Source organism: Microcoleus sp. B9-D4 (assembly GCF_036705105.1).
Classification (GTDB): Bacteria; Cyanobacteriota; Cyanobacteriia; order Cyanobacteriales; family Microcoleaceae; genus Microcoleus.
The window spans coordinates 119,978-167,518 of the sequence record NZ_JAUBTS010000009.1 but is presented as its reverse complement, the minus strand read 5'-3'; the positions used below and the strand labels follow the sequence as shown (position 1 = coordinate 167,518).

The window sequence follows — 47,541 nt, the reverse complement described above, 5'->3', positions numbered from 1 at the left end:
AGCTGGGTGCGGGGAAACTCGCACGCCCAGATCTAACTGAGAGGTGCGGGGAGTAGTATCCCCCATCGACTCAACCAAAATCGGGGTATCAAATTTTTCGGCTCAAACTCATGTGCAGCAAGAGTTTGATGCCCCTCCTCTGAAAAAACGATTCACGGAAAGTCTGTAAGCTTTACAGGATAAGCTTTTGGAGGGAGTATGGAAATTTGGGTATTGACAAGCCGCAGGCTGGAATGGTACTTTTGTTTTAGATTCACGGAACTGCACCTTGAAAACCAAATACAGCAAGGCTTCTGGAACGGGCCGCCGCCGAAAACAACCTAAAACCCTACCAGGGATTGCAGAAAGCTTTGTTGTGAATTGCCCAGTGGTGCGCTGGCCGCCGAAAACAACCTAAAACCCTACCAGGGATTGCAGAGCGCGATAAATTGTCCTAAATCTACCCAGTCTAGCCGCCGAAAACAACCTAAAACCCTACCAGGGATTGCGCGAGACCCTCATGCAGGCTTTAACTCATGGCGTGATTGCCGCCGAAAACAACCTAAAACCCTACCAGGGATTGCGCGAAATGCAACACCCTCTACTGCAAAGGAACAATCAGCCGCCGAAAACAACCTAAAACCCTACCAGGGATTGCATTGATCGTCTGGTAATGCGAGTTCGATTTCGATCACCGCCGAAAACAACCTAAAACCCTACCAGGGATTGCATTTGTGGACAGCGGTAAAATTTGCAAGTGCAGCTAGTGGAGCCGCCGAAAACAACCTAAAACCCTACCAGGGATTGCGATCGAAATCGATTCCGGCTCGGTAGAATCGATTTCAGGCCGCCGAAAACAACCTAAAACCCTACCAGGGATTGAAACAAAAAACAATATTGCTTTTTAAAAACATCAACCTGCGGCCGAAAACAACCTAAAACCCTACCAGGGATTGAAACGAAACAATGCAAAATAATCCTTGAAAACATCACTAGCCGAAAACAACCTAAAACCCTACCAGGGATTGAAACGCGGTAACTTCCCCTAGAACAGACTCTGCAATTGGCCGAAAACAACCTAAAACCCTACCAGGGATTGAAACGGGATTTGTAAGGCATCTTAAGGATAAGCAATGGCTTATGCCGAAAACAACCTAAAACCCTACCAGGGATTGAAACTTGGAAATAGTGAACCCAAAAAGCTTAAAACATCAGCCGAAAACAACCTAAAACCCTACCAGGGATTGAAACATCTAGAAAAACCCTGTCATGTTGCTCTTGACGCGGGCCGAAAACAACCTAAAACCCTACCAGGGATTGAAACTTTGCTCAAATAGTGTAAGGATGGCACGATAAATGGGCCGAAAACAACCTAAAACCCTACCAGGGATTGAAACTTTGAGGCGGATTCGAGGGAGATGTGCCCTGAGCTTGGCCGAAAACAACCTAAAACCCTACCAGGGATTGAAACTTTGAGGCGGATTCGAGGGAGATGTGCCCTGAGCTTGCGAAGGGCCGAAAACAACCTAAAACCCTACCAGGGATTGAAACAAAATTTTTCAGTATCAGCGGCACGTCTTCCAAGCCGAAAACAACCTAAAACCCTACCAGGGATTGAAACATGTAGCGCAAAATTATTAGCCAAATCTAAAGTGGCCGAAAACAACCTAAAACCCTACCAGGGATTGAAACGAACTGTTGCCAGCAAAACTTGTATTTGAGTTTGGCCGAAAACAACCTAAAACCCTACCAGGGATTGAAACTTACCCTGTTTCTTGGCTTCGGCTTCTAATTTGGCCGAAAACAACCTAAAACCCTACCAGGGATTGAAACGAGAAAGAAAGTAATTTGCTGGCGCGGGCGTTTGCCGAAAACAACCTAAAACCCTACCAGGGATTGAAACAACCGCGCGTGGTACAGGCCAAATGCGCCAATGGCCGAAAACAACCTAAAACCCTACCAGGGATTGAAACTTTATATCATAAGGTGGAAACTCAAACTCTGGTTCTTTTTGCCGAAAACAACCTAAAACCCTACCAGGGATTGAAACTAAAGGCAACCGCCACTGCCCGCACCCGCCGCGAGCCGAAAACAACCTAAAACCCTACCAGGGATTGAAACTTCCCCTACGAAAATCTTGCGACACAGTATCTCGGCCGAAAACAACCTAAAACCCTACCAGGGATTGAAACGGTGGTGAGTTCGTCACATTCTGACTTCAATATTGCCGAAAACAACCTAAAACCCTACCAGGGATTGAAACAAGACATTGCATAGCCTTAGTTCCGTCCCAGTCAAGCCGAAAACAACCTAAAACCCTACCAGGGATTGAAACTATTGAAAAGTCAGCATTCCTCGTGGATCATCTAGGCCGAAAACAACCTAAAACCCTACCAGGGATTGAAACGGTAGTGGAATATCTGAGACCCAGCGGGGACATGGGCGACCGAAAACAACCTAAAACCCTACCAGGGATTGAAACGTACACTTTATTTTCCGCAAGAATTATTGAAGTATTCGCCGAAAACAACCTAAAACCCTACCAGGGATTGAAACGGTGCTGACATTTTCTACGCTGGACATTTAAGAAATGCCGAAAACAACCTAAAACCCTACCAGGGATTGAAACCTAAATATTGACAATGCAATGCTGGAATTCCTAATGGCCGAAAACAACCTAAAACCCTACCAGGGATTGAAACTGCAGGGATAACCCGTTCATACTGTCGGCACAATCCGAAAACAACCTAAAACCCTACCAGGGATTGAAACCAGGGGCATCAAAAATTTCTTGGATGAATTCAGATGCGAACCGAAAACAACCTAAAACCCTACCAGGGATTGAAACCCTTCTGCTGTGCAGTTGTCTCTTTTCTAGTTGCTACCGAAAACAACCTAAAACCCTACCAGGGATTGAAACGATTTAGATAAATTATGCCAACAGTATGGCCGGACTTGGGCCGAAAACAACCTAAAACCCTACCAGGGATTGAAACAGCACTGATTTTGCCTACAATCTGCCGTGTGCGATCGGGCCCGAAAACAACCTAAAACCCTACCAGGGATTGAAACAAGGATTGAAGTTATTAGAGGAGGCATTAAACTTGATTCTCGCCGAAAACAACCTAAAACCCTACCAGGGATTGAAACAAATCTACACTTTGTAGGTGCTGCCGCCCTCTACCCGAAAACAACCTAAAACCCTACCAGGGATTGAAACAAAGTAGCTGCAAGCACGATCGAAACTCCGCAACCGAAAACAACCTAAAACCCTACCAGGGATTGAAACTGGGTTTGCCCGATCGAGGACTGCTGCGCCTGGACTCCGAAAACAACCTAAAACCCTACCAGGGATTGAAACCGACCATAACGATCGACTGTTAGCGGCTGCAATTTAACCGAAAACAACCTAAAACCCTACCAGGGATTGAAACATTCAGCATCGGTAATAGCTGTTGATTTTAATCTGCCGAAAACAACCTAAAACCCTACCAGGGATTGAAACATCGAGCGCAAAGAGTTTGAGCTTGCGATTGAGACCGAAAACAACCTAAAACCCTACCAGGGATTGAAACACTATTTGAGTAATGTCATGTGTGCTCATTTTGCCGAAAACAACCTAAAACCCTACCAGGGATTGAAACACGATGTACTTAACGTAAGACTGGCATCCACCGACTCGGCCGAAAACAACCTAAAACCCTACCAGGGATTGAAACACGCGGTTGAGATGGCGTAAGACAGCTAGAACACTCCGAAAACAACCTAAAACCCTACCAGGGATTGAAACTTGGTGGAATCAGGCCTGCTATAAGCCCCAAAGCTCTTTCTACCGAAAACAACCTAAAACCCTACCAGGGATTGAAACCTTCTATCCCCGGCGGTACGATCCAGAGAGTAGCGCCATTCCGAAAACAACCTAAAACCCTACCAGGGATTGAAACAAGAATACGAGCGCCTGGCCTAATGCGGGTTTGCGGTAAATCTACCGAAAACAACCTAAAACCCTACCAGGGATTGAAACAGACGAGGTGAAGATTGCCAATGGGGTAACACAGGTCGGGGCCGAAAACAACCTAAAACCCTACCAGGGATTGAAACGACATACTTCCCAGACAGGGCTACCTTAAAAAGAACCGAAAACAACCTAAAACCCTACCAGGGATTGAAACGCGCCATTAAAACGGCTAATTCGCAATACATACGCCCGAAAACAACCTAAAACCCTACCAGGGATTGAAACAGTAATTTTTACAACTACCCCTCCTAGCGAGGGGTTTACCGAAAACAACCTAAAACCCTACCAGGGATTGAAACTTGTGAATTTAGGGATTGGGGTCACGGTACCAAGCCGAAAACAACCTAAAACCCTACCAGGGATTGAAACTAAGCAATTTTAGGTGTCGGCGAAACCGCGCAAGCCGAAAACAACCTAAAACCCTACCAGGGATTGAAACTGATTTATCAAGAGCGTAAACTTTTAGATGCCAACCGAAAACAACCTAAAACCCTACCAGGGATTGAAACAAGGGTAGTATCAATCTCATCAAACCAGGCTAAGTACAGCCGAAAACAACCTAAAACCCTACCAGGGATTGAAACAAAAAATCTAGCTGCATAGAAACACCCCCAAACCACCGAAAACAACCTAAAACCCTACCAGGGATTGAAACCGCTGGTAATATCGCGCGTCAATTAGCTGACAAGGCCGAAAACAACCTAAAACCCTACCAGGGATTGAAACAACCTATCCCAACCTTCAGTCATTTCTGAAAGAGCTTCACGCCGAAAACAACCTAAAACCCTACCAGGGATTGAAACAGTAGAATCGATGGCTGAAATAGCAAATATCTTCCGAAAACAACCTAAAACCCTACCAGGGATTGAAACGCCCTCCTTTTTTGAGAGGGATGATGACTACCCCGACCCGAAAACAACCTAAAACCCTACCAGGGATTGAAACGCGCATCATTAAGAGTTGCGGCATCCCCTTTTGGGGCGCAAAACCGAAAACAACCTAAAACCCTACCAGGGATTGAAACAATTGTGCAACTTCTTGGCTAATCCAGTATCAGCCCGTCCGAAAACAACCTAAAACCCTACCAGGGATTGAAACTTCCCCACTCTTAGGATAGCTCCTAGGAGTACACCGAAAACAACCTAAAACCCTACCAGGGATTGAAACTACAGTATCTTTCTATGCTAAATAGCTCTTCATGAATTAACCGAAAACAACCTAAAACCCTACCAGGGATTGAAACCGAAACAAAATGTTTGAGGTCTATCAGTTAATCTGGCCGAAAACAACCTAAAACCCTACCAGGGATTGAAACTACCAAGAGGTATCTGGCAGCGTTTTAGAAGCGATCGAGGCCGAAAACAACCTAAAACCCTACCAGGGATTGAAACATAAATAAACCTATTGCCAACTACCAATTTTTCATCCGAAAACAACCTAAAACCCTACCAGGGATTGAAACGCAGACTGGATGACCGCGACTACTTCAGGAGCCGGCCGAAAACAACCTAAAACCCTACCAGGGATTGAAACAAAAGCGATCGCCGAAAACTGCAACTTAACCAAAGACCACCGAAAACAACCTAAAACCCTACCAGGGATTGAAACAGAAATAGCGCGCTGAAAGCTAGACTTAGTAAGCCGAAAACAACCTAAAACCCTACCAGGGATTGAAACTTGGATTGGGCTTTGGCTTTTGGGATTGTGGCTTCGCCGAAAACAACCTAAAACCCTACCAGGGATTGAAACATGAAATCTACATAAAAGCCGAGAAATCACTGAGCAAGCCGAAAACAACCTAAAACCCTACCAGGGATTGAAACCTTTCAATGACTGAGGAATGTTTAGACAAGATTAACCGAAAACAACCTAAAACCCTACCAGGGATTGAAACTATCATCAAAATCCCCAGGCTTAACCGTATACTTGCCGAAAACAACCTAAAACCCTACCAGGGATTGAAACTGACGTTCCTCCAGTTCTTAAAAAATCGGGTTTTGTTATTCCAGACCCGAAAACAACCTAAAACCCTACCAGGGATTGAAACACACCACTTAATGGCAGGTGTCGCCAAGCTATTATTTACCGAAAACAACCTAAAACCCTACCAGGGATTGAAACTAGGCGGTTCGCTACCGCCCCACATCATGCAAACCCGAAAACAACCTAAAACCCTACCAGGGATTGAAACAGACTGCCATCACTTCCATGAATTGTGAGGCTACCCGAAAACAACCTAAAACCCTACCAGGGATTGAAACAATTACCTCAATAATATCATGATTCAAGCGCAGGCCGAAAACAACCTAAAACCCTACCAGGGATTGAAACTTAATAATAATTTTATTGCCACGCGGAATAATTTTTCCGAAAACAACCTAAAACCCTACCAGGGATTGAAACGAATTCTGACTAAAGTACGATCGCCCAAGGCCTGACCCGGCCGAAAACAACCTAAAACCCTACCAGGGATTGAAACGATGGTTTTGAGCCTTTAATCCGTTTGACGTGCAGATGCCCGAAAACAACCTAAAACCCTACCAGGGATTGAAACTTTTCAAAGCTTGAGTGTTCGCGGTGTGGTCTGTGCTATCGCCGAAAACAACCTAAAACCCTACCAGGGATTGAAACGAGGCAAGGCAATGGGCTGATTAATGATTTGAACCCGAAAACAACCTAAAACCCTACCAGGGATTGAAACACATCACGTAAACAGTATTTGGAAGTCTTTGGTGACCCGACCGAAAACAACCTAAAACCCTACCAGGGATTGAAACACTTTCGTAACTTTCTTCGGATCTCACAACTGACAACCGAAAACAACCTAAAACCCTACCAGGGATTGAAACCAGATTGCGATTGCCAAACGGTCAGCAGCAATTTTACCGAAAACAACCTAAAACCCTACCAGGGATTGAAACAAATCGGCTAACTGTGAACATTTCAGAACCAAAGCACCGAAAACAACCTAAAACCCTACCAGGGATTGAAACTTTAATGCGTAGCTTGCACCCTGTTTTGTTTCTGTTAGCCGAAAACAACCTAAAACCCTACCAGGGATTGAAACACAAAGTGGAATAGACTTACTACTTCTAGTTTTCCGAAAACAACCTAAAACCCTACCAGGGATTGAAACTTCGGCAACTCCACTGCTGGAGCCTCGTGCATCAAGCCGAAAACAACCTAAAACCCTACCAGGGATTGAAACAAAAAAGCAGTCACGCTTTACAGGCAAGGTTTGGCGGCCGAACCTCAACCGAAAACAACCTAAAACCCTACCAGGGATTGAAACCTAGATCCTCATGCTGGTTACGGCCAGTGGGAAGGCTGCGAAAACAACCTAAAACCCTACCAGGGATTGAAACGCTCACGCAGAAGGCCGCAAAGTTTTGTTATTCCGAAAACAACCTAAAACCCTACCAGGGATTGAAACTTTTGAGTGCTTAAATGGTAGCGTTATTGCTGCGAGGGAGGGGGCCGAAAACAACCTAAAACCCTACCAGGGATTGAAACGATCCTCTTCAAACTCAGCGCTTTAATTCTCTAAGCCCGAAAACAACCTAAAACCCTACCAGGGATTGAAACACTCTCGCGCTGAATTCGTACTTTGAAATAAGCCATGCCGAAAACAACCTAAAACCCTACCAGGGATTGAAACCTTTAAGCAGTGGCCAAGTGCGATTTAAGTTTTTATGCCGAAAACAACCTAAAACCCTACCAGGGATTGAAACCTCGCAGCTATCTATCTCCTTACTCATCTCCTTGGCCTTAAACAAGTTTACTTCCAACACTCACAGCACAGGTGGTGCTCATCGATAATCTCACATTTGATAAAAGTGCTCCGATTCAGGAATTGATTCAAACAGCAGGGTGTAGACTATTATATTTACCGCCATACTCTCCAGAGTTTAACAAAATTGAACAAAGAAGAGTCTTGGCTAAAAAGTCAAATTCGTAAACAGCTTGATGAGTTTGATTGCTTGCATTTTGGCGACCCTTGGATGTCTTGCGCCTGGGAGCATAACACCGGCCGTTGCTAAATGTAATTTCCCAGATTCTTCAGTTGACAAAACCTCAAAATTATGACCACTCAAACAACTTCTCCACTCCTACTCAGTCCCTTCAAAATCGGAGATTTACCCTTAAAAAACCGGGTACTCATGGCACCCATGACCAGAGCCAGAGCCGGTGAAGCGCGGATGCCCAACGCCTTGATGGCAGAGTATTACACTCAGCGAGCCTCCGCTGGTTTAATCATTACAGAAGCCACAGTGGTTTCTACTCAAGCTAATGGTTGGCTCAATACCCCCGGTATTTATTCAGACGAGCAAGGCGAAGCTTGGAAACAAGTTGTGACTGCGGTTCATGCCCACGAAACGCCGATTTTCATGCAGCTTTGGCACTGCGGACGAGCTTCCCACAGCAGTTTTCATCAAAACAACCAATTGCCAGTTGCAGCCTCTGCCATTAAAATAAACGGAGAGGGCATTCATACCCCTCTAGGCAAACAACCCTACGAAACTCCCCGCGCTCTAGAAACCGATGAAATCTCCCTAGTTGTAGAAGATTATCGCAAGGCGGCGGAACGGGCAAAAATGGCAGGTTTTGACGGTGTAGAAATTCACGCGGCAAACGGCTATCTCATTGACACATTCCTGCAAACCAAAACCAACCACCGCACTGATTCCTATGGCGGATCAGTTGAAAATCGCTACCGTTTTCTTAAGGAAATTGTCGAGGCGATTCTCACAGTATTTCCCGCCAACAGAGTGGGAGTTAGGCTTTCTCCCAACGGTGTTTACAATGACATGGGTTCTCCAGAATATCGAGAAGATTTTCTGTATTTCGCGAAGCAGTTAAATGCCTATGATTTAGCTTACCTTCACTTGGTAGACGGTCTGGCATTTGGCTTTCACGAATTGGGAAGGCCGATGATGATAGGAGAGTTTCGCGATGTGTTTACAGGGCCCCTCGTCGGCAACTGCGGATATACTCAAGAACAGGCTGAAACGGCCCTGAGCAGCAAAGTTGCGGATTTAATAGCTTTTGGTCGGGATTTTATCAGCAATCCTGACTTGGTAGAGCGTTTTACTAATGGTTGGCCACTCAATCCGCCTGCTGAAGTCGGCGTCTGGTATTCTTTTGGGCCTGAAGGTTATATCGATTTCCCTACCTATCAGGAACCTGCAGCTATTTCTTAGTTGAGTTGGTTGGGGCGGGTTTATCAATAAATACCGAGTATGTGCATCATAGAGAATGGTCAACCCGCCCCTAAAAGATGTATGGTTAATTTCTCAAAATAGGAGTCAGAGTTGGACTCATATTTAATTTTAATCGCCCGTTGAAAACGAGTATTTATTATTTGTAAAAACACTTCTTATGGCTCCTGCCTCCCGTCCCCTGCCTCCTGCCCCCTGCCTCCCCTCTCCTGCCTCCAATTTCTAGCTTGTCGGCAAAAGTGAGAGGCTCCCAGTTGAGATCCAGAACGTTTCCTCCTATCCTAATAACCATAGGGTACTTGAAAACATCCAAGCTGCTAGCTCAGCGTTTGAGTGCCTGAAAAAAATCAATAGCGGAAGCGCTTTTAACAAGATGGCACAAAATCACAAATCCACGGTTATCATTACCGGCGCTTCCTCCGGCGTCGGTTTGTACGGCGCGAAAGCTCTCGCAGACAAGGGATGGCACGTAGTCATGGCCTGTCGGGACGTGCGGAAAGCCGGAGACGCTGCGCGAGAGTTGGGTATACCTGAAGGCAGTTTCTCCATCATGGAGATTGACTTGGGCGATTTGGAGAGTGTGCGTAGGTTTGCTCGGGCATTTAAGGCCAGCGGTAGGCCTCTGGACGCTTTGGTGTGCAACGCGGCGATTTATATGCCTTTGATTAAGGAACCGCTGCGGAGCCCGGAGGGTTACGAGTTGACGATGACTACCAATCACCTGGGTCATTTCCTGCTGTGCAACCTGATGATGGAAAATATGAAGCCTTCCTATTATTCCGATGCGAGAATCGTGATTTTGGGAACTGTGACTCACAATCCAGACGAGTTGGGCGGGAAGATTCCGCCGCGCCCGGATTTGGGCAAGTTTGAGGGTTTTGAAGCGGGTTTCAAAGACCCGATTTCGATGGTTGATGGCAAGAAGTTTGAACCAGTCAAGGCTTACAAAGATAGCAAAGTTTGTAATGTGCTGACGATGCGAGAATTGCACCGCCGTTTTCATGAATCCACGGGGATTACTTTCACTTCGCTTTATCCGGGATGCGTTGCGGATACGCCGCTTTTCCGCAATCACTATCCCCTATTTCAGAAGCTGTTCCCGCTGTTTCAGAAGAATATCACCGGGGGTTATGTATCGCAGGAGTTGGCGGGAGAAAGGCTGGCGATGGTGGTTGCTGATCCAGAGTACAAGCAATCTGGGGCTTATTGGAGTTGGGGAAATCGCCAGAAAAAAGATGGTAAGTCTTTTGTGCAGAAGGTTTCTCCGCAGGCCCGCGATGATGAAAAAGGCGAGCGGATGTGGGAGTTGAGTGCTAAGTTGGTGGGATTGACTGACGGGGCTCAAATGGGTGCTGCGGCTGGTGCGGGCCGGTCTGCATAATTCAGAGTTACAAATCCCCTTGATCAGGCTTGGCTGTTGAAACGGCGTCTACGCACAGGATGTGGGTAGACGCTGACTCAAGAATAAAGGGGTATTAAAGTCGGATTTGGGATGATGCACCAAAATCAAAGAAACCGGGTTTTTTAGTGGCTTTGCGGGTTGTAACTCACATCTTCCACCATTCTTCAGAACAGGCTTTTCGGCCTGTTCCACAAGAAAATTTATCTCTTGTGGAACAGGCGTAACTCACATCTTCCACCATTCTTCAGAACAGGCTTTTCGGCCTGTTCCACAAGAAAATTTATCTCTTGTGGAACGGGCCGAAAAGCCTGTTTATAAAAAAATTATTGAGAATGAATGGTGCCAGATATCAGTTGTAGCGCGTATTTTCGGACACAACCCGGTTTCTGGTTTACCCTGGCGTCCAGGACTATTCTGCTCGCTGCATTACCATGAAAGGGTAGGTTTTGCAACCAAAAAATTTTGGTTTTTTTTACTGTTTACGATCGACTTACACGATATTTTTTCGGATAATCACCCGATTGAAGCGTAAGTCTTGGGAAATGAACAGCCGTCGATCGACCTTTTGGTTTGTAGCCGTCGCCGAAACTGTTGGCTGCGACGGCTGTTTCCTTTTTGGCTGTTAAGATTGATTTTTACTTGAGGGTGCTGACTTCCTGAAAATATTTTCCCCCACTTAAGCGAGATAATAATTATATCCTATGGCTTGTCGATCGCAAAAACTATTTTTACTCGCTGGAATCTTTGGGTTAGTTGGGCTGGGAACACCTGCGAAAACCTCCGCTAGCACAGTTGAAATTTTGACCTCAAATGTTGAGGATTTGGCCGCAGTTAGCAGCAGAGACGATCGAGCTTTCCTTCCCGATACTAATCTTGACAAACGCGAAGACTTGCCCGTAAAAGACGAGGAAACGCAGTTACCCACAGAGTCAGAACACTCGGTGGCGGCGGAAACTTCCGACTTACCGCCGTCTGCAGGAAATTCAGTCGATGTGACATCTTACACCATTGTCAAGAACAGACAAGATGCCTGTTCCACAACGAGTGAGTTTGATTGTGGGGTGGGCATCCTGCCCGCCCGTAAAAGGCTGATTGACAATGGTGCAACATCTCAGCCCGATCGCACATTTAGCACAAAAACTCCAGAAACCGAGCTTTTTAACTCAGATCAAAAACTAGAAGACAATATTGACCGACAAAAAATTGATTTGGGTATCGATCGAGCCTCCCAACTTGCCCAACTGCCCAACCCAATTCGGCCACGAGAACCCGAATTACCAGCTCCTGAGCCGCCGCAACCCCCAGCGCCGTCTCCCCTCCAACCCACGCAGCCAACACCCGTTGAAAGCGAAATTAGACCAGGCATTCTGGGTACAATTAAGGTCGCTGGCTTTGAATTTGAGGGCAACACAGCTTTTAGCGATCGCGAACTCGCAGAAGTTACGCAACAGTTTGCCGGCCGCGAAATCACCTTTGCTGAACTGATCGCAGCCGAAGCAGCCGTCACTCAAAAATATGTAGCCGCCGGATACATCAATTCCGGCGCTGTAATTCCCGCCAACCAAACCTTTCCTAGAGAAGGAGGTGTGGTGAAAATTCGGATTGTAGAAGGCGGATTAGATGAAATTGTGATTAGTGGAAACAGGCGCTTAAATTCAAATTACGTGCGATCGCGCCTTGAACGCGCCACCAGACGGCCCCTCAATCGCGATCGGTTGCTGGAAGCCTTGCAACTGCTGCAACTCGACCCCTTAATTGGCACTATTTCCGCCGAACTCCAAGCCGGAAGCCGCCCGGAAAACAGCCGCTTAGAAGTGCGGGTAAAAGAAGCAGACAGCTTTAGCGCTGAAGTGTTCGCAGACAACAATCGATCGCCCAGCGTCGGCAGTTTTCGGCGCGGTGTTCGCATCAATCAAGCAAATTTGCTCGGTTTGGGCGACGGATTAGAGGTATCTTATGCTAACACCGACGGCAGCAACGAATTTAACGGCAGCTACACAGTCCCCGTCAACGCGCGCAACGGCACGATTGGGTTCGCTGCGAGTGCTGCTAGCACCAATATCATCGAGGAACCGTTTGATGCTGCTGAAATTGAGGGGAAATCGCGGACTTACGAGTTAACTTACCGCCAGCCGATTGTCGAAAAGCCCGATCGCACTTTGGCTTTGGGACTAAGTTTTTCGCGGCAAGAAAGCGATACATTCCTTTCTGGAAAAGAGTTTGGGCTTTCAGCGGGAGCAAACGAGCGCGGTGAAACGCGGGTTTCGGCTGTGCGCTTTTTTCAAGAATACGTGCAGCGGAGTTCCAGCCAAGTGTTCGCGGCGCGATCGCAATTCTCCCTCGGCACTAATCTGTTCGGCGCTACTGCGAACGATAGCGGGCCGGACAGCCGTTTTCTGGCGTGGCGCGGACAAGCCCAGTACGTGCGGCTGTTAGCGCCAGAAACCTTGCTGATTGTGCGTTCCGACATTCAATTAGCCGATCGCCCCCTGCTTTCCCTCGAACAAATCGGGATCGGCGGCGTTCAAAGCGTGCGCGGATACCGCCAAGATTTGCTGTTAACTGATAGCGGTGCGATCGCATCTGCAGAAGTGCGAATTCCGGTTTGGCGTGTCCCGGAAGTCGAAGGATTGTTGCAAGTCGCTCCGTTTATCGATTTTGGGTTAGGGTGGAACAATTCGGAGGAAAAGCCGAATCCCGACTCGGATAAACTGCTGGGTGCGGGTTTGGGGCTGGTTTGGCAGATGGGCGATCGGTTGAATGTGCGTTTAGACTACGGTATTCCTTTGATAAATGCTCGATCGGGCGATCGAACTTTGCAGGAAAAAGGCTTATACTTTCGGATTAATTACTTTGCTTTCTAAATTTTAAGTTGGGTTGAGTGCGATCTAAACCCAACACTTTAGACCTCTCCAACAATTATTGTGGAACAGGCATCTTGCCTGTTCAATACTGACTTTTGTGGAGATGTCTTTTCATCTTTAGCGCTGACGGTCAAATTTTATTAAGTGGCGGCCTCGATCGCACGATTAAGCTGTGGGATGTCGCGACAGGATGTTGTATGAGGACGTTGATGGGCGATCTGTATGAAGGCATGAATATTCGAGGCAACGGAATTGACGAATGCTCAAAAAGCGACATTGAAAGCGTTAGGGGCTTTGATTTGACACTCGCCGGTCTCTAGCTTGCTTCCTGCAGGGTAGACACGGAGTTTTTGCGTATGCTTCTGCAGAAATGGTTTTCTATTGTTGTTCAGCGGGGATTTGTACCACTCATAACGTTCCTGGTCAGCGGTTGCCGAGATCTTTGCACCTCACCCAAGCGGATTGGGTCAATCCGCTGCACCAGGGTTGTTAGGCGGCTGATTTTTGTCCCGTTTTTTTTTATACCACTTCCAGATAAAAGGACAAATTGGTACAAGAATACTTGCCCATAACCACTCCAAATTACCAGAAACAAAAGTTGATATCTGCTGACCTACAGAAACATCTACTTTAATTGTCTTATCAAATGTTCGTATAACAAGTGGTACTTTTTCATTCGATACATTGATAATTGCTGACAGGGTAAGATAAAGATTCTGATTCCCATCTTTCGTAGGGGTGACTTCCCATTTCCACTGCGTTGTTTTGCCTCTGTATACAGCCTGTTCCTGTGGAACTAATGCCTCAATCTTAAAACCTTGTCCCGAAAGGTCTGCTTCCATTCGATTTGATATCTGTATTCGTGCCGACTCAATCTGCTCCTGAGACTTCAAAGAAGATTGAAGCTCTTGGACAGATTTGGTTGACGATAAAAGCAATTCGATAATTTTAGGTTCTTCAAACTGCATTTTCTTGGGTGTGTCAAATGCAATATTCCCCCATTCGAGGTTAGTCACTATCTCATCCACAATACCCATAGAGGTCGGAGGTATGGGCGAAGCACTAGGTGAAGGCATAGGAGGCGACATGCTAGGTAAAGGCGTATTTGATGAGGTTCCTCCTGGAGAAACCTCATCTTTGATCGGCACAACTGCCAGAAAAATCACTATCGCAATACCAACTAAAAAACCAAAGATTGCAAGCTTATTCCTCATAAGTATTTCTAACTAACGCCTTCTTGAAAAAGTGCCGAATAGATAGCCTCAGTTAACTTAACTTTGAACACTGACAAATATCCTTGCTTGGCGCCCCACCGTAGACTTAAGCAGCCTAACGATTTAGTTCAACTGCGCGCTATCGCCTCTCAACGAAGCTAACAATCTTAAATTCGCGTCAGTTGCAACGACTAGATTTATCGAAGCACCCCATACTAGAAACCTTAAGCTTTTGCAAATTGTTTACCGTGCCGCCGATAAAAATCTTATAAGTGTATCGCAGTTGCGGTACAATACTGCATATAGTTTAAAAATACCGCATATCGATGATGTATGTCAACCCTTTCTTAATCCCCATCAGCATCTCCTTTCCTAGATCGAGTTCGCCGCAGGATTCGACTCAAGCACTTAAGTTGATGGGTGCAAGAGAGTAGAGCTAACACTGGGGCGCTATAAAAAAATGAGACATTCATCAGAACTTACTCAGGCTCGAATTACTGTAATTATTCGCCCATATTAGTTGTCTAAATTTCAGTATTCAACCGTTATTCCAACTCCGGTGCATTCTCGCGGCGATCGCCATTCTGTTTTCGACCTTTGTAAAAACCGTGGAAATGGGCCCAAAGCCATTGGTGCATTATGATAAAGCAAGCAGCGATAAATTCTCGTCTTCATAAAATAATTTAATTGCGTTAAAATCCCGACGTAGCAAATTTTCAACTTGCCAGGTCGAACAGTTTCCAAGGCGAAGCCAAATAACTTTCGGTGGATTCCCAAATACTAAGCTCATATCGCGCATATCCGCGTCTTTCGAGACAATCATCAAATTATTGTATGAATGCATAATCCCAAACTACTTGGTCGATCGTTGATTTCATGCCCACATCAAAGGACGTGAAGCGAATTTGGGAAAATATCGCTCAAACTGTTGGTAAATTGGGCGACAAGTTTTCATCAAAAAGTAATTTCATGCGGATAATGGGGCGGTCATAAACCGACGCTCACGGTCAGCAGCATAAGCTATGCAGGCTTTTAAATCTTCTCGCGTCAGATCGGGAAAATCACCCTTGAATTTCTGCTTCGGTAATCTCGGAAGCCAGGTACTCAAGCACTTCATAAACCGTAATTCGCAAGCCACGTACACAAGGCCTACCACCGCGTTTATTTGGTTCGATCGTGATGTGGTTTCGGTAGTTCATAGTTGGAATTATCGTGATTGTGTTCTCGACCTTGGCAAAATCTTAGCCTATGGCTGCGGATCTGGCAAGGTTGTCAATCTTGTTTTTAATACGATCGCGCAAAATTTTTTTGAACTAACGTAATCCAATTCTCATAGCTTATACATATAACGAAGTTCAAGTGCGTTGCAAAAGCTATTCAGGCGATTCAGCAAAGCATTGTAATAGAGGTAGGCATCATCCCGTTCATCTTCAAGAAGAGCATACAGGGTCAGTTCTGGCTCTGCTGCTAGACGATCTTTAGGAACATCTAAGCCGGCTTCAGCTAGGCGCGTTGCTGCGATCGCGACTAACAATGACCCAACTGTATTCATCTTACCATGATGAAGATCGTCCAATCCAGGTAGAATTAGCTCTGCTCCCGGCAACTCATTCAAGCTCATGACTGTTCCTCCTCTGAGTTACCTTCAAAACTTTCGATGAAGTTCTCAAGTTTGCTTCTAAGCACATCAGGATTAAGAGAGGGGAATCGTATTAATTCGGGTGCAATGGCTTCAAAGCTATCACGTAGTTCTTCTAAGAAAAATAATTTATTTTCATACATGGCTTGAACATCTTTAATGTCACGGTCAAATCCCCTGGATAGTTTGGAGAGCGCTTGGGCTGTGAAGTCATAGTGATAAAACGAGATTTGACCGTGTTTGCCAATGAAGATGCTCCTGTCACGCCAGCCCGGAAGTGGAGGTAAGAAATCCTGTGGGGAAGCTAGTTCAATATTAATGTTCAATTCTTGTTTGATTTTGGCTATCGCTTGAAAGATGCCTGGGGGTTCAGGATCTAGACGAATATCGATATCAACTGTGGAACTCCGCCATCCAATCAGTAGGGCACTAGCACCACCCGTAAAATAAATGCAGCCTGAACCCTGAGCTTCTCTACCCAAGACTTGCATCAATCGTTCTATCTTCTGAGAGTCAACGTTCGGACGCATATTCTACACACATATTTAAACATAAACAGATTTCTTCAGCCGTCGCACTGAAAAAAGCTATCTTTATTATATTTGAAAAAATATCGCTCAAACTGTTCGGTAACTTGGGCGAAAAGTTTTATTCAAAAAGTAATTTCATGCGGATAAGGGATCGGTCATAAACCGACGCTCACGGTCAGCAGCATAAGCTATGCAGGCTTTTAAATCTTGTCGCGTCATATCGGGGAAATCGTCCAGAATTTCTGCTTCGGTCATCTCGGAAGCCAGGTACTCAAGCACTTCATAAACCGTAATTCGCAAGCCGCGTACACAAGGCTTACCACCGCGTTTATTTGGTTCGATCGTGATGTGGTTTCGGTAGTTCATAAAAAAGCTTGGTAAGATTGTGTTCTCGACCTTTGCAAAATCTTAGCCTATGGCTGTGGATCTGGCAAGGTTGTCAGTTATTTTTAGCGCTGACGGTCAAATTTTATTAAGTGGCGGTCTCGATCGGTACTTGGGTCGCGAGCGGGGACACTCGCACTGATACGATCCAAATATATAATTATGATGGAACCGGAAACGATATAAATCCTAACCTAGTTAACACAAGAGGGCTTGTCTTATGGTTCAGACAAAAACTAAACTAACATTTGCAGATTTTCTCGAAAAGTACCCAGACGGATCGGGCATCTACGAACTTGTAAATGGAGAGATTGTCAAAGTGGAAGCAACCAGAGCTCATAAAAATGTGGCACGATATCTGGTTAAGTCTTTCGACAAAGAAAGCGATCGCTTGGGGCTTGACTATATCGTTGACAAAGATATAGTTTTGAGAACTGTCACAGCTTCAGGACAAGAACAAGGCAGAAATCCTGATGTTGGCGTGGTTAAGGCATCTGTATGGAACAGCAATGTACGTGGCTACGGAGCTCTTACCGAACCTATCCAATTAGCAGTTGAAGTTACCTCAACTAACTGGGAAGACGACTATGTGGATAAGCTAGATGAGTATCAACGCCTCGGCATTTGTGAGTATTGGATTGTGGATTATTTAGCGATCGCTTCTAGGGCTTATCTAGGAAATCCAAAAATTCCCACAGTTTTCGTTTACTCTTTGGAAAATGGCAGTTATTTAGTTCAAAGTTTTAGAGGTAATGAGCGCGTTATCTCTAAAACTTTTCCCGAACTAGAAATCACAGTCGAGCAACTTGTACTCAGCAGCCAAATTCAAAACCTTTAGAGCAACGAGATGAGATTACACCGATAAACTTTATCCTGGAAAGAGTGTTTTTATGCCTCGCTTGCATTACTCGTTACTATTTTCACCATTCTCAAAAACAGGCAAGATGCCTGTTCCACAAAGAGTAGATTTTATTGTGGGGAGTAGGGGTTGGGCATTTTGGCCGCCCGTAAGTTACTCGCTACTGTTTGCTTTCCTGTTGCTATTTCCCTCGAAAAGCTTCGCCCAAATCATTCCCGATAATACCCTGGGCCCGGAAAGTTCACGGACTGTTCCCGATACTATCAACAATTTACCCTCCGATAGAATCACTGGCGGCGCAACTCGCGGCGTTAACCTATTTCACAGCTTGCGCGAATTTAACATCCGTGAAGGGCGGGGAGCTTATTTTGAAAATCCCAGCGGAATTACCAACATTTTCACCCGCGTTACGGGATCAAACTCCTCAAATATTTTAGGAACTCTGGGAGTTCTGGGAAACGGCAATTTATTTTTAATTAACCCGAAAGGAATTGTCTTCGGGCCGAACGCTCGGTTAGATTTGCGCGGTTCCTTTATCGGTTCAACTGCTGACAGTATTGTGTTTAATAACGGCTTTGAATTCAACAGCACCAACCCGCAAACATCCCCGCTGTTAACCGTTAATATTCCCGTTGGTTTAAGATTTAGAGACAATCCCGGTGCAATTGTCAATCAATCGACGGCTGTAGGAAAGGTAAACCTGCCAGCCTCTGCTGTGGCAATCCCAATTAGCGATCGAGTTGGTTTAGCAGTAGAACCAGGTCAAACTTTAGCACTGATTGGCGGCGACATCCAACTCCAAGGCGGCAATTTAACCGCCAGCGGCGGACAAATTTTACTCGGTAGCGTCGCCAGTCCCGGTTTAGTTAATTTTGCAATAACAGCGGGGGAAAAGGGAAATTTAACTTTAAATTATGATAATATTCAAAACTTCGGCAATATTCAAATAGCCGATGGCTCACTAATCAACACTAGCGGCAGCGGTGGCGGCAGAGTAGAGTTAAAAGGTGGAAATGTCGCCATCAGCGGTGCACGAATTTATGCGCTGACACTGGGAAATATTGATGGTAGAGGTATCGATATCAGCGCTCAAAATTTGCGAGTGGAAAACGGAACGCAATTTTCTACCCTGACTCTAGGAAATGGTGCAGGAGGTAATATCAACTTGCGGGCTGCTGATTCAGTAGAAATGATCGGGCTGGGAGTTGAGGGCTATCAACAGGTTGCAATTAAATATTTGGTATCGGGAACTACAGACCCGTTTGACCCGCTATTTGTGCTGTTGAATGCTAGTGCTGGCGCTGGTTCGGGGGGGAATATTACGATCGACACCGGCCGCCTGCTATTCAACAATGGCGTAGTAGGTAGCGGCATCACTTTTGGTGGTGGAAATGGCGGAAATTTAATCATTCGCGCCAATACTTTTGAGATGGTGGGTTCGGGAATTAACAACGGGACAGCTAAAGAAAGTACCGGTGCGGGAGGAAGTATTAGTGTTGATGTCGCCAGATTAATTATGCGCGACGGTTCTCTTCTGGGTACTACAAGTTACAGCAGCGGCCCGTCGGGGAATATCAACATTAAAGCTGCTGAATCAGTAGAATTGTCTAACAGCGGCCCGAGAACTGTTGTGTCAACTGGAATCAGCACGCTGAGTATCGGTTCTAACGGAAGGGCGGGGAATATTAACGTTGATACGAAGCGGTTGACTCTCTCTGATGGTTCTGCTTTTACTTTAGGAACAGGTGTTTTAGTTGGCAGGTTTTTGTTTTCTCAGGAGGGGGGGCCTGCGGGAAATTTAACTGTTAGGGCTAGTGAATCAGTAGAAATTTCTGGTATTTCTCAAGTTTTGACCAGCGGAATTCAGAATGCTAGCGCGCTGACTTCTGGAACTTTGAGTTCGAGTCGTGGTGGGGATATTCGGATTGATACGCCAAGCCTGACTGTGCGGGATGGAGGGATAGTTTCTACGAGTTCTTTGGGTGTAGGAAATGTGGGGAATATTACTGTTAATGCCGATCGCATTGAGGTCAGTGGCAGCGGAAATAATGGTCTGTTTGTCAGTACAATTGATGCTTCCGTGGGCAAGATATTTGGTACTAATCCTAATGCTACAGCAAATGCCGGTTCGTTGAATCTGAATGCCGATCGACTAATTGTCCGAGATGGAGCTACAGTGACAGTGCAGGCTACGGGAACCGGACGCGCTGGTAATATCAATATTGTCGCAAATTCGATCGACCTTGACAATAAAAGCAGTATTGACGGCACGACTATATCCGGTACAGGAGCAAATATTAACCTGCAAGCGCGAGATGATATCCAATTGCGCCGCAACAGCCGAATTACGACGGATGCAGGCACTTCTGACGGCGGCAATATCAACCTCAACAGCAACATTCTTGTCGCCCTCCCGCAAGAAAACAGCGACATCACAGCCAACGCCCGCACAGCAGGCGGCGGCCGCGTGAATATCGATGTCCCCAATGTCTTTGGTTTTACAGCAGCGAGTCGCGAACAAGTCAGAAGCAGGTTAGGGCTCAGTGACGCCGAATTTGCAGCGTTGCAAGTAAGTCCTACATCTCTGCTTCCTAGCAGCGACATCGCCGCGATTTCCCAAAGTGGCGGCCCGGCTTTGCAAGGGGCGGTAACATTTAGTTCTGTTGGAGTGAATCCCGTTCAAGGTTTAGTGGAACTGCCACAAAATGTGGTCAATCCGGCTGCGTTAATTGCTGCAAATCCCTGCATCCAAGGGGCTGAGAACGAGTTTACTGTGACTGGTCGGGGGGGATTGCCACCGAGTCCTAATGAAGTTCTCAGCAGCGCAGAAGAACCGTTTCCGTGGGTGGAACCAGCGGTAGGTGGAAGTCAGCAAATAGAAGGTCAAAGAGCCTCCATAGAAATTCGACCAACAGAAATTATTCCCGCTCAAGGTTGGGTAATAGACGATCGAGGACAAGTAACGCTGGTAGCCTATAATTCTGGTGGTGGTGCATCTCTTCGCAGTCCGAAACCGACGGGTGTTTGCGTACCTCAATAGGTACTCTTCAGCTTTTAGCTAACCCCTTGCCCTATTCCTAATACTAAATTAACAGGACTTAAAAGATGCCCCGCCAATCTTCCGCCCTATTTTTTGCATTTTTACTGCTGTTTCCTGTCCCTGCGATCGCCCAAATCATCCCTGACAGCAGCTTGGGTGCAGAAAGTTCGCGCACAGTTCCCGACACGATTAATAACTTACCATCCGACAGAATAGAAGGCGGTGCAACTCGCGGAGTAAATTTATTTCACAGTTTACAACAATTTAACGTAGGTGAAGGCAGAGGAGCATATTTTGCCAATCCTAACGGAATTGCGAATATTTTTACCCGCGTTACGGGTGGAAACCCTTCTAATATTTTAGGTGTGTTGGGAGTCCAAGGAAATGCCAACTTATTTTTACTTAATCCCAAAGGAATTGTCTTCGGCCCAAATGCGAGATTAGATTTACGTGGTTCATTTTTAGCAAGTTCTGCTGATAGCGTAGTTTTCGATAATGGCTATCAATTCAGCAGCAGTAATCCCCAATCACAACCGCTGTTAAATGTCAATATACCTATAGGTTTAAACTTTAGAGAAAATCCGGGAAAAATCATTAACTCTTCAGCAGCACCAGCCTTGACTTTACCACAATTACCTGCTGGAATCCCGCAGATTTTCAATAACATGGGCGCTTCAGTTGATCCCGGACAAACTCTCGCCCTCGTGGGAGGAGATATTGAATTAAATCAGGGAACACTCACTGCATCAACCGGACAAATTTTGCTGGGTAGCGTCGCTAGTCCGGGGAGAGTTGGATTGGGGGCAACGCCATTTGGATTAAGTTTAAACTATGACAAGATTTCCAACTTTGGTAATATTGAAATAACCAACGGCTCACTGATCAATACCAGTGGAGTTGGTGGCGGGAAAGTCGAGATTCTAGGTGGAAATGTCAGGCTAAATAATGGGCGAATTTATGCACTGACCTTGGGAAATATCGATGGTAGGGGTATCGATATTAACGCTCAAAATTTTCGGGCCCAAGGTGGAGCGCAAATATCCACTCTGACAGCAGGAATTGGTGCGGGAGGCGCTGTCAATATCCGGGCTACCGACTCAGTAGAAACGCTCGGAATAGGATTAGATAACTATAGAGTGTTTGGTGGTCAGTATACGGTATCTGGCTCTTTCGACCCTTTTGACCCCCAACTTGTCCTAATCACTGGCACTAATAGCATGGGAGCCGCCGGAAACATCACGATTGATACGGGAAAACTGTTGATAGACAATGGAAGCGCATTGACTACCACCACGTTAGGTGCTGGCAACGCCGGAAATATTACCATCCGTGCCGGGGTTTTAGATATGGTCGCTTCTGCAATCCACAGTGGCCCACTTTTGGGGAGTACGGGTAGGGGAGGAAATATCACCTTTGAGGGAGAACGTTTAACCGTGAGCGATGGTGCTGCTCTGATCAGCCTCACCCGCGGTGAAGGAGGAGCGGGGAATATCAACATTAAAGCGAATGAATCAGTAGAAGTGCTGCGGACTCCCACTGGAAGTCCGGTAGCAAGTTTAATTGGGTCAACTGCGAGCGGTGTGAATGGGCAAGCCGGGGACATTAATATCGACACGAAGCGGTTGATTGTCTCCCAAGGAGGCGGAATTAGTTTATCTAGCGGAGCAGTTGTGGGCAACCAACCGTTGAATACAACTGGGGGGCCCGGAGGTAATTTGACCGTTAGGGCCACTGAGTCAGTAACAGTCGAGGGTTTTTCTGGAGTTTTGGCGAACGGGAGTCGGAATCCCAGTTTCATCTGCGCTGATGCCAATACTGCTAATCGGGGAGGGAGTATCAACATTTCTACACCTGTACTGACTCTCCGGGATGGAGGAGTAATTAGCACTGCATCTTTAGGTCAAGGAGATGCCGGAAGCATTACCATCGATGCGGGTCGTGTAGAAGTTATTGGGAATGGGGGTCAAGGTGAATTTAACAGTCAAATTCAGACTTCCGTTGGGATTGCATCTGACATTATAGATCCTAATGCTACGGCTAACGGAGGTTCGTTGAATCTAAATGTCGGGGAATTGATTCTTCGCAATGAAGGAACACTCAATCTGCAAGCTTTGGGATCGGGACGGGCTGGTAACATTAACGTCAAAGCAGACTCAATTTTTCTTGACAACCAAAGCAGCATTGACGGTAGAACGGCATCCGGCCCCGGAGCAAATATTAACCTTGAAGCACGAGATATCCAGTTGCGCCGAGCCAGCAGAATTACAACTGATGCAAGTATTTCTGATGGTGGCAATATCAACCTTAAAAGCGATATTCTGGTGGCTTTACCCAAGGAAAATAGCGATATTACTGCTAATGCGCGATCGGCCCAAGGTGGACGCGTCAATATTAATGTCCCCAATGTTTTCGGGTTTACATCAGTGACTCGTGAACAGGTTCGAGCGAGTTTGGGATTAACAGATACTCAATTTGCAGCGTTGCAAGTAAGTCCTACATCTTTAATTCCTACCAGCGATATTGCGGCGATTTCCCAAAGTAGCGGCCCGGCTTTGCAAGGTAGTGTTACATTTAGTTCTTCAGGGGTGAATCCCGCTCAAGGTTTAGTGGAACTGCCACAAAATGTGGTGAATCCGGCTGGGTTAATTGCTGCAAATCCCTGCATCCAAGGGGCCGAGAGCGCATTTACCGTCACTGGGAAAGGAGGAGTGCCACTCAGTCCTAATGATGTCCTCAGCAGCCCTCTATCGCCGTTGCCTTGGGTGGAACCAGCGGTAGGTGGAAGTCAGCAAATAGAAGGTCAAAGAGCCTCCATAGAAATTCGACCAACAGAAATTATTCCCGCTCAAGGTTGGGTAATAGACGATCGAGGACAAGTAACGCTGGTAGCCTATAATTCTGGTGGTGGTGCATCTCTTCGCAGTCCGAAACCGACGGGTGTTTGCGTACCTCAATAGGTACTCTTCAGCTTTTAGCTAACCCCTTGCCCTATTCCTAATACTAAATTAACAGGACTTAAAAGATGCCCCGCCAATCTTCCGCCCTATTTTTTGCATTTTTACTGCTGTTTCCTGTCCCTGCGATCGCCCAAATTATCCCCGATAATAGCTTGGGAACAGAAAGTTCGCGCACAGTTCCCGACACAGTTAATAACTTACCCTCGGACAGAATAGAAGGGGGTGCAACTCGCGGCGTTAACCTCTTTCACAGCTTGCGCGAATTTAACATCCGTGAAGGGCGGGGAGCATATTTTGCCAATCCCAGCGGAATTGCTAACATTTTCACCCGCGTTACTGGTGGCAACCCTTCTAATATTTTAGGTGTGTTGGGAGTTCAAGGAAATGCCAACTTATTTTTACTTAATCCCAAAGGAATTGTCTTTGGCCCCAATGCTCGGTTAGATTTGCGTGGAGCATTTATCGGTTCAACTGGTAGTGGCATTCTCTTTGATAATGGCTTTGAATTTAGTGCAGCTAATTCTAATGCAGTGCCATTGTTAGCGATTAATATTCCTGTGGGTTTAAGATTTAGAGACAATCCCGGCACAATTGTCAACTCTTCCCAAACAAAGGCTCCTACATCAGCCTTACCGCCACTCCCCATAGAAATTCCTGCTTTTGAAAAACTCGGTTTAGCAGTAGACCCAGGTCAAACTTTAGCATTAATTGGCGGTGATATTCAACTCCAAGGAGGAAATCTAACTGCTTATACCGGACAAATTCTTCTCGGTAGTGTCAACAGTCCAGGTTTAGTGCAATTTGAACCAACAGCTTTAGGTCTGAATTTAAACTATGGCAATATTCAGAACTTCGGCAATATAGAAATGAACGGTGCATTTATAAATACCAGCGGATTAGGAGGTGGGAAAGTCGATATTCGAGGGGGAAATATTAATCTTAACGGTTCAGGAATTTATGGACTGACACTCGGAAATATAAATGGTAGAGGCATTGACATCAATTCCCAAAACTTGCGAGTAGAGGGGGGATCGCAAATTTTCGCCTCCACACTGGGAGAGGGGAGAGGAAGCGATATCAACATCCGCGCTACTGACTCAGTAGAAATGATCGGGTTGGGAATTGAGGGCTATCAGCAGCTTACAGAAAATTTTCAGACATCTGGAACAGGCAACCCCTTTATTTCGCAAATTGTTCTGTTCACTAGCGCTCTTGGCAGTGGAGCAGCCGGAGATATTAACATTGAAGCCGGACGGCTGTTGATGAGCAATGGGGTAGTGGGCGGTGCCCCCACCTTTGGTGCTGGGAATGGCGGAAATCTGGCTATCCGCGCCAACACGGTCGAACTCGTCAGTTCAACGCTCTATAACGGAACAACGAACGAAAGCACTGGTCAAGGCGGAAACATCTCTGTTGAAGCGCAACGCTTAATACTGCGCGATGGCGGTGCGTTTGCGAGCTTCAGCCTTAGTGATGGAGCATCGGGGAATATCGCGATTAAAGCGAGTGAATCTGTGGAATTATCGGGTAGTCTTCCTGTAGGTCTAGGGCAAACTCGGCTCGGCACGAATACTTTTGATGGGAATGGAAAAGGTGGGGATATTAGCATCGACACTAAGCGGCTGAGTGTTTCTAATGGAGCCACAATTAGTTTAACGACTGGTGCTATTTTTGGCGAAGTTGTGTTTTCTACAAGTGGGGGGACGGGAGGAAATTTAACTGTGAGAGCCTCCGAGTCTATAGAAGTGAGTGGCGAGTCAAGATTTTTGGAGAATGCGGGCTATGTAGCAAGTTCTTTTGTTACTCAAACTGCAAGTTCTGGTAGAGGTGGAGATATCCGCCTCTCAACACCTAAACTAACTGTGCAGAATGGGGGGGTTATTTCTGCGGCTTCTTTGGGTATAGCAGATGCAGGAGATATTACAATTAATGCCGATCGCTTACAAGTGCAAGGTATTGGGAGTAACAGTGGGTTGAGGAGTGGAATTGAGGCCTCGGTTGGTAGGGCGTTTAATGCTGTCAATCCCACTGCTAGCGGAAATGCAGGCTCGTTGAATTTGAATGCTAATCAATTGATTATTCGGGATAGTGCAGTTGTTAATGTTCAATCTTCAGGAACAGGTAGGGCTGGCAATATTAACGTGGTAGCTAACTCAATTTCCCTGGATAATAAAAGCATCATTGATGGCACAACCGTCTCTGGCACAGGGGCAAATATCAACCTACAAGCGCAAGACATTCAGTTGCGGCGCGGTAGTAGAATCACCACGGATGCAGGTATTTCTGAGGGCGGTAATATCAGAATTAATAGCGATATTTTGGTAGCTTTACCGCGAGAGAATAGTGATATTACAGCTAATGCTCGCACAGCTAGGGGCGGACAAGTTACGGTCAATGTACCAAATATTTTTGGCTTTACAAGCCTTAACCGCGACCAAGCCAGGAGTAGTTTAGGACTGACTGATAATCAATTTGCAGCGTTGCAAGTAAGTCCGACTTCTCTCATTCCTACCAGCGATATTGCGGCGATTTCCCAAAGTAGCGGCCCGGCTTTGCAAGGTACTGTAACATTTAGTGCTTCTGGAGTGAATCCGGCTCAAGGTTTAGTGGAACTGCCGCAAAATGTGGTCGATCCGGCTGCGTTAATTGCGGCAAATCCCTGCACGCAAGAGGCCGAGAGCGCATTTACCGTCACTGGGAAAGGAGGAGTGCCACCGAGTCCTAATGATGCCCTCAGCAGCAATTCGAGCCAGTTTAATTGGGTGGAAGAGGCAGGAAGTTCGGCAACGAATGTAGAGGGTTTAACCGATGTAACCGATCGAGGGAAGAAGAAGGAAGAAGGGGAAATCCCCGATCAGGAAGTTGTTCCGGCGCAAGGTTGGGTGGTGAATGCTCAAGGAGAAGTTATGCTTGTTGGATATAATCCGGGTAATGCTGCTGACTCTCGCAATCCTCGGCCGAGTTCTGGTTGTGTGCCGCGTTGAAATTAGGTTTTTTTGACCTCACATCTTGCACCATTCTCAAGAACGGGCTCTGGGGCCCATTCCACAAGAGATGAATTTTATTGTGGAACAGGCCGAAAAGCCTGTTCCTAAACAAGTAATTGAGAATGGTGCAACATCTCAGTTTAACCGCAGATGTAGGCGGATTAACGCGGATTAACGCATCGAGAATAAGATGTATTTGGGTTAATTAGTAGGTGTGTCTGCGGTTGTAATTTTATTTTCTAACTATGAAGTTTACCCGATCGCTCCGGCAAGTAATTCTGTTATTTGTGATTTCCTGTCTACTATCCGTTGCGATTCCTCCCGGAGTTGCTCAGGTTAATCCACCACAAGCGGTGCAGCTTGTTCGACAAGCTCGAACTCTGTACCAAGAGGAACGTTTTTCGGAAGCTGTACCTTTGTTGCAGCAAGCGGCGGCGCAGTTTGAGGCAAAAGGCGAAAATCTCGATCGCGCCACAGCTTTGAGTAATTTAGCTGCAACCTACGGGCAGTTGGGGCTTTGGGAAGAAGCAGAAAAAGCTGTAAATTCAAGTTTGTCGGCTGTGCGAACCCAAGCCAACACTCCCGAACAGCAGCGGATTTTGGCTGAAACTCTCAACATTCAAGGACAGTTGCAACTTGAACGGGGGCAGACTCAAGATGCGATCGAGATTTGGACGCAAGCTGCTAAAATTTTCGAGCAGATTGATAGTAAAAATCAACTTTTTCAAGTTCAAATTAATCAAAGTCGGGCTTGGGAAATTCTCGGCCTTTACCCCAGAGCTTGCAAAATTTTGTTAGCTTCTTTCAAGCTGGAAAACCAAACTTGCGAAGTTTCGGCAGCGGGTTTGGAAACTTTGAAAAATCAGCCTGTTTCTCTCGAACAAGTCCGGGCAATTCATGCTTTAGGGCGGGTACTGCGGGTTTTGGGACAACTGGAACGATCGCAGGATGTGCTGTCGGTGGGACTCGAAGCAGCCCAAAAATTAGGTTCCCGACCAGAGGAGGCTGCAATTAATCTCAATCTGGGCAATACGGTACGGGCTAAAAGCAATAAACCGGGTTTGACACCCGAACAGCGGGGTGATTGGGAACGCTTTGCCCTAGAGTATTATGCTCGATCGATCCAGGCGATCCCGAATCGATCGCTTTTACAAATTCAAGCAAAGTTAAACCAATTGAGTTTGTTGATCGATCGCCAAGATTGGTCTGAAGCAGAGGCTTTGTGGCGTTCTCTGGAACCTCAAACCGATCAATTTTGGTCGAACCGCGCCGGACTTTACGCTCAAATTAATCTAGCTCAAAGCTTGATAAAATTAGCTCAGTCGCCTGCGAAAACTGTGAGTTTAAGCGATATTGACACAATGCTTGATCGCTCTGTCGAAAGAGCAAACAGTTTGGGCGATCAACGAATACAAGCTTATATTCTGGCAGCGAAAGGCAAACTATCGGAAATCCAACAGCAGTATCAGAAAGCGGAAAACCTCACAATTCAGGCTTTGAGTTTAGCATCGGCGTTTCAATCTCCCGATATTGCTTACCAATTGTTTTGGCAACTGGGACGAATTCGGAAAGCTCAGGGAAATACAGAAGGGGCGATCGCTCAATATACTCAAGCTGTGAATGTACTGTCTTCTCTGCGGGGCGATTTGGTGACAGTCAATCCCGAAGTGCAATTTTCGTTTCGGGAAAGTGCCGAACCGGTTTATCGGGAATTAGTCGGGCTGCTTTTGCAAGAGGAATCTCCCAGTCAAGCTAAGTTGAAACTAGCGCGCCAAACGGTGGAATCTTTGCAGTTGGCGGAATTGGACAACTTTTTCCGGGATGCTTGCGCTGATGCTAAACCAAAGTCGATCGAGGAAATTGATCCGACAGCGGCGGTGATTTATCCGATTATTTTGAGCGATCGTTTGGAGGTAATTTTGTCAATTCCCGGCAAACCTCTGCGCCGCTACACTACTGTGAAGTCTCAAGCTGAGTTGGAAACTGCCTTCAGACAAGCCAAAAATCTCATCAGGCCTGCTGCTTTCCCCCGCAACAGGAGGCAACCCGTTGAACAGGTTTATGACTGGTTAATCCGCCCTGCAGAGGCGGATTTGACTGCCGCCGGGATTAAAACCCTGGTATTTGTGCTCGACGGTTATTTGCGGAATCTGCCGATGGCGGTGCTGCACGACGGTGAAAAGTTTTTGGTAGAAAAATACAGCATTGCTTTGGCGCCGGGATTGCAATTGCTGGCACCGAAACCGCTGAACAAAGTCAAGTTAAAAGTGCTCACCGCTGGCCTCTCGGAACCGCGTCAAGGCTTCTCGGCTTTGCCGGGGGTGAAGGAGGAAGTTCAGCAAATTGCAGCCGAGATGCCGGCGAGTTCGCTGCTGAATGAAGATTTTGTCAGCGGGCGATTGCACGATCGAATTAAAGCTTTGTCTTACCCGATCGTCCATTTGGCAACTCACGGTCAGTTTAGCTCGAATGCAGCGGATACTTTTATTGTGACTTGGGATCAGAAAGTGAATGTTAAGGAGTTCGATCGACTGCTGCGAGCCCGCACTGGGGAGAGACAACAGCCGATCGAACTTTTGGTTTTGAGTGCTTGCGAAACTGCTTCGGGCGATAACCGCGCGGCTTTGGGTTTGGCGGGGGCCGCAATTCGATCGGGTGCGCGCAGCACCGCCGCCACCCTTTGGCAAGTCAACGACGAATCTACAGCTATCTTTATGACTGAGTTTTACAAGCAACTGGCTTCTTCTAAAACCAGCAAAGCTGAAGCCCTCCGCAACGCTCAATTAACGCTGCTCAAAAACCCACAGTATCAGAATCCCTATTTCTGGGCACCTTTCGTGCTTGTGGGCAATTGGCAATGATTTAAGATGGGGCATCGGGCATCGGGCATCGGCCAAACAGGGCATTGGCCAAACAGGGCATCGGCCAAACAGGGCATCGGCCAAACAGGGCATCGGCCAAACAGGGCATGGGGCATGGGGCTGGCAGTCAACTGACAACTGACAACAGTCAACAGTCAACAGTCAACAGTCAACTGTCAACTGTCAACAGTCAACTGACAACTGACAACTGTCATTTGCAGTTGGTTTTTTGTTAAAGTTTGTAAACTGTTAAGAGTGCTTTTTGCATCTAATATTTTTTCGAGGAGTCCCATGAAGCAACTTTTGATTGCTGAGCGCTTTTGCTTAATTGCCCACGTCTTGTCAATGGCTTTTGGATTGGCAGGGTTGCTGCTGATTTTACCCCGTCCCGAATTGGTGATGAGTTTGCCACCAGCAGGGCAAACGCTATTCCAGTGGGGGATGGCTGGGGGTGGAGTAGTTTATATCATCTTTGGTGCAGCAGCAGTTGCTCTCTATGCCTTGCGGACATTGGGTTGGGGTGCAACTCTGGCTTTTTTAGTGCCTTCTGTGTTTTTGTCCTTGAGTAGCGAGTTGTTGGGAACGAGTACGGGTTTTCCCTTCGGGCACTACCATTATTTGAGCGGTTTGGGCTACAAAATTGCAGGGCTGGTTCCGTTTACCATTCCCCTCTCGTGGTTTTATCTGGGACTGGTTTCATACATAATTGCTCGCGCTGGAGTAGCGGTTGGTAAAGGTGAACTCAACTGGGTGCGCCAAATAGGGGCGATCGCCCTTGGTGCTTTGCTGCTAACTGCTTGGGATTTTGTACTAGATCCGGCGATGAGTCAAACTTCTGTGCCTTTTTGGGAGTTTGAGGAACTTGGGGCTTTCTTTGGGATGCCTTACCGCAATTTGGCTGGCTGGATGGGTACGGGGGCGCTATTTATGTCCTCCGCAGCTTTCTTGTGGAGAAAAACACCGATTAAATTAGAGCGATCGGAATTGGGTTTGCCCTTAATTGTTTATTTGGTAAACTTTGCTTTCGGAGCAATTATCACTGTAGTTTCCTTGGATTCTCGGTTCTGGTTCCCGACATCGCTAGCGGTGCTTCTGGGTGTAGTTCCGGCGATCGCGTTATGCTGGATCGCTAAACCCGCAACAGGTGACGTAACCGAAACAATGCCGTCTTTGGATACATCTGTTATCACGGCTGAAATTCCACCTCAGCCCGTGGGCGTTTTGCGTAAGTGAGTTGCTAGCGAGCAACCCCGGCTGATTTAGCAAAAATTTACACTAAATTTTGAGCTAGTTTAAAAACCCGGTTTCTACAAGAAACCGGGTTTTTCAATGGCGATTTTTTCAGGCCCAATTCCTGTAATATGTTTGAGGCAAAAATTTTATTAAATTTTTAAATTGACACCAACCGTAATTCCCAATTCTTCAATTGAAAATCTAAAATCTAAAATCTAAAATCTAAAATCCCATGATCGCCCCTCACCTGTTCCCCCAATCGCTGACAAGTATCATCGCTGTCGCACTCTTGGTGCTACAATTGCCCGCCGCAGCCCTTCTGATGTCGCGTTTGATTAAAGGCCCATCGCGCATCCCGCCCCTGGAACCGGATTCGCCGACGCTGGATTTGTTGGGTAGTTGTACTGCGGTGGTACCGACTTTGAACGAAGCCGATCGCATTTCGCCTTGTTTGGAAGGATTAACCAGCCAAAGTTACGAACTCCGAGAAGCGATCGTGGTTGACAGCTATTCGGTAGACGGAACCGGAGATTTAGTCAAAGCTGCAGCACAAAAAGACCCCCGGTTTCGCTTGATTAACGACGATCCGCTGCCGGCGGGTTGGGTAGGGCGTCCGTGGGCGCTGAATGCGGGTTTTTTGGCAAGTTCCGAGAAGTGCGAGTGGATTTTGGGGATAGATGCGGATACTGTGCCGCATCCGGGTTTGATTGCGAGTTTGCTGAAGACGGCGGCGGCTGGAAATTACGATTTGATTTCGCTGTCGCCGCAGTTTATCCTCAAGTATCCGGGGGAGTTGTGGCTGCAACCTGCTTTGTTAATGACTTTGGTTTATCGGTTCGGGCCGACGGGGACTGGCGGGGATGTGCCGGAACGGGTGATGGCGAACGGTCAGTGTTTCTTGTGTAAGCGCGAGGTTTTGGTGGCATTAGGGGGCTATGAGGTCGCAAAAGGTTCGTTTTGCGATGATGTGACTTTGGCTCGCTATGCGGCTGCTAAGGGCTTTAAGGTGGGCTTTTTGGATGGGGCTAAGGTGTTGAAGGTGCGGATGTATGAGGGGGCGATCGAGACTTGGAATGAATGGGGTCGATCGCTCGATTTGAAAGATGCTGCTTCGGGCGGTCAAATCTGGGGCGATTTATGGCTGTTGCTGGCGGTTCAAGGTTTGCCGGTGCCGATTGTGTTGTGCTATTTGCTGTTTGGTTCGCTGCCGCCGGTTGGTGTATTTCCGCACTTTTGGCTGTTGGGATTGAATGTATTTTTGGTTGCAGTGCGATCGGCTTTGTGTTTGGCGATCGCCCCTTCTTACGATACAACTGGGGCATCGGGTAAATGGCTGTTTTGGCTGTCACCTTTAGCCGATCCGTTGGCCTTTTTGCGAATTCTAATTTCTGCTTTAAATCAGCCTACTCAGTGGCGCGGCCGAAAGTATGAATAATCATTAAAATTCGGAATTATTACTAGCTGAAATGAGGAGACGGCAGTGCCGTGTCCCTACAGCAGATTAATTGTAGGGAAACGGCACTGCCGTCTCCTTCTTATGTACTGCCGTGTCCTGACTGTGGGTAATATGAATTCCCCATCAACCTTACAAGAAAGAGCTACTATTAAGATCCGTTGGATTCAGATTATAAACCAATCCCAAGTAGTCATTTCCAGATTTGATCGCCGTTGATAATACAGCAGTTGCATCATCTAAGATGACATTAACTGACTCAAAAGTTAATTGACTAAAAGTGACATCAATTAACTTGATTTTATCATCGGAAGTGAAGTCAGTAATCAGATCGGCTTGAGATAGTTCCGTAGCCGTATCTTGCAATACAAAGATATCATTTCCTGCGCCACCTGTGAGGATATCCAAACCGGAATCGCCATTCAGGAGATCGTTACCCGCACCGCCTGATAAGATATCATCTTGCTTGCCACCGCGCAGGGTATCATCGCCATCACCACCTAGCAGGATATCGTTATCATTATTCCCGCTAAGAAAATCGTTGCCAATACCGCCCGCGAGCGAATCTGAACCTTTGCCGCCAATTAGTTCGTCGTTACCGCCTGCACCTACTAGAGTATCTTCTCCTTGATTCCCAAAATAGGTGTTTGGGAAGTCTAATCCCCTCAAGGAATCGTTGCCGGAAAGGGCAAATACGCTTAAGCCTAATGCTGCTGCTGGGAAGCTGGTATCGTTGCCATCTGTTAGCAGGTAAACATCTCCTAATCGGGTGTTTTCTGGTAAACCCGATCGCGCGTTACTTGATACCGATGGTTTTGGCATTGCGATCGCAATTTGTACTTCCCCTGTCGGTGTCGGCGTCGGTGTCGGTGTTGGTGTCGGAGTTGTGACTGGGGGTGTTGGTATTGTGAGTGCGGGTGTTGGTGTTGTGACTACAGGTGTTGGTGTTGTGACTACAGGTGTTGGTGTTGTGACTACAGGTGTTGGTGTTGTGACTACAGGGTTATTACCACCATTCAAAATTTGTTCGTCTAACGCCGTACCCGTGTTTTCTGCAACTAGAGAATCGAGGGTTTTTTGACCGGCACCAAATGCTTTAAAGTCTTCAGTAGTTGCACCTAAAGCAATTTTTTGAACTACTGCTACTTGTTTTTGCAGTTGTGTCAGATCGGTATTAGTTAATATCGCACTAACAATACGTTGATTAGATGCTGCTATTACCTGCGCTAGTGCTGGTGCCGCTACTGATATCTCTTGGGCGTTAAAATTAGGATCGATCGCCTTTACTCGATCGCCCACTTGGACGATTAAATCCGCCACTTGTTCGGATTTGGTGAAATCTAAGGTTCCTGTTAGGATGCGATCGGCGATCGTACTAATTATTTGCTTGACAGCATCACCCATACTCAGATTACTGGCACCTTCAATTAATCCTGCTGTTTGAGTAATCGAGTTTTGGGCTACCAGCATCGCAGTTAATACGGCTTTACCACCCGGTTGTCCGCCTTGAGTAGCGGCGATCGGATCGACATAATTAATCGGGATATCGCTGGGAATACCGAAAGCGCTAGTGACTTTGGCATTAGCTTCATTCACGCTTAAACCGCGATCGGCTAATTCAGCTACAATGCTAGTCAGTAAAGTAATTACTTCTGCATCGGGTGTCGCTTTGAGCGGAGTTTCTAGGGGTAAACCCGTACCGATGTCGGTGCCGCCAAAAGCAACTAAATTACCTTCATTGGGATCGAGTTTGCCGTTATTATTAGTGTCAAAACTGCTGGAAGTAATATCAAAATCAAATGCACCTTGACTATCAGTTGTGCCTTTGGGTTCGTTCGGATCGGCGATGCCATTTTTGTTAGCATCAAAGAAGACATTCGCACCAGCAATATAGTCGTCAATTACAAAACCACCAAAAGAGTAACTTTTGAACCGGACTATTTCGCTAACGTTGGCACCAGACGAATCCGTTCCTGTGATCTTCATCCAGTAGTCAAATTCCTCCGGGCGAGTCTCGCCGATCTCAATTTTGCGAGTTGCGGGATTGAAAGTTAACCATGAAGGGAGAGGAATCTCAGGAAAACTTAACCCATTTACTGGCTGACGATAGGAACCGCCACTTAGATCGGTTTCCCATGTAAACTCCGACCAATCCAACGCATCGAAATCTGCCAGGGCGATCGAATAATTAATGCTGTCGCCCGGATCGGGGTCAGTATCGGTGTTTGCAGCCAAGGTAAACACATTGCCAGTTTGAGAAAAACCTAGCGATCCACTTTGCGAAAAGGCAGAAAGATTTACAACTGGGGGGTTGTTCTTATTAGTTGGCGTGACTGGTGTTGGTGTGGGAGTTACTGGCGTTGGTGTTGGCGTGACTGGCGTTGGCGTGGGAGTTGGTGGCGTTGGTGTTGGCGTGGGAGTTACGGGCGTTGGTGTTGGCGTGACTGGCGTTGGCGTGTTGAGCAGGATGGAGACGTTGTCGCTGTAGTTGTTCGCCACAGCTAAGTCAGGTTTCCCGTCGCCGTTAATGTCGCCGATGCTGACGGATTCGGGGCCATCGCCAGTAGCGAAGGTGACTTGGGTGGCGAAGGTAGGGGTGGTCGCTCCTGTGGCGGTGGTGTTGAGTAGGATGGAGACATTGTCGCTGCCACCATTTACCACAGCTACGTCAGGTTTGCCGTCGCCGTTGATGTCGCCAATGCTGACGGAGTAGGGGGAATTGCCAGTAGGGAAATCAACTTTGGTGGCGAAAGTGGGGGTGGTGGCTCCGGTGGGGGTGGTATTGAGCAGGATGGAGGCGGTGTCGCTGTAGAAGTCCGCCACAGCTAAGTCAGGTTTCCCGTCGCTGTTGATGTCGCCGATGCTGAGGGATTCGGGGCGATTGCCAGTAGCGAAGGTGACTTGGGTGGCGAAAGTGGGGCTAGTGGCTCCGGTGGCAGTGGTATTGAGCAGGATGGAGGCGGTGTCGTTCTTGAAGTTCGCCACAGCTAAGTCAGGTTTCCCGTCACCGTTGATGTCGCCGATGCTGACGAAAACGGGACGATTGCCAGTAGGGAAGTCAACTTGGGTGGCGAAAGTGGGGGTGGTGGCTCCTGTGGCGGTAGTGTTGAGGAGGATGGAGACGTTGTCGCTGTAGAAGTTCGTCACAGCTAAGTCAGGTTTCCCGTCACCGTTGATGTCGCCGATGCTGACGGAGCGGGCATCGCCAGTAGGGAAGTTAACTTGGGGGGCGAAAGTGGGGGTGGTCGCTCCTGTGGCGGTAGTATTGAGCAGGATGGAGACGTTGCCGTCGTTGTTTCCCACAGCTAAGTCAGGTTTCCCGTCGCCGTTGATGTCGCCGATGCTGGTGGAGGCGGGACCATCGCCAGTAGCGAAGGTGACTTGGGTGGCGAAAGTGGGGGTGGCTGCTCCGGTGGTGGTAGTGTTGAGCAGGATGGAGGCGGTGTCGCTGGTAAGGTTCGCCACAGCTAAGTCAGGTTTCCCGTCGCCGTTGATATCGCCGATGCTGACGCTGTTGGGACTATTGCCAGTTGGGAAGTCAACTTTGGGGGCGAAGCTGAGCACGCCGCTGTAGGTTTTGAGGGTGGTTTCTGTTAGAGCAAGTTTCGCCCTTTGGTTCGATGGGGGGATGAGTTGGGGGATGTCCCAGGTGCCACCTAGCTCGCAGTTACCTGTAGGTTGGGAGTTAGCGGCGATGTTTGCGCCTGTGAGTTGGTGGAGTTGAGTCAGGAATTGGTGCCCAGAGTCCCCGGCTGCTACGTTACAGCCATACAAGATGATGCTGGCGCTGGCACTCAGGGCGTTTCGCCACTGTTGCAACTGTTGGCTGTAGTTTTCGATGTTGCTGCTGTTGAGTTCTGTCGTGCCTAAGTAAATCTTGCCGGGGCTACCGTGGGTGATGATGTGGAGGGTTTCAATGCCTTGATGCTGAGCGAGGATTGTGGTGATTTGCTCTAGGGCATCAGGCTGGTTTTCCAGGATGTAGGTGGCTGTATCTGGTTTGATGCCTTGGGCTATGTAGTTGCTGTCTGGTACTGTGGGGTCAAGGATGACGATCGAGCTTGGCTGGTTGCTCATGCAAGCAACAAAGGGATTTTTTTTGTTAAGTTGAGTTAGGGTTTTCATCTGTTTTTGCTTTAGGTAGAATTACTGTTTTTTGAGGTGCTAAAAGCGATCGCCCGATTTGAGTTGCGATGGCGGTATTTCTATCTGGTAGCGGATGACCCCCTAAACTTTTAATTGCTAGGAGCTTAGCAGGGTTCGATCGTACTGTCAGTGCTTTAGCTCGCTTATGTACAAATCTTTATATATTTCTAAGTAATTTTCCGCGAATTATAAAAAATCGAAGCGAGTTACAGTGGCGCGGCGACGGGTTTATGAGATTATTGATTTTAGGCAATTACGCTCAGTGATTCTATGAATAATGACGATCGCACAAATTTCAATACAGTCCAAGAACACGAGATTTTTGGCGATCGCGATTTTCCCTCTTGGTTAACCCAACAACAAATCAGCCTCGCTTGCACTACCTACCAAACCAGCAGGTTAATGTTAATTGGTGCTGTCCCAGAAACGAACAGAATCTCGGCTTTTTGGCGAATATTCGATCGCGCAATGGGACTTTTCTGCACGCCAGAACGCCTGTATCTAAGCTCAAAATATCAACTCTGGCAATTAGATAATGTCTTAGAATCCGGGAAATTATACCAAGGATACGATAAATTATATATACCAAGAATCGGTTATACTACAGGAGATATCGACATTCACGATATCGCAGTCGATAAAAATAACCAAATCCTGTTTATTAGCACTTTGTTTAATTGTATCGCTACTTTGAGCGATCGCCACAGTTGCAAACCTCTCTGGAAACCAGGTTTTATCTCACAATATATAAATGAAGACCGCTGTCACCTCAACGGTTTGGCAATGGTAGAAGGAGAAGCGAAATATGTCACAGCGTCGAGTCAGTCGGATGTGGTGGATGGCTGGCGCGATCGCAGAAAAAATGGTGGCATAGTTATTGATATTGAATCTAATGATATTATCGTCACAGGATTGTCAATGCCACACTCACCTCGTTGGTATCGAGACAAGTTGTGGTTGCTGAATTCGGGGAGAGGCGAATTAGGATATGTGGATTTAGATACAGGAAAATTTGAGGCAATTACGTTTTGTCCGGGCTATGTCCGAGGACTGGCTTTTTGGCAAAATTGGGCAATTGTTGGACTCTCGAAACCTCGCGGAGGTGACAACACTTTTAGCGGTTTAGAGTTGGATGAGTTGTTGCTCACCAAGGATGCTGAGGCTCGCTGTGGTATGATGGTGATTGATTTGACGAATGGGGCGATCGTTCACTGGTTGCGGTTTGAAGGAATTGTCACAGAACTCTATGATGTACAAGTGATTCCCCAAGTGCAAAAGCCGATGGCGTTGGGTTTTCAAACGGATGAAATTGCTCAGTTAATTACTTTGGAACTTTAACCGCAGATGTGGGCGGATGTACGCGGATGGACGCAGATACAGCAGATTCCACGTTTATGAAGCACACCCCGGAAGTGCGATCGCCGTAGGGAAACGGCATTACCCATTAGTGTCAACTTAAGCTTTTAGTCCACCAGTCCTCCCCCCCACCCGCTAGTCCGCCAGGGGTTGAAACCCCTGTCTAATAGCTAAAGTCCTCTAAAAGAGGACTCAAGAACTCATCAGTCCTCTTTTAGAGGACTTGCGCTTTGAGGCAGGGGTTTCAACCCCTGCCGGACTGTCGGTTTGATGTTAAAATGTTTACAGGATTTACCCACGGGGTGTGAGAGAGAGTATTTAAGCGGGATTGGGTATTACTCAACAATCGCCCCATCTAAGCTTGTTTTTCTTAAGTCTGTTCTCCCTAAATTTGCACCTCTTAAGTCAGCACCTGTTAAGCAAACATTGCTTAAATCTGCATAACTCAAATCAGCACCTCTGAGATTAGCATCAGATAAATTTGCTCCTGATAAATTCGCCCTCACCAGTTGCGATTTACTCAAATTGCTGCCACTCAAATTTGCCGATTGCATCTGTGCTGCCATTAAGTTTGCTTTGCTTAAATTAGTGTCGCTGAGGTTAGCCAAATTTAATTTAGCATAACTCAAATTAATGTTTTCCAAGCAAAGTTCGCTCAATTGCGCGCAGCGCAAGTTAGCATTAATAAAAAACCTGTCTCCAATCGCATAACGGCGCAGCAATTCGTCAACTTCCAGCCGAATTAAAACTGGTTCGCAAGTATTTTGGTAGCACCACGATGTCTCCAGCAAACTAGCGGCTGCTTCAATTGCTACTTTGTCGCCTTTAGAGAGCACCAAACTATTGCACCCATCCCACTCACCGTTGAGCATGAATGCCATGTCTGAAGCTGCTGCTATTGAGTCGCATAGCAAAACGGTTTCTGGTTTGGGTTGCAGCCAGTTCATTAAAGCGATCGAACTCTTGTTTTTCACTGTTGATTCAGGATTTGTGCGTCTTTCTTAATTATAGGTAAAAATATTGAAAACAGTATGCACAAATTCGCTGCGGCTTCAGAGAATGAATTAATTGTGTTTGGTGCAGCCAGACCAGGATACCGCGATGCAGAAATTGCTCGCTGGATTGAATTTATGCAGGGGCATAATATCAAGCAAGTTTGCTGCTTGCTTGCTCAGACCCAACTCATCCGCTACACTGATTTACTGGGAACATATCGGAACACCTTTGGGTGCGATCGAGTTTGCTGGGCGCCGATTGCAGACTTTGAATTGGTCGATCGCGATATTTTAATCGATCAAATATTGCCGTTCTTGGAATCTGCAGATAGCAAAGGCGAACGGGTGGTAGTTCACTGTTCTGGGGGGATCGGACGTACAGGACAGGTTTTGGCTGCTTGGTTGGTCAGCGGGCGGGGATTGTCTAACAAACAGGCGATCGCAGCAGTAAAAAAAACTGGCAGAAATCCCTATGAAGCAGCAATCGCAGCTTGTTTGAAAGGTCGAAACCCCTGGCTAGTCGTTGAAAAACTTAATGCTCTCTTAGATGATAGTCGCCTTGCTGGAAGAAATGACATATAGCACGATAGCAACTATATATATAGCAATCCTAAATCATTTGTGAATTTCTTACTCCCTCCCCTTAGTAAGGGGAGGGTTGGGGTGGGGTAAAAAGTTTACGACACCTGCAAGGATTGCTATATTGGCCAATTGCGTAAGCTCTAAAAGCTTTAAAAGACTCCGCTTTCAACGCTCGAACTCAGGCATCGCATTAAATGGCTGTTTTGGTTATCACCGTTAGCCGCCCAGTTGGCGTTTTTGCGAATATTACAGAACAAATAAGCTAATCCGCATTTAAATTGCATAGTAAAATAAATTTTTCCTCTTGTGGGGAGTAGGGGTTGGGCATCCTGCCCGCCCTCAATATACAAATTAAATGCACAACAGCTTAACGCACTTACAGCAGCGCAAGATCCTTGAAGCAACGGCGCGTTAACTCGATTCTTGCAGAGGCGTCATTAGTGTTGCGGATGTCAAGGTTTGTAGCAAAAAAGTAAACATTTTTATCCTTTTCTAAATAACCTACATACCAGCCAATTTGAGGCTTTGTTTGTTCTCCAAAGCTTGCCCAGCCTGTTTTTGCCCTAATTGTGTAATCGGGAGTTTGTTCAACAATTATGATGTCTTTCACCACAGACAGCGATCGCTCGGAGAAGGGTAAGTCATTTTTGTAGAGACGGCGGAGAAATTGAATTTGCTCGTTGGGTGTGATTCGCAGTTCTCCCTCTAACCAGAAGTTGTCAATATCGTCTTTGTTACCGATTTTTTGGTTGCCATAACCGACTTTAGCTACCCATTTTTGCATTTGCTCATGTCCGACTCGGCGCGCGAGAACTTGGTAAAACCAAACGGCAGAAAGTTTCATGGCTTGTCTCATATTCAAGTCTCGATTCCAGGCGGGAATTTGCCTTTGAATTCCATCCCAAGTTAGAACGGCAATCTCATCTGAAATTACTCCTGTTTCTAAGGAAATCAGAGAGTTGAGAATCTTAAATGTAGATGCGGGTAAAAAAGCTGTGGCGTTACGCTGCGGGTTGTGTTGATAAAGCCGATCGCTATTCAAATCATAAATTGCGATCGAGCCTTCAACTCCTAGTTCTTGAAAGTGCCGTCCAAAATTCATTGTCTGAGCAACATCTCCTCCGCGTCGTGGAGATTGTTGCACTGGAGGTGGCACGGTTAAGGCTGATTGCGGTGGCTGAAGTAAAACAAAAGTAATGCAGCCTAATACAATTAAAATAACAGCGATCGCACGAGATATTCGGTTCATAAACTTCGATAATTTAGCCAAATCACAGGCAGTAATGTCACAGGGGCGATCGACTTGTAAGGTGCGTCTGACTTACGCTGTGTAAGAAACAATAAAGGTTTGCCCCTGACGCACCCTACTATATATGTGCCGCGTAATTTCTCACCTACAAAACTGCCATAATAGTTAACGCGACCAAACAGCTTAACTGAATTACTAAGCTGAACAACCGAAACTTTGGATCGAGGCCAGCGATGTGAATCACTGAATGTACAAGCCGAAATACGATGTACACAACAATCAGCAAATCTACTGCTGTTCCTGACACACCCCTAACTGTTAGAAGGAAAACAACTCCCAAATACAAAGGCAGGTTTTCTATCAAGTTGGATTGTACTCGAAATAGTCGCCAAAGCAAGCTGTCATCGTTTTGTGTGCCGAAATCTTTTACAGATCCGCCCGCAGATAGATGCCGAATCCTGACTGCTAGCAACAAGATAACGACTGCGATCGTCCACAAAATGAAAATTGTTAAACCCCAGAGAGGGAAAGTCATATTTGTCGGTTCAATTTGCATCATCTTTCTACCTTGCGAAACTGCGGCTAAGACTTTATAAAAGTTATATCAAATCCGGTAGCATCGTCCATTCATCTGCGTTAATCTGTGTCGATCTGCCCTCATCTGCGGTAAAAAAAAGAGAATAACCGCAGATGACAATGGATTAACGCCCATTCAGGCAGAGGTCGAGAAGAGAGATATGAATAATTCGGATATTCTGAGTGTTTTCGGAAATCGATAGATCGCCCACGATCTAACATTTTAGAAAAGTTTCCCGTCAGTACAATAGTTCTGGCGTTCTCATCTTTAGCTAAAATGAGTAAATCTAAAATCTAAAATCTAAAATCTAAAATCGGCTTGACGATCGCACCATTGTATCGAGCAAGTGTTCGATCGCACCCGGTAGACTCTGGCAAAAACCCGTGTGTACCCGCGATGTCTGAACGATCGTACTGCGGGGTGCTACGAGCCAGTGAAAGCGCTCTCTGTGGGGAAGTTGACCGATCGCGCCAGATTCGGAGCCGCCTGCACAAATGATAGGAATGACTGCTAGGTGATTGCGAATCATTTCCAGATCCAACGTTGAGTCGATCGCCATCAAGCGCTGTTCATCAATTTCGATACGGGCTTCAAGGAATTTTTTCGTACCGCAGGAAACGATCGCCCCCACGTTGATAAACTCCTCGCGCTCAACTTTGGGAACGACGCGGATAATGGCGTAATCATAAAGAAATCGATCGGGCACTAATCGCTTCCTCCAAAAAAATATGTGGTGATTCTAGCCGATTTAGCAGGTACTCGATATAAGCATTCCGATGTTCGTTGCTATCGCTGAAAGGAGAATCTCCCACCAGCCAAGTATCAGGAATTAGTTTAACAATGTTGCGAATGATTTCCGGCGTTAGCCTTTGAGTCATCTTTGAATTTGCCGCTTCCAGCGTGCTCGCAAAACGCAGCAGAACGTGGTCTTTGATTGGCGGAAAACGATCGCGGCTGCGCGAGAGATAATCTTTCCAGGTGTGGTGGAAGTAGAGGGCTGCACCGTGATCGATCAGCCAAAGCCGGCGGTGCCATACCAGCATATTTGCATTGCGCGGCGTGCGATCGATGTTGGTCACAAAAGCATCGAACCAGACGATTTCTGAGGCTAGATCCGCCTCAGACTTGCCCGCGATCGGGTCAAATGTGATGGAACCGGGGAGATAGTCGAGGGCGAGGTTGAGGCCAGCACTTGCTCGGATCAAATCTTGAATTTCCGGGTCAGGCTCAGTGCGAGCCAGTTCGGGATCGAGTTCAACAAAGACGAGTTCGGGGATTGGGAGCCCGGAGGCGCGAGCAATCTCTCCCGCCACTAGCTCAGCGATCAGAGATTTGGCTCCCTGGCCCGCACCGCGAAATTTGAGCACGTACATACCATCATCATCTGCTTCGACGATCGCCGGTAGCGAGCCGCCCTCGCGCAAGGGAGTGACATACCTGGTAGCAGTAACTGTTCGCAAGCTCATACTCATGCTATTTGAGATTTTCGATTTGAGATTTTCGATGGGAAATCACTGATTTTATGAGAGTTTAGAGCACGGGCTTACAGACAGTTGGATTCTTTCTTTTAACTGGGACTGATGTTAAGTAGTGTGTTTACTAAACTGATGACTAAAAGGACACAACAATGTTGTGTCCCTACGGAATTTTGCCAAATCTTGCTTTGAGACAGTCATTAGTCATCAGTCATTAATCAACTAATAACTCATGACTAACCACTAATCAGTTGTACTAACGTGGTCGATTCTCTCTAATTGCCAGAGAATTTGGTTGCCTTCGCGCCGCACCCGCGACACTACCCAATTTCGCCAAACCCAGTTGTCTCCACGACTGGTGACAGCGCTGGCATTTACATCCATCAAATCAGCCAGTTCAGAACTGGTAATCAAGTAGCCTTTCGTCGCAACCTCGTCGGCGATGTGCAACGTTTCGATCAGATTGCGGAGGTCCTGAACCCTCACCTCGCGGGGCAAGTTCTCCAGGGTATCGGCAGTTGAATCCATCATGGTAGAGTTGGAGATCGGAAGGTCAGAAGTTATGACATAGGATTCTATCGTTTTGTTACCAGTTGCGTCCGTTTCTTCCGAAACAATTGTGTTGTCAAAGCGTAGGGGCGGTGCCTCCGTGTCCGCCCCGGCCTCGTCTCCCGTTGGTTTCTGCTGTTGCAGTTCGGGAGTGAGATTGTGAGAGAAGCTGCGGGCGATTTCATCGCATCTGTCGTTGTAGAAGTCGCCGGAGTGGCCGCGGACGTGTTCCCACTTGATTTGCCGGGAATTCAGCTTGTCTAGCAGGTGCCAGAGGTCTTGGTTGACAACATCTTTGCCCGTTGAGGTTTTCCAGCCTTTATTTTTCCAGCCTTGAATCCATTTAGTGATGCCGTTTTTAACGTATTCGCTGTCGGTGTAAACGGTGACGGGTTCGGTTTGACCGGAATTGGCAAAAAATTCCAGCGCAGCGACGGCAGCTTGCATTTCCATGCGATTGTTAGTGGTTTGGGGGTCTGCACCTCCAAGTTCGTGACACTTGCCGTCGGCGAAACAAACTACTGCACCCCAGCCGCCGGGGCCTGGGTTGCCGGAACAAGCGCCGTCTGTGTACAAGCTTTTGATTTTTGGAGTTGTCATGAGCGAATTAATGTGTAATTTAGAGGTAAGTTGTTTGCAAGTGCGATAATTAAGGCAATTGAGATAGTTTTACTTAGTGCTATGAAAAATGCCAACTTAAAGATTAAAAAGGTTGCGCTATTTATTTGTCCGTTTTCTTTGTTAATTTTTAATACTTTCGCGCAAGCACAGCCCATAGTGCCTGCTGCTGACGGTACGGGTACTGTTGTCACCCCGATCGGCAACCGTTATGATATCAACGGCGGCAGTTTGTCGGGAGACGGCGCGAATCTTTTTCACAGTTTTGGGCAGTTTGGGTTGAATCAAGGTCAAATTGCTAATTTTCTGACTAATTCGGCTATTCAAAATATATTAGCTCGAATTGCTGGCGGGGACGCTTCGCTAATTAACGGTTTAATTACTGTCACGGGCGGCAATTCTAATCTTTTTCTCATTAATCCTGCGGGGATTGTGTTTGGCCCAAACGCGAGTTTGAATGTGCCGGCGGCTTTCACTGCAACTACTGCTACTGGTGTCGGTTTTGGTTCAAATTGGTTTAATGCTGCGGGTACAAATAATTTTAGCGCCTTGGTGGGTACGCCAAATGCTTTTTATTTTGGTGCGGGTGTACCGGGAAGTATTGTTAATGCTGGCAATTTAGCGGTGACTCCGGGGCAAAATTTGGCTTTGCTTGGCGGTACGGTTGTTAGTACCGGGCAGTTGTCGGCTGCGGGCGGGCAAATTACTGTTGCTGCTGTTGGGGGAGATCAGGTTCTCCGCATTAGTCAACCGGGGCATTTGTTGAGTTTAGAAATAGCAACGGGCGGAAATTTTGGTAATTCTCAACAGACTTTGAATCCTGTTTCTTTGCCACAGTTGCTGACAGGTACTGGGCAAAATCAGGCGGCGGGTGTTGCGGTTGCTGATGACGGTTCTGTGCGGCTTGTGGGTTCTGGTTTGCAGGTGAATTCTGGGGATGTGGCGATTGCTGCTAATGTGTCTGGGCTGCCGCAGTTGAATGCGGAAAGTGCGAATTTATGGGCTGCGGAAAATCTCACGTTAGCGGGCGCTAGGCTGCAAACTACGGGGGATTTGAGTTTGCTGGGTGGGGATGCGGTGCGGGTCAGGGACAGCGCCCAGAATCCTTTTTTGGCGCAGGCTGGGGGGAATTTATACATTCAGGGATCTCGCACTATTGATATTCTCACTCAAAATGCGATCGGCGGCTTATCTCTTCCCCCGCAATTCCAAAGTGGCGGCAATTTGAGTTTGGTTAGCAACGGCGTTATTTCGGGGGATGCTCACTTTGTTTCTGGTGGCAATTTCTCGATTCGCAATTTGTCGGGAATGCCGGGAAACTTTGTCAGTTTATTTGACCCGATTATCAGTTCGGAAGGAGATGTTTTCTTTGGAGATTATACCGGAGTTTCGCTGAAAATCGAGGCGAGGGGGAGCATTGTTGCTGAGGATATTACAATTACCGGCCCCGATATTGCATTGGGTAGGGAAAATGTGAGTGGCGATCCAGATATTGCTATTTTAACCAGCAGTCCGGCTTTAATTCTGCGGGCGGGAGTGCAAAATTTGGCCAATTCTCCTAATGTTCCTAATTCTCCTACGGATACTCCGGGTGATAATGAACAACCTAATCCTTTAGGTGACGATGCAATATTTACTCCTGGGTCTATTTTATCGAATAATTTGATTTCTGTTGAAAATATTTCGGCCGGCGGGCCGGTGATTTTGTCAGCGCCGGGAACTATCGCAACTAGAGATATTAATGGCGGTCAAATAAATCTCGAAAGCAGGGAAGGGGCAGTGGTAGTTGGGGGCAGATTAACGTCTAGTTCGACAATTAATATTCAAGCTAATGACAATATTATATTGACAAGTGACATTTCTCGTGCTGATATCAACGGCAGTATTAGTCTGAATACTGTTCGAGGCAATATAGTAACAGGGTCGATCGATACTGGGACTTCCGGGGCGATCGAACTCAGAGCTTTTGGCAATGTGAATTTTGGGACTTTGCAGGGATCTAATGTTGATATTAGCAGTAACTCCGGCGCCTTGGGAGTTTTGACTGATCCCAATAGCATTGTGCCTAATACAACACCTGTCAATATTACCGCAAGTGAAAATATCAATTTGACAGCTTTTAGGGACTTAACAGTAGGTAATCTCACCGCTGCGACTGTCAATGCTAGCAGCAGCAATGGGAGTGTTAATACGGGTGCGATCGACACTGCTGGAGATGTCAGAATTTTAGCGGGACAGCTAATCAACACAGGGATAATAACTGTTAATCCTGCCGCCACAAATCCAGTTAATCCCATAATTCCCACAGTAAATCTAGATGCCCAAACTAATATTAATGTTGCATCGATCGACGCAGGCACTGGCACTATTGCTTTGAGAGCATCCAGCGACTTACAGGCAGGGAGTTTGCAAGGGGGAGCAGTTGCCGTCAATAGCGATGGGGGAAATATTGCGATCGGCAATACTACATCAATTGGAAATATTAATGTCATAGCTTCTGGCAATGTAAGTTCAGGGAATTTGCTGGGAACAAGAGTTAATGTAAATAGCAATTCTGGAAGTATTGAGATGGGAAGTGCCACAGCAACAGAAAATACCGTCAAGTTGACAGCTTCTGGCAATGTAAATTCAGGAGATTTGCGGGGAGTTGGAGTTAATGTAAATAGCAATTCTGGAAGTATTAATATTATTGGCAATACGGACGCCACAACAATAAATGTCAATTTGACAGCGCCGCTCGATGTAAATTCAAGGGATTTGCGGGGAGTTGCAGTTGATGTAACTAGCAGCAGGGGAACTGTCAACACTGGCAATATAAGTGCTGCCGAAAGTGTCGGAATTTTAGCGGGGAACGAAATTGCAATTGGGCGAATAAATGTTAATCCTGTTGTTAGTGTCGATCGCACTTCTACAGTAAATCTTAACGCTCAAAATGATATCAGTGTTGTATCGATTAATGCTCCGGGCGGTAATGTTGAGATCGCAACTCCGGGTTTAGTTCGAGTGACGGGTACTTTTGACCAAAACGGCACTCCTGTTAGCGTCTCGACTCTTGGCGACACTCAAGCGGGTACAGTTACGATCCGCCACGGCGGCGGCGATGTCAATCCGCCGATACCTTTTGCGGTGGGAGATGCGACGACTAATGGTACTGCTGGGGCGATCGCCAGCAATGCTTTAGGTACGATTACTCAGGGACAATCGTTCATAAATTCTTACACTCAAGGCAATAGTGCGATCGTCACTACCAATCAACCCACCATCAACGATCCACCTACTCCACCTACTCCACCTACTCCACCTACTCCACCTACTCCACCTACTCCACCTACTCCACCTACTCCACCTACTCCAC

At 46.8% G+C, this 47,541-nt stretch carries 27 protein-coding genes, 2 pseudogenes and 1 CRISPR repeat array; of the genes and pseudogenes, 16 read left to right on the top strand and 13 right to left on the bottom strand.

Annotated elements, in window-relative coordinates; genetic code table 11:
• Nucleotides 1–309: 309 nt before the first annotated feature.
• Nucleotides 310–7,728: a CRISPR direct-repeat array (repeat unit 36 nt; unit sequence CCGAAAACAACCTAAAACCCTACCAGGGATTGAAAC).
• 68 nt (nt 7,729–7,796) lie between these two features.
• From QUB24_RS08430 to QUB24_RS08405, 6 genes and pseudogenes are all read left to right on the top strand, one after another.
• Nucleotides 7,797–7,919, top strand: a pseudogene (locus QUB24_RS08430) (transposase); the annotation flags it as partial.
• A 160-nt stretch (nt 7,920–8,079) separates the two neighbouring features.
• The gene (locus QUB24_RS08425; RefSeq protein WP_333152380.1) at nt 8,080–9,198 is read left to right on the top strand and encodes an alkene reductase; all 1,119 of its coding nucleotides are present in this window, start codon (nt 8,080–8,082) and stop codon (nt 9,196–9,198) included.
• Nucleotides 9,199–9,589: 391 nt separating this feature from the next.
• Entirely contained in the window at nt 9,590–10,597 is a 1,008-nt protein-coding gene (locus QUB24_RS08420) for a protochlorophyllide reductase (protein ID WP_333099251.1), read from the top strand.
• Nucleotides 10,598–10,907: 310 nt separating this feature from the next.
• Nucleotides 10,908–11,150, top strand: coding sequence for a hypothetical protein (locus QUB24_RS08415; protein ID WP_333152378.1), 243 nt, complete (start codon nt 10,908–10,910; stop codon nt 11,148–11,150).
• A 169-nt stretch (nt 11,151–11,319) separates the two neighbouring features.
• Nucleotides 11,320–13,482: a ShlB/FhaC/HecB family hemolysin secretion/activation protein gene (locus QUB24_RS08410; protein WP_333152376.1), complete on the top strand. Its 2,163-nt coding sequence runs from the start codon at nt 11,320–11,322 to the stop codon at nt 13,480–13,482.
• A 95-nt stretch (nt 13,483–13,577) separates the two neighbouring features.
• Nucleotides 13,578–13,802 (top strand): hypothetical protein, encoded by a 225-nt coding sequence (locus tag QUB24_RS08405; protein ID WP_333152374.1) that lies wholly within the window; start codon nt 13,578–13,580, stop codon nt 13,800–13,802.
• Between the two features lie 147 nt (nt 13,803–13,949).
• On the opposite strand, the gene QUB24_RS08400 is transcribed toward QUB24_RS08405, so the two are convergent.
• The 6 genes and pseudogenes from QUB24_RS08400 to QUB24_RS08375 form a co-directional block, all read right to left on the bottom strand.
• Entirely contained in the window at nt 13,950–14,696 is a 747-nt protein-coding gene (locus QUB24_RS08400) for a hypothetical protein (RefSeq protein ID WP_333152373.1), read from the bottom strand.
• Nucleotides 14,697–15,333: 637 nt separating this feature from the next.
• The gene (locus QUB24_RS08395; RefSeq protein ID WP_333152388.1) at nt 15,334–15,486 is read right to left on the bottom strand and encodes a DUF5615 family PIN-like protein; all 153 of its coding nucleotides are present in this window, start codon (nt 15,484–15,486) and stop codon (nt 15,334–15,336) included.
• A gap of 177 nt (nt 15,487–15,663) precedes the next feature.
• A pseudogene (locus tag QUB24_RS08390) lies at nt 15,664–15,895 on the bottom strand (DUF433 domain-containing protein).
• Between the two features lie 131 nt (nt 15,896–16,026).
• On the bottom strand, nt 16,027–16,317 hold the full coding sequence (locus QUB24_RS08385; RefSeq protein WP_333152371.1) for a hypothetical protein: 291 nt from the start codon (nt 16,315–16,317) through the stop codon (nt 16,027–16,029).
• Nucleotides 16,314–16,865, bottom strand: a complete 552-nt coding sequence (locus tag QUB24_RS08380) for a DUF6036 family nucleotidyltransferase (RefSeq protein WP_333152369.1) — start codon at nt 16,863–16,865, stop codon at nt 16,314–16,316. The genes QUB24_RS08385 and QUB24_RS08380 overlap by 4 nt, the downstream gene beginning before the upstream one ends.
• A 135-nt stretch (nt 16,866–17,000) precedes the next feature.
• A complete protein-coding gene (locus QUB24_RS08375) occupies nt 17,001–17,231 on the bottom strand; it encodes a DUF433 domain-containing protein (RefSeq protein ID WP_333152367.1) in 231 nt (76 codons plus the stop codon).
• Between the two features lie 238 nt (nt 17,232–17,469).
• On the opposite strand from QUB24_RS08375, the gene QUB24_RS08370 reads away from it, so the two are divergent.
• The 7 genes from QUB24_RS08370 to cruG all read left to right on the top strand — a co-directional run bounded on the left by QUB24_RS08370 (nt 17,470) and on the right by cruG (nt 32,621).
• Entirely contained in the window at nt 17,470–18,087 is a 618-nt protein-coding gene (locus tag QUB24_RS08370; RefSeq protein ID WP_333152364.1) for a Uma2 family endonuclease, read from the top strand.
• A 106-nt stretch (nt 18,088–18,193) separates the two neighbouring features.
• Nucleotides 18,194–21,148 (top strand): S-layer family protein, encoded by a 2,955-nt coding sequence (locus QUB24_RS08365; RefSeq protein ID WP_333152362.1) that lies wholly within the window; start codon nt 18,194–18,196, stop codon nt 21,146–21,148.
• 65 nt (nt 21,149–21,213) lie between these two features.
• Nucleotides 21,214–24,105 carry a two-partner secretion domain-containing protein gene (locus QUB24_RS08360; protein ID WP_333152360.1) on the top strand — a complete coding sequence of 964 codons (2,892 nt, stop codon included), beginning with the start codon at nt 21,214–21,216 and terminating at the stop codon, nt 24,103–24,105.
• 65 nt (nt 24,106–24,170) lie between these two features.
• Nucleotides 24,171–27,089, top strand: coding sequence for an S-layer family protein (locus tag QUB24_RS08355; protein WP_333152359.1), 2,919 nt, complete (start codon nt 24,171–24,173; stop codon nt 27,087–27,089).
• Between the two features lie 248 nt (nt 27,090–27,337).
• Nucleotides 27,338–29,953: a CHAT domain-containing protein gene (locus QUB24_RS08350; protein ID WP_333152357.1), complete on the top strand. Its 2,616-nt coding sequence runs from the start codon at nt 27,338–27,340 to the stop codon at nt 29,951–29,953.
• Nucleotides 29,954–30,244: 291 nt separating this feature from the next.
• Nucleotides 30,245–31,186, top strand: coding sequence for a gamma-carotene 1'-hydroxylase CruF (gene cruF / locus QUB24_RS08345; protein ID WP_333152355.1), 942 nt, complete (start codon nt 30,245–30,247; stop codon nt 31,184–31,186).
• 232 nt (nt 31,187–31,418) lie between these two features.
• Nucleotides 31,419–32,621, top strand: a complete 1,203-nt coding sequence (gene cruG, locus QUB24_RS08340; protein ID WP_333152353.1) for a 2'-O-glycosyltransferase CruG — start codon at nt 31,419–31,421, stop codon at nt 32,619–32,621.
• A 150-nt stretch (nt 32,622–32,771) separates the two neighbouring features.
• On the opposite strand, the gene QUB24_RS08335 is transcribed toward cruG, so the two are convergent.
• The gene (locus QUB24_RS08335; RefSeq protein ID WP_333152351.1) at nt 32,772–36,764 is read right to left on the bottom strand and encodes an FG-GAP-like repeat-containing protein; all 3,993 of its coding nucleotides are present in this window, start codon (nt 36,762–36,764) and stop codon (nt 32,772–32,774) included.
• A 291-nt stretch (nt 36,765–37,055) separates the two neighbouring features.
• On the opposite strand from QUB24_RS08335, the gene QUB24_RS08330 reads away from it, so the two are divergent.
• Nucleotides 37,056–38,123 carry a TIGR03032 family protein gene (locus tag QUB24_RS08330; RefSeq protein ID WP_333152349.1) on the top strand — a complete coding sequence of 356 codons (1,068 nt, stop codon included), beginning with the start codon at nt 37,056–37,058 and terminating at the stop codon, nt 38,121–38,123.
• Between the two features lie 353 nt (nt 38,124–38,476).
• Here the strand turns inward: QUB24_RS08330 and QUB24_RS08325 are convergent, their stop codons facing one another.
• On the bottom strand, nt 38,477–39,115 hold the full coding sequence (locus QUB24_RS08325) for a pentapeptide repeat-containing protein (RefSeq protein ID WP_333152347.1): 639 nt from the start codon (nt 39,113–39,115) through the stop codon (nt 38,477–38,479).
• A 57-nt stretch (nt 39,116–39,172) separates the two neighbouring features.
• Between QUB24_RS08325 and QUB24_RS08320 the strand changes: the two genes are divergently transcribed.
• The gene (locus tag QUB24_RS08320; protein ID WP_333152345.1) at nt 39,173–39,718 is read left to right on the top strand and encodes a phosphatase domain-containing putative toxin; all 546 of its coding nucleotides are present in this window, start codon (nt 39,173–39,175) and stop codon (nt 39,716–39,718) included.
• A 376-nt stretch (nt 39,719–40,094) separates the two neighbouring features.
• Here the strand turns inward: QUB24_RS08320 and blaOXA are convergent, their stop codons facing one another.
• The 5 genes from blaOXA to rnhA all read right to left on the bottom strand — a co-directional run bounded on the left by blaOXA (nt 40,095) and on the right by rnhA (nt 44,168).
• Entirely contained in the window at nt 40,095–40,967 is an 873-nt protein-coding gene (gene blaOXA, locus QUB24_RS08315; protein WP_333152343.1) for a class D beta-lactamase, read from the bottom strand.
• A gap of 145 nt (nt 40,968–41,112) precedes the next feature.
• The gene (locus QUB24_RS08310) at nt 41,113–41,526 is read right to left on the bottom strand and encodes an MAPEG family protein (RefSeq protein WP_333152341.1); all 414 of its coding nucleotides are present in this window, start codon (nt 41,524–41,526) and stop codon (nt 41,113–41,115) included.
• 325 nt (nt 41,527–41,851) lie between these two features.
• Nucleotides 41,852–42,250: a DUF3037 domain-containing protein gene (locus QUB24_RS08305; RefSeq protein ID WP_333152339.1), complete on the bottom strand. Its 399-nt coding sequence runs from the start codon at nt 42,248–42,250 to the stop codon at nt 41,852–41,854.
• A complete protein-coding gene (locus QUB24_RS08300; protein ID WP_333152337.1) occupies nt 42,228–43,016 on the bottom strand; it encodes a HipA family kinase in 789 nt (262 codons plus the stop codon). Before QUB24_RS08300 ends, QUB24_RS08305 begins: the two co-directional genes overlap by 23 nt.
• A 246-nt stretch (nt 43,017–43,262) precedes the next feature.
• On the bottom strand, nt 43,263–44,168 hold the full coding sequence (rnhA, locus tag QUB24_RS08295; protein ID WP_333152335.1) for a ribonuclease HI: 906 nt from the start codon (nt 44,166–44,168) through the stop codon (nt 43,263–43,265).
• An 81-nt stretch (nt 44,169–44,249) separates the two neighbouring features.
• On the opposite strand from rnhA, the gene QUB24_RS08290 reads away from it, so the two are divergent.
• A partial coding sequence (locus tag QUB24_RS08290; RefSeq protein WP_333152333.1) for a two-partner secretion domain-containing protein occupies nt 44,250–47,541 on the top strand: 3,292 nt, incomplete at its 3' end.

Bases quoted from the DNA above. Each gene is read 5' to 3' on its own strand.
- QUB24_RS08425 (WP_333152380.1), top strand. From the start codon at position 8,080: ATGACCACTCAAACAACTTCTCCACTCCTACTCAGTCCCTTCAAAATC.
- QUB24_RS08420 (WP_333099251.1), top strand. From the start codon at position 9,590: ATGGCACAAAATCACAAATCCACGGTTATCATTACCGGCGCTTCCTCC.
- QUB24_RS08410 (WP_333152376.1), top strand. From the start codon at position 11,320: ATGGCTTGTCGATCGCAAAAACTATTTTTACTCGCTGGAATCTTTGGG.
- QUB24_RS08400 (WP_333152373.1), bottom strand. From the start codon at position 14,696: ATGAGGAATAAGCTTGCAATCTTTGGTTTTTTAGTTGGTATTGCGATA.
- QUB24_RS08395 (WP_333152388.1), bottom strand. From the start codon at position 15,486: ATGAGCTTAGTATTTGGGAATCCACCGAAAGTTATTTGGCTTCGCCTT.
- QUB24_RS08385 (WP_333152371.1), bottom strand. From the start codon at position 16,317: ATGAGCTTGAATGAGTTGCCGGGAGCAGAGCTAATTCTACCTGGATTG.
- QUB24_RS08380 (WP_333152369.1), bottom strand. From the start codon at position 16,865: ATGCGTCCGAACGTTGACTCTCAGAAGATAGAACGATTGATGCAAGTC.
- QUB24_RS08375 (WP_333152367.1), bottom strand. From the start codon at position 17,231: ATGAACTACCGAAACCACATCACGATCGAACCAAATAAACGCGGTGGT.
- QUB24_RS08370 (WP_333152364.1), top strand. From the start codon at position 17,470: ATGGTTCAGACAAAAACTAAACTAACATTTGCAGATTTTCTCGAAAAG.
- QUB24_RS08365 (WP_333152362.1), top strand. From the start codon at position 18,194: ATGCCTGTTCCACAAAGAGTAGATTTTATTGTGGGGAGTAGGGGTTGG.
- QUB24_RS08360 (WP_333152360.1), top strand. From the start codon at position 21,214: ATGCCCCGCCAATCTTCCGCCCTATTTTTTGCATTTTTACTGCTGTTT.
- QUB24_RS08355 (WP_333152359.1), top strand. From the start codon at position 24,171: ATGCCCCGCCAATCTTCCGCCCTATTTTTTGCATTTTTACTGCTGTTT.
- QUB24_RS08350 (WP_333152357.1), top strand. From the start codon at position 27,338: ATGAAGTTTACCCGATCGCTCCGGCAAGTAATTCTGTTATTTGTGATT.
- cruF (WP_333152355.1), top strand. From the start codon at position 30,245: ATGAAGCAACTTTTGATTGCTGAGCGCTTTTGCTTAATTGCCCACGTC.
- cruG (WP_333152353.1), top strand. From the start codon at position 31,419: ATGATCGCCCCTCACCTGTTCCCCCAATCGCTGACAAGTATCATCGCT.
- QUB24_RS08335 (WP_333152351.1), bottom strand. From the start codon at position 36,764: ATGAAAACCCTAACTCAACTTAACAAAAAAAATCCCTTTGTTGCTTGC.
- QUB24_RS08330 (WP_333152349.1), top strand. From the start codon at position 37,056: ATGAATAATGACGATCGCACAAATTTCAATACAGTCCAAGAACACGAG.
- QUB24_RS08320 (WP_333152345.1), top strand. From the start codon at position 39,173: ATGCACAAATTCGCTGCGGCTTCAGAGAATGAATTAATTGTGTTTGGT.
- blaOXA (WP_333152343.1), bottom strand. From the start codon at position 40,967: ATGAACCGAATATCTCGTGCGATCGCTGTTATTTTAATTGTATTAGGC.
- QUB24_RS08310 (WP_333152341.1), bottom strand. From the start codon at position 41,526: ATGATGCAAATTGAACCGACAAATATGACTTTCCCTCTCTGGGGTTTA.
- QUB24_RS08300 (WP_333152337.1), bottom strand. From the start codon at position 43,016: ATGAGTATGAGCTTGCGAACAGTTACTGCTACCAGGTATGTCACTCCC.
- rnhA (WP_333152335.1), bottom strand. From the start codon at position 44,168: ATGACAACTCCAAAAATCAAAAGCTTGTACACAGACGGCGCTTGTTCC.